This is a genomic window from Pantoea sp. JV6 (assembly GCF_025910055.1).
GTDB lineage: Bacteria > Pseudomonadota > Gammaproteobacteria > Enterobacterales > Enterobacteriaceae > Pantoea > Pantoea agglomerans.
In genome coordinates, this window is the sequence record NZ_JAPCIM010000001.1 from 1 (window position 1) to 57,671 (window position 57,671).

The following is a 57,671-nucleotide window of genomic DNA, read 5'->3' on the forward strand; positions in this document are numbered from 1 at the left end:
AACGCCGTAGCGCCGATGGTAGTGTGGGGTCTCCCCATGCGAGAGTAGGGAACTGCCAGGCATTAAATAAGTGAAGAAGCCCCGCACGAAAGTGCGGGGCTTTTTTACGTCTGCACTTTGCCACGTTAAGCTGAATACATGACCTGCAGGCACGCGGTATGTCACCCTTAACTCCCCATTATTAACTTCTGAATGACCAGCAACCCGCTGATTTTTCGATAATTAGCGACATGGCTCACAATAATAATCTCGGATTACGCCGCCTTTACCTTCGGTAGACTTAAATGCTTTACTCACTCCTTTAAACGCTGTTGATCAGCAAGGAACAGAGGTAAGGCATGGCACCCACAAATAATAAAACTCAGACGGATGATACAAAGAAACGTATCTGGGCTATCGTCGGCGCGTCATCAGGTAACCTGGTTGAGTGGTTCGACTTCTACGTTTACTCCTTCTTCTCACTCTATTTTGCCCACATTTTCTTTCCGCAGGGCGATACCACCACTCAGTTGTTACAGACGGCGGGCGTTTTTGCGGCAGGATTTTTAATGCGTCCGATTGGCGGCTGGCTGTTTGGCTATATCGGCGACAAACATGGCCGAAAAAATTCGATGCTGGTTTCGGTCTGCATGATGTGTTTTGGTTCGCTGGTGATCGCCTGCTTACCCGGTTACGCAACGATCGGCGTGGCTGCGCCCGTCATTCTGCTGCTGGCGCGTATGTTTCAGGGATTATCGGTGGGCGGAGAATATGGGACCAGCGCAACCTACATGAGCGAAGTGGCTCTGGAAGGACGTAAAGGATTCTACGCCTCATTCCAGTATGTCACCCTGATTGGTGGCCAGTTAGCGGCGGTACTCACCGTCGTGGTCCTGCAATTTTTACTGACGGATGCAGAACTGCGAAGCTGGGGCTGGCGTATTCCGTTCTTCCTCGGCGCACTCCTCGCCGTTGTCGCATTATGGTTACGACGCTCACTGGAAGAGACCTCAGATAAGACGAGCCGCGAACATCGCGATGCGGGTAGCGTAATCGGGTTACTGCGCAATCATACTCGTCCCTTCCTGATGGTGCTGGGTTTCACCGCAGGCGGCTCCCTGAGTTTTTACACCTTCACCACCTACATGCAGAAGTATCTGGTTAATACGTCAGGTATGGATCCTAAAACCGCCAGCGGCCTGATGACCGGTGCGCTGCTGGTCTTTATGCTGATTCAGCCGATTATTGGTGCTCTGTCAGATAAAATCGGTCGTCGCACTTCGATGATGATTTTTGGCGCGGGCGCGGCCATCTGTACGGTCCCCATTCTGACGCTGTTGCAAAACGTGCAAAGTCCCGGTGTGGCTTTCCTGTTAATCATGCTGGCGCTGCTGATTACCAGCTTCTACACCGCCATCAGTGGCATTCTTAAAGCAGAAATGTTTCCGCCACAGGTGCGCGCACTGGGTGTAGGGCTATCTTACGCAGTAGCGAATGCGATCTTTGGTGGGTCGGCAGAGTATGTTGCGTTGCTGATGAAGCAGCAGGGGATTGAGACGACTTTCTTCTGGTATGTTTCAGCGATGGGCGCGGTGGCATTTCTGGTGTCGCTGTTGCTGCACAAGCGCGGTAAGGGGATTAAGCTTTAACAGAGAAAGCTACTGACTCAGATTCCACAGGGCAATGCCGCTGGCAGCACCGGCGGCATCCCAGGCGAAATCTTTCCAGCTCCAGCCGCTGCCATTCGGGCGGCTGTCATACCACTCTTTTCCCGCCCCAGGCGTTAATGAAAACAGTCTGGCTTTGCCGGTCAGAATGGTGCTGACGCTGCCTTCCCATATTCACTACCGGCAGCGGCCAGGACTGCAGAGGCGACAAAATGCTCCGCTTTATCCCGTCCGGTCTACTGATCTTTTGCCATATGGCCGCATCCATTACACAACAGCCCAGCAAGCAGCACACTTCGCATAGCAGATGCCTTATTGACCGTAGTGATTAAAGAATCCGGCTGATCAGGCGATCGATACGTATCCGGCGCAGACGACGAATCAGCTTGCGCACCTTGGCCGGGTAATCAGCAATACTTTCAAGCTCACGGAAATGCGTCACTATCGTCGTGTTCTGCCGGATTAACGTCAGTTCCTTCTCACGCTGAGCCGCTAACTCCTGATGAGGATCGTGGATCAGCACCGCATTTTCCAGATCGAGCCGCCAGGCACGTGGATTGAGGTTATTACCGGTAATCAGCTGCCATTCGTCATCAACCCACATTCCTTTAAGGTGATAACTGTTCTCGCCATCCTTCCACAGTCTCACGACCAGCTGATCGGTCGTAACGTAGTAGTGCAAACGGCTCATAAAGCGACGCAGATTGATTTCATACAGGTAAGGCAGCGCGCCTATGATTTTGAACGGCTGATCGGGCGCAATATAGAAGTCATTGGCTGTTTTATCGCCGACGATGATCTCAACCTGTTTTCCCTGACGCAGAAGATGAATGATATTACGAACCAGCAAGGCGGGCATGTTGAAGTAGGGGGTACAGATGATCAGTTTTTGTTCCGCACAGGGCATCAGGTGGAAAATGGTTTTATTGAGCAGGCTATGCTTACCCAGACCGACCAGCGGCGTGACCGTCAGTTCATCGTTGCCGGCATTCCCTTCAAACTGATAATTGAAGCCGCGCAGGTCCTGACGGAACTGGCGTGTCTCATTTTTAATTTCAGGACTTGAGGGGCGCTCAGCAAAATCGAGTCGGTTTACCGCTTCCGCTGATTTCAGATTGAGCGTGATCCAGTCATACATCGTATCTGTCAGCTGGGAATTACGGATAACCTGGTAACGGTCATAGCGATATTTATCATGCTGATGCAGGTAGACATCATTGATGCTGGCGCCGCTGTAGAGCAGCATGTCATCAATAATGAACCCTTTAAGGTGGAGCACGCCCAGCGCTTCACGGGTATTGACCGGGATACCATAAACCGGGATGGCGATATCCGGATAACGTGTCGCCATTTCGCAATACCAGTCGGCATTGGTTACGCCTCGCGCTGCGCCAATTCGCCCACGCTGCGCACGGTGCCAGTCAACCAGAATCGAAATATCCAGCTCCGGCCGCGCCTGCTTCGCACTATAAAGCGCATCCATGACGGCACGTCCGGCGTCATCATTTTCCAGATAGAGCGCAACAATACAGATGCGAGTCTGCGCTGCCGCAATTTTCTCCAGCAACGTCTGGCGAAATTCGGCAGGCGAGTAAAGTGTCGACACATCCGCAACGGATTGTGACAGTTTCGGCAGCTGTGCGAGGTGTTGTTGGTGTTTGTTACGTTTAAATTTAGACAACATCACAGTGCACTTCTTCTCTGTTCATTGCATGGCCTTTTGCCATCAAATCAGGGTTATAACCACAAATAATAACATCAACTTCGCCGATTCGAACGTTTTTTACCTTTCTCTACAAGGTTAGTTGATCTCATTCTGTAAAGACAATTTCAGGCTGACAATACCGTCATCCAGTTGAATATCAACATGAAAGTTGAGCTTTCGTGCCAGCGTAATCATGCCGCGGTTATGGGGCATGGTGATACCGTTCAATTGTTGCAAGCCGTGATGCCGGGTATAGCGGATCATCTTTTCCAGCAGACGACGGCCCATGCCCAGGCCTTTCAGGTCGGAACGGACCAGCACCGAAAACTCTGCATCAATGTTATCTGCATCAGAGATAGCGCGGGTGACGCCGATGATCTCGGGTCGTCCATGATGCTGACGTACCGCCACAATCGCCATCTCGCGGTCATAATCGATCTGGGTCATGTTGGCGAGATCATCATGAGTAAACTCACTGATTTCACTGAAGTAGCGGTAGTAGAGATCTTCTTTGGTGACCTGACTGATGAAATCGCGCAGCAGGGGCTCATCCTCTGGCAGAATGGGCCGGAACAGGCAGAATTGCCCATCCTTTAACTCCACCTGCTCTTCCAGATGCTGAGGATAAGGACGTATTGCCAGCCGTGCTTCGTTATCGCCGTGGAACGGAGCCAGCGTCAGGGTGACATCCAGCAGGGTAAAATCATTGCCCGCCGCCAGCAGCGGATGAATATCCAGTCGCTGGATCTCCGGGCAATCCACCACCAGGTTAGAGACCTGCACCAGCAACTGGCTTAAACCGGGGATATCCAGCGGATTCAGCGCGCTGCGGCTGCGGATTTTTCCGCTCTTGATCGCCTGAATCACCAGATAGCGTGCCAGCGTCATATTCAGCGGGGGAAGGGCAACGGCAGCCTGTTTATCGGCCTGCCATTCAACGCCGCCTTCCCCCAGCATAATGATCGGGCCAAACAGGGCATCCTGTTCGACCACGACCCGCAGCTCCTGTGCGCCTGCACGACTCGCCATGCTCTGAACCAGCAGCCCTTCGATACGTGCCTGCGGCAGCGTCTGTTTTACCCGATCAAAAATGGCCTCAGCGGCATGCTCCACTTCGCTGGCATTACGCAGGTAGAGCATCACGCCCTGCACCTCCGATTTATGCGCGATATCGGGTGAACGCAGTTTTAGCGCCACCGGATAGCCAATCTGATCGGCAATCGCCACTGCCGCCTTACTGTCGCTGGCGATCCAGGTCGGCAGCGTGGCCAGGCCGTAAGCCTGCAACACCGGCTGCACTTCATGGGTATCCAGCGCAGTAACACCACGCTCCAGCGCCTGTGACAGCAGCTGGTGTGCATGGGCACTGTCCAGGTTCAGGGTGGCGGGCAGGGCAGGGGTTTCGCGCAGCTGCTTCTGGTTACGGCGGTACTCAACCTGATGCATAAAAGCGGTCACCGTTCCCTCTGGCGTGCGCCAGGTCGGTATCCCCGCCTGCGTAAAGGCTCGGCGCGCGGCTTGTGAAGAGAACTCGCCGCTCCAGTTGGTCAGCAGCGTCACCAGCTTACCGCGCGGGTGACGGGCGATGGTGTCGATCAGATGTCCGGCCGTTTCAGTCGCGGGCGCGACCGCGCTTGGCGCATGAATAATCATCAATGCATCAAGTTCATGGCTGTCGAGCAGGATCTCTGTGCAGGCGGCATAACGTTCTGCTGTGGCGTCATCTTTTAAATCCAGCGGGTTGCCGCGGCCTGCGCCAGCGGGCAACAGCGCCTCGAGCTGCTGAATCGTCTGCTCGCTGAGCTGCGCCAGTTTCCCGTTGCGGGCATAGAGCTCATCCAGCGCCAGCGCGGCGGGGGCGGCACCATTACTGATGATCATCAGCCTGTCGCCACGCAGCGGCCGCATATGACTCAGCGACTCAACGGCGGAGAAGAGCTCATGGGTATCCTGCACCCGCAGTAACCCGGCACGCTGAATGGCAGCATCCCAGGCGGCGTCCAGACCGCTGTGGGTGCCCAGCAGCGCCTGTGCTTCCCGGCTGCGACCACTCTTGATCACCAGAATCGGTTTATTACGGGAGGCGCTGCGTGAGGCAGAAACAAAACGACGCGCATCGCTGAGGTGCTCAAGATAGAGCAGGATAGCGCTGGTTTTACCGTCGCGAGCCAGGAAGTCGAGCAGATCATCGACATCGGTATCCAGACTGTCACCCAGCGCGATAAACCAGGAGAATCCGAGATTACGCTGCTGCGCCCAATCGAGAATGGTGTTGGATACGGCGGCGGACTGGGAGATAAATGCGATACGGCCTTTCTCTATCGGCACTGGCGAGAAGCTGGCATTCAATCCCTGCCAGGGGGCCAGCAGTCCAAGACTGTTCGGGCCCAGCAGACGTATCTGCCACTGGCTGGCGCAGGCTTTGAGTTCGGCCGACTGGCTGGCGGGCGCAGAGAGGATAATGCAGGCTTTGCAGCCTTTCTCCCCGAGCTGTTGCAGCAGTTCGAGGTTACGTTTTGAGTGGGTGCAGATCACTGCCAGGTCTGGCGCGAAAGGTAAGCTGTCGATGGTGGGCCAGGCCAGTACGCCGCTGACCGCTTTATATTTCGGCGTCACCGGCAACACCGGGCCGCTAAAACCGCCCGCCAGCAGGTTACGCATCATAAAGTATCCGGCGCGCCCTGGCGTGACCGAGGCACCAATCACCGCAATTGATTTAGGTCGTAACAGCGCTTCCAGTCCGCGTTGGCTCATCTCACTCTCCAGAGTTCGGGATTTGCGTGATTGTAAACGCTTTTGGCTGGCAGTGCTTCCGGGCAGATCGCAGGCTGCGCATCCCGATTTTAATCTCTGTCACCGCAGGGACGCTCCCGCCAGGAGGTGACAGGGCGCTTAATCCTGTCCGGCGTGGTGTGGTTTCCCTGCCAGATAGGCCGCGCGGAACTGATCAAAATGGTGAGATAACGCCTCAGCCGCCAGCCGATCGCCCGCCTGCGCCAGCAGCGCCGCGGCCACTTCAGCAGTGCAGTGCTGACCTGCGCCGTGGGCTTCACGCAGCGTATAGCGCGACGGGGTGCTGACATCCAGCGACATCACCGGCAGGGCGTCGAGCCAGGGGCTTTTACGGAACATTTTGCGGGCTTCGGTCCAGGTGCCGTCCAGCATAATAAACAGCGGCGGCTTGCCACTGACGGGCGGCGTTGTCAGCACTTCGCGACCGGCATCGGCATAAGCGGCCGGGAAAACGACCAGCGGCTGATAATCGGGATTGCGCACCGCCGCCAGCAGCAGCGGATCCGGCTCGGTGCGTGACCAGCCAAAAGCCTGAGTTTCCGGCAGAATATCGGCAATCAGCCGGCCGGTGTTGCTCGGCTTCATCGGCTCGGTATCGAACATCACCAGGCAGAAGCGGCTACGAGCGGACTGCGGCACGATCTGACTGCAGAGACAGTTGACCTCTGGCAGCAGACAGCCCTGACAGCGGATGACCCGATTCCCGCGTGCGAGGAAAGGACGAGTGGATCGGGCAAGGCGTTGGGTGCGCAAGCGCAAAACAGCATTATCAGACATGAGTATTCAGGGCAGGAAAAACGTCAGTGTAATCGAAGCGCAGGCGAAAAGGAAAAGGCCAGCCAGGCTGGCCTCTGAAGATTAAAGTGACTCATCCAGCCATTCATTGAAAGGCGCTTTGGGCATCGCGCCATTCAGCATGTCGACCCGCTCGCCGTTCTTAAACAGCATGATGGTCGGGATACTGCGAATGTTGAAACGGGCGCTCAGGGCCGGTTCCGCTTCGGTGTTCACTTTAATAAAGCGGACTTTACCGCTGCGTTCACTGGCGACATCTTTAAACACCGGCGCAAAATTGACACAGGGACCACACCAGGGCGCCCAGAAATCGATCACCACCGGCAGATCGTCCTGCAGATATTTGTCAAAGTTAGCGCTGGTGGCATTCACCACTTCGCCATCAAATAACGCATTTCCACAGCGACCACATTTCGCCACGTCGGCAAGGCGTTCTTCAGGAACGCGATTGGTTGCCTGACAGGAAGCGCATACCGTATTCATAGGAACCTCTGATGTTGAAAAGTGTCAGTCTGGTAAATATTGTTCATTATGAAAGGGGACGGATTCCCTCTCAATCTGGATTGCTCTATAGGTTCAATAGTTGATAGCTAAGCGCCAGCACATCAGGTAATCTGCGCGCTCTCAATGCAGGAGGAAGACATGAACGACGAATTTAAAGGCAAGAGCGGTAAGGTTAAGGTGATGTACGTGCGTGGCGAGGACGATAAAAGCGCGCGCGCGCCTAATCCTCGTACAGGCAAAGGTGGTCACGCTGCTGCCCGTTCGGATGATAATCGTCGTTCGTCTGGCCCCCGTACTGAACGCAGTCAGGAAGGTGGTCGCTCCGCTGGCCGTCGCAGCGACGACACCGGTCGCAGCAGTTCACCGCGTCGTGATGAAGGCGGACGTGGCGCTCCACGCCGTTCAGACGATGGCGCAGGCCGCCGCAACGATCGTGGCGATGATAATCGCGGCGCCTATGGCAGCAGCGATTCCCCATGGCGCACCGTGTCACGCGCGCCATCAGCAGATCGTCCGGCAACCGAAAGCGATAAGCCGGATCACGGCGGCATCAGCGGCAAGAGCTTCGTCGATCCCGAGCAGATCCGTCGTCAGCGTAACGAAGAGACGCGCGTCTATGGTGAGAACGCCTGTCAGGCGCTGTTCCAGAGCCGTCCTGAAGCGATTGTCCGCGCCTGGTTCGTGCAGGAAGTGACACCGCGTTTCCGCGAAGCGCTGCGCTGGCTGGCGGCTAACCGCAAAGCCTATCACGTCGTGGAAGATGCAGAGATTACCAAAGCATCAGGCACTGAGCATCATGGTGGCGTCTGCTTCCTGATCAAAAAGCGCATGGGTATGGCGGTTTCTGAATGGCTGAGCCAGGCGAATACCAAAGATTGCGTGCTGGCACTGGAAGATGTCAGCAACCCGCATAACCTCGGCGCGATTATGCGCAGCTGCGCGCACTTTGGCGTAAAAGGTTTGCTGGTGAACGACGCCTCACTGCTGGAGTCCGGCGCAGCGGTACGTACCGCAGAAGGCGGTGCTGAGCATGTGCAGGCTATCAGCGGCGCAACTTTCAGTGAAGGTCTGGAAGCGTTCCGTAAAGCGGGTTACACCATCGTCACCACCTCCAGCCATCAGGGCACGCCGCTGGCGCAGGCTCAGCTGCCGGAGAAAATGGTGCTGGTGTTAGGGCAGGAGCGTGAAGGTCTTTCTGATACCGCGTTCAAACAGGGTGACATGAGCCTGTCGATTGGCGGCACCGGCAACGTAGAAAGCCTCAACGTCTCGGTCGCAACCGGCGTACTGCTCGCCGAATGGTGGCGTCAGAACGCATAAAAAAACGGGCCGAAAGGCCCGTTTTGCTGTGTAACGTTAGTGCGCACCACCACCACCGCCGCCTGCGCTAAACGGCGGACGGGCAAACCAGATCAGCACTAACAGAATCAAAAAGACCCCCGCCGACGCCCAGAAAATTTCATTCGCTGAAATAATCAGTCCCTGGTTAGTAATCTGCTGCGCGATCCAGGCAGACGCCTGCTGCTGCGTCATCCCCATGCTCTCCAGCTGGCTATACATCTGCTGCGAATTGACGTTGTACGGGGTAATCGACTCCGTCAGGTAGCTATGATGCATCGACTCGCGGTTACTCCACATGGTGGTGGTAATCGACGTCCCCACCGAGCCTGCAAAGGTACGCATAAAGTTCGACAGGCTGGAGGCAGCGGCCATGCGCTCCGGCGGCAGTCCCGACAGCGTAATGGTGGTCAGCGGCATAAAGAAGCAGGCCACGGCAAAGCCCTGAATAAACTGCGGCCAGGCTGAGGCACCAAAGTCCATTCCCGGTTCAAACGTATACGCGCGCCAGTAGAAGCAGACGGCATACATAATGAAGCTGAACGTGACCAGCCGTCGCATGTCGAGCTTATGGGCAAAGCGTCCGATGATCGGCGACAGGATCACCGGCAAAATGCCCACCGGCGCAGACGCCAGACCGGCCCAGGTTGCGGTGTAGCCGTAGACCTCCTGCAGCAGCTGCGGCAACAGAACAATCGAGCCGAAGTAGAGCATATAAGCCAGACTGATCGACAGGCAGCCAATGGTGAAGTTGCGCGACTTAAATAGCGACAGGTCAATGATCGGGTGATCGTCCGTCAGCTCCCACACCAGCAGGACTGACAGCGCAATCACGGCCACTACCCCGAGCACGATAATCTCGGTCGAGTTAAACCAGTCGAGCTCCTTTCCGCGATCCAGCATCACCTGCAAACAGCCGATCCCCACCACCAGCAGCACCAGCCCGACCATATCGATCCGCCGGATTTCGGTTTTGGTTTCCCGGCCGCGCAGGGTTTGCAGCGTCAGTATTACCACCGCCACACCAATGGGCACGTTGATAAAGAAGATCCAGCCCCAGTGATAGTTATCGCTGATCCAGCCGCCCAGTATCGGGCCACAGATTGGCGCGACAATCACCGTCATCGCCCACAGCGACAGCGCAACACTGCGCTTGGCGGGCGGATAGTTGTTGAGCAGCAGACTTTGCGACAGCGGGATCAAGGGACCCGCGACGATCCCCTGAATGACGCGGAAGAAGATCAGCATCTCCAGGCTGTCTGACATGCCGCACGCCCAGGAGGCGATAGCAAACAGAATGGTCGACCAGGTAAAGAGCTTCACTTCACCGATGCGTTTGGCCAGCCAGCCGGTCAGCGGGATCGAGATCGCATTGGCCACACCAAACGAGGTGATCACCCAGGTTCCCTGGGAGTTCGACGCTCCGAGATTACCGGCAATCGTGGGGATAGCCACGTTGGCGATGGTCGAGTCCAGAACCTGCATGAACGTCGCCAGCGACAACGCAATGGTCATCAGGACCAGCGGCATTCCTTCAAGCGGTTTTTGTGCCATTACAGCCTCCGCGTCATCATCCGGCGTTGGCGCGGACGATATCGGTGATCAGCTGATTGACCGGCGCAAGGTCAATCGCCAGTGCGTTGCTGCTGTAAGCGGCTTGCTGACGGGCGCTGGAGGCCAGCGCGCTGCCCTCTTTGCTGGTGGTATCGATTTTAACCAGCGTTGAGAGGCCAATACGCAGCGGATGTCTGGCGATATCTTCCTGATTCAGTTCGATACGAACCGGCAGGCGCTGAACCACTTTGATCCAGTTACCGGTGGCATTCTGTGCCGGCAACAGTGAGAAGGCGCTGCCGGTGCCCATATCCAGTCCTGCAACTTTGCCCTGATAAACCACTTCGTCACCGTAGATGTCGGCAACCACGGTGACAGGCTGACCAATACGAACGCCAGCCAGCTGGGTCTCTTTAAAGTTGGCATCGACCCACAGATTCGTTGCAGGCACGACGGCGAGCAGCGGGGTGCTGGTGGAGATTTGCGAACCGACCTGCACGCTGCGACGGGAGACAAAACCATCCATCGGGCTACGGATTTCGGTGCGCTGCAGCGCCAGCCAGGCGTCACGCAGCTCAGCCGCACTCTGTTGCACGGCAGGCTGATTTTCCAGTGAGGTGTTGAGGATCATCGCCTGATTCGCATTGTATTGCTGAATCGCCACGTCCAGTTGTGCTTTGGCCGTCGCGACGGCATCGCGGGCGTGCTGCAACTCTTCACGGCCAATCAGATTAGCCGCGCCTAACGGCTCACGGCGTTTCAGGTCGGCCTGTGCCTGCGCCAGAGCGGTCTGTTGCAAGGTAATGCTGGCCTGATACTGTTTGCCATTAATCATCAGCTGATGCGTCTGACGCACGCTGGTGGCGAGTGCCGTCTGCGCTTTTTCAAACGCCTGCTCCGCATCCGTCTTATCCAGTGAAACCAGCACATCGCCTTTTTTGACGAAATCGGTATCTTCAAACCAGACTTTATTCACGCTACCGGAGACCTGTGCCATCACCTGCACCTGGTTACCCGCAACGTAGGCGTCATCCGTTTCCTGAAAATGGCGCAGGACCAGGAACCAGTAAACTCCCCAGGCAATACCAATCAGCACAAAGATCAACGCCAGCACGATGAGCACACTTTTGCGCTTCTTCTTTTTGTTGGCTGACGGTTGCGGGCTTTGTGCTTCTGCCGTTGCACTCATGTCTTTCTCCACGTTTTCCATTTAGTCGGGCGGCAGAAATCCCTTTTCGCCAGCGCCCGAGTCGAAAAAGCCAGCGACTGAGCGCTGGCCAGATAAAAAAGGAAATTAAAATAACGATTCCGACAGGTGATTGTGTCGCACTTATTGCTATTAGCGGGAAAGCGAGGCGATCAGCTGATCTTCATCCATTTTATCAAGACGATTAAGTAGCTTACGGGTGATGCCTTCCAGCTGCGACTTCTCATCGACGGAGAGCGACGACCACAGGTACTGCAGGCTCTGATGCTGAGGTGGCAGCAGCTGACGCAGGAACTCCATCCCTTTATCGGTCAGATGCAGGTGCAGGCAGCGACGGTCGTGATCGCTTTCGCGACGCTCAATCCAGCCGCGCTTTTCCAGCTCATCAGCAATGCGCGTGGCATTGGTACGTGAAGAGCCAAGGGCAGAGCTGAGCTCAGAGGGCTGAATACTATGGTTTTCCTGTGCATCCAGCGTAATCAACGCCATGAACAGGGTTTCATTAATACCCTGTGCTTTCAGCATTTTATTGCGGTTGTCCAGCAGTTTACCCTGCATATGCATACAGAGACGCGTCAGAATAATTTCCTGCAACGGAAAATCCTTATGGCGATTGGCACGGATGTTTAGCATCTGCTCAATGGGAGTAAACGAACTTTCCATTAAAAAAAACCTCACTAATTGCAACTTGTATAATAACTATGGTGACAGGATAAGCGTAGTCACTTTTTGGCAGGTGATCGCTGACAGAATCACTATTCACCATCAAAGGTATTCCAGGCCATTCCCTGGCCCTGGGTCAAAAACCCGTACGTCCGGCGGCAGCCGCTGTGCCGAAACGTGATCAAAAAGGGGGCAAATTTAATAATATCGCGGGGAAAAATAACTGAAGTGAATAGGTTTGCTACTAACCATAACAAACCTAACCATTTGTGACCAGACGCAATGCGCTGTCCGGCCAGGCTTCAGTTGATTTTTTCCGGCTCAAAGCGCGATCCGGCTGCCCAAATCAGCAGATTAACCACAGTCAGCAGCGCGCCAGCGCCACAGACGCCATACCAGCCCCAAAGATGGTAAGCGGTCGCGGAGAGCAGTGAGCCGGCCGCGCCACCCATAAAGTAGCTGGTCATGTAACCGGCATTAAGACGGTTCCGCGCCTCCGGCATCTGCGCGTAGATCACGCTTTGATTGGTGATATGGACGGCCTGTACCGCCAGATCCAGCAACAGGATGCCGACGATCAGCGGCGCAAGCTGCTCCGCGCCCCACGCAATGGCAGCCCACGACAGCAGCATAAGCAGCAGGCCCAGTCGGGTGGTCAGCTTCGCTTTACCCTTGTCAGCCAGCGCGCCCGCCTGACGTGCGGCCAGCGCACCCGCGGCACCGACCAGCCCCAGCAAGCCAATCTCGCCCTCTGAGAAGTGATAAGGCGCCCCGGCGAGCAGAAAGGCCATTGAGGTCCACAGCAGGCTGAAATTGGCAAAGGAGAGGCAGCCGGTCCAGGCGCGGGTGCGGAGCACCCGATTACCGGCATACAGGCGAAAGATGGAGGCCAGCAGTTGCGGATAGCTCATGGGCACAGACTGTTTCACGCGCGGCAGCGATCGCCACAGCGCCAGGGCCATCACCACCATCAGCAGGCTGGCAGTCCAGTAAACGGTACGCCAGCCGCCAAGCTGCGCCAGGCCGCCTGCCACGGTGCGCGCCAGCAGAATCCCCAGCAGCAAACCGCTCATTACCGTCCCCACTATTTTGCCGCGCCGCTCCGGCTCTGCCAGCGTGGCGGCCAGCGGCACCAGGATCTGTGCGGCGACCGAGAACAGGCCGGTCATCACCGTGCCCAGCAGTAAAAAGAGAAAGGAGTGCGAAAGGGCGATAATCACCATGCCCGCAGCAGCCAGCAGGATCATCGTAACAATCAGGCTGCGTCGTTCAAACCGATCGCCAAGCGGCACCAGCAGCAGCAGACCGCAGGCGTAGCCCAGCTGCGCCGTGGTGACAATAAATCCGGCGAGGCTGACAGAGAGATCAAACTGTTGGGCGATGGTATTCAGTAGTGGCTGAACGTAGTAATTACTGGCTACGCAGAGGCCGGTTGCTACTGACATCAGCATTACTAAAGCAGGCGTCAGACCCTGGCGAGTCGCATTCATAAACAGCATCGGTCGCTAATAATCATTTGAGGTTAATAGTAACTCAAAAAACTATTTCACACGCATGTTTATTAACAGGCCATACCAGTCGGGATAGCAGCCATAAAAAAGGGCAGAAAAATTTCTGCCCTCAGATAACTGCCCGACTAAAAGCGTATGCTCACTGAGCCAGCACTTTTATCAACCACCCTGGGGCGGAAATGTTTTCAGGTTATTGCGCGGCGGCCTGCGCCTCGCTGATCCATTTATCGAACTCAGCCTGATGCGCCTTAATCCAGCCATCCACATGACGGTTAATCGCCTCTTCTGAGTTTTGTCCGGCATGCATTGCTGAGTTTTCAGCATTGATATCGGTAATGGGCAGCTTCATGACCGCAAACAGACGGGCAGCCGCCGGGTTTTTCGCCGCCCAGGCTTTGTTGGCGACGATGTGCATGGTGTTAACCGGGAAACCGTAGTTCGCGCCGTTTGGCAGCTTAGTATCCACATCCTTCTGTTCGCCAGGCAGCGAAGAGAACGGCACCTGCAGCCAGACCACATCGCGGCCCGGCTTCAGCACATCGCTCAGCCAGTAGGGCGTCCAGGTGTAATAAAGGATCGGTTTACCCTGTTTGTAGCGTGCCAGCGTATCCGCCACCATCGCCGAATAGTTACCCATATTGGCGGTCACGGTATCACTGAGACCAAAGGCGCTGTTCTGATGATTAATCACCGCTTCACAGCCCCAGCCTGGCGTACAGCCGGTCATATCCGCTTTGCCATCGCCGTTGGCGTCAAACAGGCTGGCGATCTTAGGATCTTTCAGCTGTTCGATATTGGTGATGTGATATTTCTCGGCGGTCTTCTTATCAATCAGATAACCCTGGGCGGCACCGGTAACATAGGTTCCCTGACGATAGAGCTTCTGATCGCCACCGGCGGCTTTGTACATGTCGTCATGCAGCGGCTGCCAGTTCACCGCGGTAAAGGTGGCGTCGCCAGCGGCGATAGAGGTGTAGCCAACGTTGTAATCCACTTCACTTGGCTTGCTGACCTGATAGCCGAGTTTTTCCAGCGCGCGGCTGACAATCAGGGTCTGAAAAGTCTCTTCAGCGATAGTGCTCTGTATGGGTTGTACCGTAATACCTTTGCCCGGCAGATCGGCAGCGGAGACGTGTGAAACGGCCAGCGTGGTTACCACGGCGGCGAGCAGAGAGGCTCTGTTGCGCATAGTCATTCCTTATTTCAGATGTCGCGTCAGGATGGGCGGCGCGCAGGCACCGCCCGACAGATTATTTTTTACGCGAAGGAGAGAAGATCAGGCCCAGCGGGCCGGTGTGATACCAGTGACGATTACCGCGGCTGCGGCTATCGCGACCAAACGATTGGGTCAGGCGGTCAAGGATAATGGCAAGGATCACAATCCCCACACCACCCACCGTAGCCAGCCCCATGTCGAGACGGCCAATACCGCGCAGGACCATCTGACCGAGTCCGCCCACGGCGATCATCGAGGCGATCACCACCATCGACAGCGCCAGCATCAGGGTCTGATTAACGCCCGCCATAATGGTGGGCATCGCCAGCGGCAACTGCACTTTGAATAGCAGCTGACGCGGACTGGCACCAAAGGATTCGCTCGCTTCGATCAGATCGGCGGGCACCTGCTTAATGCCGAGAATAGTCAGGCGTACAATCGGTGGCAGGGCGAAGATAATCGTGACCACCACGCCTGGCACGTTGCCGATACCAAACAGCATTACAATCGGCACCAGATAGACAAAGGCGGGTGTTGTCTGCATCGCATCCAGCAAGGGGCGTACGATACGCGCTGCCCGTTCACTGCGGGCCAGCCAGATCCCCAGCGGCAGGCCGATGAGAATGCAGAACATCAGCGCGGTAAGCACCAGCGCCAGCGTGACCATCGCCTGCGACCAGGCGCCAATTGCGCCAATCAAGATCAGCGATACCAGCGTGGCGATGCCCATGGCGGGCGTCGCGATCTGCCAGGCGATCAGCGCAAACACCAGAATCGCTACCGGCGCGGGCATTCCCAGCAACAGCTGCTGAAAGGCGCTGAGAATATAGTCAACCGGTACCCGGATACCCTGAAACAGCGGGCGGAAATGGTTGACCACCCAGTCGATGCCGGTAGTCACCCAGTGATCAAGCGGGATCCAGGTTTTGTGGAACGGATCCATGATATTGAAATGTTCCGGCGCGGGCGCAGGGGCGCTGTTGAGCCAGTCACTGCTGCTGGCTGCATCGGGTGTCGCGCTGCCATCGGGCGTGCCCCAGGCATCGGCACCGCCGCTGCTGGTGGGCGCAGCCTGACTGCTGGCGGCGGTGCCGCTATCCCACGGATTGGTGGTTTCCTGACTCATGGCTGGGCTCCTTCACGATCTAACGCGCGCAATAGCGTGCTTTTGGAAATGATACCGACATACTGATTCTCCTCGCCGACCACTGGCACCGCACAGGGCGCCTGAGCGACGTGCGAGAGCAGATCGCTCAGTGAGGTATCGGCGGGCACCGCGGCTGGCGAGTCGAGGAGGGCGCTATCGAGTCCCAGACCTGCTGCCAGCGCGGCTTTCAGCGAGTCGGTGGAGACCACGCCAAGAAACTTCTGTTTTTCCAGCACGTAACCGTAGTCGCGGTCTTCATCCTGCAGCAGCTTAATGGCGGAGCGCGGGCCGAAACCTGGCGCTTTGCGGATCAACGCTCCCGCGCTACGACGGGCGATATCTTTGGCGCTGAATACGTGACTGATATCGACGCCACGGAAGAAGGTGCGGACATAGTCATTGGCTGGGTTATTCAGGATCTCATCCGGCGTACCAACCTGTATCACTTCGCCGCCCTGCATAATGGCAATACGGTCGCCAATACGCATCGCTTCATCAAGATCGTGGGAAATAAAGACGATGGTGCGCTGATGCCTGGCTTGTAAATTAACCAGTTCATCCTGCATTTCAGTACGAATCAACGGATCCAGAGCGGAGAAGGCCTCATCCATTAATAAGATGTCGGGATTGATGGCCAGTGCGCGGGCTAATCCGACGCGCTGCCGCATCCCTCCGGAAAGTTCATCCGGGTAAGCGTGCGCATAATTCTCCAGCCCGACCTGACGTAACGCTTCCAGTGCTTTTTCCTGGCGTTCAGCCAGTGCGACGCCCGCTAATTCCATACCAAATGCCGTATTATTTAATACATTCATGTGCGGCATCAAAGCAAATGACTGGAATACCATACTGATTTTATTTCTGCGCACGTCGCGCAGTTCGCTGGCTGATATTTTGGCAATATCGACACCGTCAATAATCACCTGGCCGCGCGTCGGCTCTATCAGACGATTGAGAAGGCGAACCATGGTCGATTTTCCTGAACCGGATAACCCCATGATGACGAATATCTCGCCTTCTTCAATGGCCAGACTGGCGTTCTTTACACCAAGAGAGAGCCCGGTCTTCTCAAGAATGACATCTTTGGTCGCACCCTTTTCAATATATTTAAACGCGCGATCCGGATTGTCGCCAAATATTTTATAGAGATTTTTTACTTCGAGCTTAATAGCCATGCAGTCATTAAATCCTGGTTGAAATATCTAATATTATCCTGTCGTTCCCGCTGAAATTTAAGCAGGCCATACCGTAGCACACTGACGTTATCTGACAACCCTGAAGTGGGATATTGGCCGGCCGCGGGACATTCAGATGCCGATTATCTTCAGTGCTCACAAGGGATAAGCGTGGATTAATTTTTTGTGAAATCATTGGCGGGTTTTTGGCATTTCAGCCTATTTGCCGCGTGAAAGGGAGAAAAACAAGCGTCACCAGGGTGAAATATTACAGAAATAATGGATTCCGATGCAGGGAAATAATCACGCCTGAAACGATCGGGTTCAGTGGAATAATTGGTCGAAAAAAAAGGAAATGCGGGGAGGGGCAGAATCAACAAACGGTAAAATAGTCAGGCTGTGTTGCAGTAATATTTTTTTCTTATGATTAGACGGAATGGCGCGGCTGATACGGCACTGCCAGAGAAAACCGGATGCTGACAAAACAGCACCCGGTAACCCTCAGAAATTCCAGTCTTCGTCTTCGGTTTCGACCGCTTTTCCCATCACATAGGAGGAGCCTGAACCGGAGAAGAAGTCGTGGTTTTCGTCGGCGTTGGGCGACAGAGCCGACAGAATGGCCGGATTCACCGCTGTCAGCTCCGCCGGGAACAGCGCCTCATAGCCCAGATTCATCAACGCTTTGTTGGCGTTGTAGTGCAGGAAGGTTTTCACCTCCTCTACCCAGCCGACATCGGCATAGAGCGCCTCGGTATAAGCCACTTCGTTCTCATACAGCGCCAGCAGCAGATCATAGGCGAACTGCTGCAGCTCTTCGCGGCGTAGATCGTCAGCGGCAGCCAGCGCCTGCTGATATTTGTAACCGATGTAGTAACCGTGCACCGCCTCATCGCGAATAATCAGGCGAATCAGGTCAGCGGTGTTGGTCAGCTTGCCACGGCTCGACCAGTACATCGGCAGCCAGAAGCCGGAATAGAACAAAAACGACTCCAGGAAAACGCTGGCGATCTTCTTCTTCAGCGGATCATCGGCCTGGTAGTGTTCCAGAATGATGCGCGCCTTGTTCTGCAGCGGCGCATTCTCTTCACTCCACTGATAAGCGGCATCCACATCCTGGGTGTTACACAGGGTTGAGAAGATCGAACTGTAGGAGCGGGCATGCACCGCTTCCATAAAGCTGATATTCGACAGCACCGCCTCTTCGTGCGGGGTAATGGCATCTTCCATCAGCCCCGGCGCGCCGATCACGTTCTGGATAGTGTCGAGCAGCGTCAGGCCGGTGAATACCCGGATGGTCAGCTGCTGCTGTTGTTTATCCAGCGTCTGCCAGCCGGGCAGATCGTTGGAGAGCGGCACTTTCTCCGGCAACCAGAAGTTGCTGGTGAGACGATTCCACACCTCAAGATCTTTGTCATCCTGAATGCGGTTCCAGTTAATTGCCTGAATCTGTTTTAGTTTCATCGTTTTCATCACAGGGAGCATGAGACGCAGCCCTGAACCTCCGTGCCCTGAAGCGCCATCTGGCGCAGTCGAATGTAATAGAGCGTTTTGATGCCTTTTTTCCACGCGTAAATCTGCGCTTTGTTGATGTCACGGGTCGAGACGTCATCGCGGAAGAACAGCGTCAGCGACAGGCCCTGATCGACATGCTGAGTCGCTTCTGCGTAGGTATCAATAATCGCTTCCGGCCCAATCTGATACGCATCCTGATAGAGATGGAGATTCTCATTGGTCATAAACGGCGCGGGATAGTAGACGCGGCCGGTTTTGCCCTCTTTGCGGATCTCGATGGGGGAAACAATCGGATGGATGCTGGAGGTGGCATGGTTGATGTAGGAGATTGAACCGGTTGGCGGGATCGCCTGCAGGTTCTGATTAAACAGCCCGTGCTGCATCACCGCGTCGCGCAGTGCCTGCCAGTCCGCCTGTGTCGGCAGCGTCAGTCCGGCGTCGGCAAACAGCGTCGCTACCCGTTCCGTGCGCGGCAGCCATTCGCGCTGCAGATACTTATCGAAGTAGACGCCGCTGGCGTACTGCGATTCCGCAAAGCCATCGAAGGTCTGCTGACGCTCCTGTGCCAGCTGATTAGAGGTGCGCAGCGCATAATAGGTGATGCAGTAGAAGTAGAGATTAGTGAAATCCAGCGCTTCCGGTGAACCATAGGCGATGCCTTCCCGCGCCAGATAGCCGTGCAGGTTCATCTGACCCAGGCCAATGGCGTGCGAACGGCGATTGCCTTCGGCGACCGAGGGCACCGAGCCAATTTCGCTCATCATCGACACCGAGGTCAGGGCGCGGATCGCCACATCCACGGTACGCGCCAGATCGCGTGAATCCATGGCGTGCGCAATGTTCAGTGAGCCGAGATTACAGGAGATATCTTTGCCGATCCGGCGATAGCTGAGATCGTCATTGTACTCGCTGGCGCTGTTCACCTGCAGGATCTCAGAGCAGAGGTTGCTCATATTGATGCGACCGGCAATCGGGTTACTGCGGTTCACGCTGTCCTCATACATGATGTAGGGATAGCCCGACTCAAACTGAATCTCGGCCAGCGTCTGGAAGAAGTCTCGTGGCTGAATATAGGTTTTACGGATGCGGTCGTCGGCCAGCATCTCTTCATATTTCTCGCTGATGCTGATATCGCCAAACGCCTGGCCATAGATCCGTTCAACGTCGTAGGGCGAGAACAGCGCCATCGGTTTGTTCTCTTTTGCCAGCTGGAAGGTGATATCGGGGATCACCACGCCCAGCGACAGGGTTTTGATGCGGATCTTCTCATCGGCGTTTTCGCGCTTGGTATCAAGGAAGCGGAAAATATCGGGATGGTGCGCATTGAGCCACACCGCGCCAGCGCCCTGACGCGCGCCGAGCTGATTCGCATAAGAGAAGGCATCCTCCAGCATTTTCATCACCGGGATAACGCCCGACGACTGATTTTCAATACGTTTGATTGGCGCACCGGACTCACGCAGGTTTGACAGCAAAAAGGCGACGCCGCCGCCGCGCTTTGAGAGCTGCAGTGCCGAATTCACGGCGCGACCAATCGACTCCATATTGTCTTCGATGCGCAGCAGGAAGCAGGAGACCAGCTCACCGCGTTGCTGTTTGCCGCAGTTCAGGAAGGTTGGCGTAGCGGGCTGAAAACGGCCGCTGAGGATCTCCTCCAGCAGGGCCCGCGCAAGCTTTTCATCGCCCTGAGCCAGCGTCAGCGCCACCATGCAGGCGCGCTGTTCGAAGGTTTCCAGATAGCGTTTGCCGTCGAAGGTCTTCAGGGTGTAGCTGGTGTAGTACTTCCAGGCACCGAGAAAGGTTTTGAACTCAAATCCCCAGTTCTCCGCCACCTCATGCAGCGCAAGCAGGAACGAAAAATCGTACTGGTTCAGCACTTCCGCTTCGTAATAGCTCTCTGCCACCAGATAGCGTAAACGCTCAGCGCAGCTATTGAAGGGGACGGTATTGGGTTGCACATGCTGCAGATAAAACTGACGTGTCGCTTCGCGATCCTTGTCGAACTGGATGCGGCCCTCGGCGTCGTAGAGATTGAGCATGGCATTAAGGGCGTGATAATCGAGCGTCACGCCGTTGAGGGTGTCTGTTGTTGCCAAAATTGGGTTACTCCCGCTTTAACTTTCGCGATATCGTCAGGCGTTCCCATCAGCTCGAAGCGGTAGAGGCAGGGAACCTGACATTTATTTGCAATGATGCTGCCCGCCAGGCAGTAACCGGCACCGAAGTTACGGTTGCCCGCTGCGATCACGCCACGAATACCGCGTCGGTTCGCCTCATCATTAAGAAACTGAATCACCTGACCGGGCACCGCACCACGACTGCTGCCACCGCCATAGCTGGGCACCACCAGAATATAGGGCTGGTCGATATGCAGTTGTTGCCGGGCATCAAGCGGGATGCGCCGGGCGGGCAGGCCGAGGCGCGTCACAAACCGGTGGGTGTTTTCCGACTGGCTGGAAAAATAGACCAGCGGGAACATGTGTTTATCCTCCGACAGCAGAAAGCGTGCGCAGCGTGGCGATTTTGTCCGGGCGGAAACCGCTCCAGTGATCGTTATCTGCCATCACGACCGGTACCTGGCGGTAACCCAGTGATTTCAGGTTGTCGATCGCCTCGGGCTGGCTGTCGAGATTGATAAGCTGATAGGCGAGACCCTGACGGTCCATCGCATTTTTGGTTGCCGTGCACTGGACACAGTTATCTTTAGTGTAAATAATAATGCGCATGATTCGTATTTCCCTCTATATGCGGTTCTGATGTCAGGAAACAGAGCTGGAGGAGCAGGTTGCGGGCCTCATTCTGCCGGACATCTGGTGTCGTGCTGATGAGATAAATACTAGATGTAGTGGTTTTGTGGGTCAAGCCCACCAGATATAGGGTTTTATGATTTGCATTTGCGCAACAGCGGCAAAGCCAGCAGGGATGCGCCCTGCAGCCTGGAAAAATCTTTTGTAAATGTCATCGGCCAGAAAAAGGGCATAAAAAAGCCCCGCACAGGGCAGGGCTCAGGAGATTTTCTGGAGTTGAGCTTAGCGGCGTGAAGCCAGCAGCACACCCACTACGATACCGAAAGCGGCACCGATACCAACACCGTGCCATGGCTTGTCATGGACATAAGTGTCAACCTGCGCACTGGCATTACGCGCAACCTGTGAAACACGGTTGCTGCCGCCGTTCAGTCTGGAGCGGGTCTGTTTCAGCAGCTTTTCTGCCTGACTGCGTGCAGAATCCACTTCGTCTTTGGCGTCACTGCCGTAAGATTTCAGCAGCGCTTCCAGTGAATCGGCCAGTTCGTTAACATCCTGATTAATATCAATGTCATCGTTTTTTACAGTGCGATTAAACATTTTTTAGCTCCCTTTGATTTAAAAACGTAATACTAGTGTAGACGACCTTGAGATAAACGAGACGCGGGAGTGTTCTTTAGGGAAAATTCCGAATGCCCACTCTGTCATGCTGTTGTAAGGTTGCGAAGCTTTTGAAAGAGGAGAGGATCGAGCATGTATTTACGACCAGATGAGGTAGCGCGCGTACTGGAAAAAGCGGGTTTCGAAGTCGATGAAATTACCCCACGGGCCTATGGTTATCGCCGTGGAGAGAACTATGTTTATGTGAATCGCGAAGCGCGCATGGGGCGCATGGCACTCGTCATTCACCCGACACTGAAAGAGAAGAGCCAGCCGTTCGCTGAACCTGCTTCAGAAATGAAGACCTGCGATCACTACACCCAATTCCCTCTCTACCTGGCGGGTGATTCACAGGAACACTACGGCATCCCGCACGGATTTAGTTCCCGCATGGCGCTGGAACGTTATATTCAAAGCGTTTTCGGCTAACGCATCAGGCCCCGCCGCGACGGGGCACTGAACCGCCTTTACCTCCTCCCTGTTTCCCTGCCGTTGCAATTACCGGCTGTGACGCGTATAAAACTGTCCCTTATAGATGTTTAGACGTCCATACGGATAAAAGTGATGAGCGAACAGCCAACTCCCTCGCAGGAACAATTTAAACGCACCATGAAAGTGCGCCATCTGGTGATGTTATCGCTGGGCGGCGTAATCGGCACCGGCCTGTTTTTTAACACCGGCTACATCATTTCCACCACCGGGGCGGCGGGGACGCTGCTCGCCTATCTGATTGGCGCGCTGGTGGTCTGGCTGGTGATGGTCTGTCTGGGCGAGCTCTCGGTGGCGATGCCGGAAACCGGCGCGTTCCACGTCTATGCCGCACGCTATCTCAGCCCGGCAACCGGCTACACCGTGGCCTGGCTCTACTGGCTCACCTGGACCGTCGCCCTCGGCTCCAGCCTGACGGCGGCGGGCTTCTGTATGCAGTACTGGTTCCCGCAGATCCCGGTATGGATCTGGTGTCTGGTCTTCTGCTGCGCCATCTATCTGCTGAACGTTATCTCAACCCGCTTCTTCGCCGAAGGGGAGTTCTGGTTCTCGCTGATTAAGGTGGTGACGATTGTCGCCTTTATCGTGCTCGGGGGTGCGGCGATGTTTGGGTTTATCCCGATGAAGGATGGCACGCCCGCACCGGGCCTGAGCAATCTGACGGCGCACGGCTGGCTGCCTAACGGCGTACTGCCGATTCTGATGACTATGGTGGCAGTCAACTTCGCTTTTTCCGGCACCGAGCTGATCGGTATTGCGGCCGGTGAAACCCAGCAGCCGGAGAAAGTGCTGCCGCTGGCGATCCGTACTACCGTGGCCCGGCTGATTATCTTCTTCATCGGCACGGTATTTGTGCTGGCGGCGCTGATTCCTATGGATCAGGCGGGTATCGTGAAAAGCCCGTTCGTGCTGGTCTTCGAAAAGATCGGCATCCCGTGGGCGGCTGACATTATTAACTTTGTGATTCTGACCGCTATCCTGTCTGCGGCCAACTCCGGACTCTATGCCTCCGGGCGGATGCTCTGGTCGCTGGCCAATGAAAATACGCTGCCGCGCGCCTTTGCCCGGGTGAACAAGCGCGGCGTGCCGATGCTGGCGATCACCGTCAGCATGGTGGGTGGTTTGCTGGCGCTGGTCTCCAGCGTGGTCGCACCCGACACGGTGTTTGTGGCGCTGTCGGCCATCTCCGGCTTTGCGGTAGTAGCCGTCTGGCTCAGCATCTGCGCTTCGCATTTTGTTTTCCGTCGCCGCCATCTTCAGCAGGGCAAATCGCTGGCCGATCTGGCCTACCGTGCGCCGCTCTATCCGCTGACGCCGGTGCTGGGTTTCCTGCTCTGCCTGCTGGCCTGTGTCGGTCTGGCATTCGATCCGACTCAGCGTATCGCGCTGTGGTGTGGCATCCCGTTTGTGCTGTTCTGCTATGCCGCTTACCATCTGACTCACAAATCATCCCCGAAGCCTGAGGAGGCCAATGATGTCGTATAACCCTGTCGCGCAGGCTTTAGCGGAGTCGCCACTGCTGATTCTGGATGGTGCCCTGGCCACCGAGCTGGAAGCCCGCGGCTGTCATCTGGCCGATGCGTTATGGTCAGCTAAGGTGCTGATGGAAAATCCTGAGCTGATCTATCAGGTGCACTACGACTATTTTGTCGCTGGCGCGCGCTGTGCCATTACCGCCAGCTACCAGGCGACGCCGCAGGGCTTTGCCACTCGTGGCCTTGATGAGGCGGAGTCACTGGCGTTGATCGCGCAGAGCGTCGAGCTGGCGCGGCGCGCCCGTCACGATTATCTGGCGGTCCGGCCCGACGCAAAAACGCTGCTGGTAGCGGGATCGGTTGGTCCCTATGGCGCCTTCCTGGCGGATGGTTCGGAATATCGCGGCGACTATGCGCTGCCGGAAGCGGAGATGATGGCGTTTCACCGCCCACGCGTGCAGGCGCTGCTGGCGGCGGGTGCCGATCTGCTGGCCTGCGAAACCCTGCCTTCGTTTGCCGAAGCGCAGGCGCTGGTGAAGCTGCTGGCTGAATTTCCTGAAGGCCGCGCCTGGTTCTCGTTTACCCTGCGTGACGCCGGACACATCAGCGACGGCACGCCGCTGTCAGACGTCGTGAGCTGGCTGAATCAGCAGCCGCAGGTGGTAGCGGTGGGGATCAACTGTGTGGCACTTGAGAGCGTGACGCCTGCGCTGCAGCAGTTGCAAAAGCTGACCGACAAGCCGCTGGTGGTCTATCCCAACTCCGGCGAGCAGTATGATGCTGGCAGCAAAACCTGGCACTCAGCGCCATCAGGCTGCACGCTGCATGACAAACTGGCAGAGTGGCAGCAGGCGGGCGCGAAGCTGATTGGCGGCTGCTGTCGCACCTCACCCAACGACATCGCGGCTATCGCCCGCGCTTGTCAACCGCAATAAGCTGGCTGAATCGGGCGATGATAGCCCGATTGAGGCGGAGAGGGCGGTCTACACTCTGATCACTGATCACTCTGTGGACCCCTTCATGAAACAGCGAATTCTGGCCCTGGCCGCCGCGCTGCTGCTTAGCGGCTGTGCCACCATTGTCGGCAATGAAACCCAACTGGTGCGCATCGACTCCTTGCCGCAGGGCGCGCGCTTCACTGTGCAGGATGAGCGTGGCTATGCGGTTGCGCAGGGTTTCACGCCGCAGACCGTTGAACTGGAAAAATCTACCGGCCGCTACTTCGGCAAAAAGCACTACCTGCTGATGCTGGAAAGCCCGGGCTACGTGCCGGTCACGGTGCCTATCGAGGCACGCGCTAACCTGTGGTATCTGCTGGGCAATATCCCGCTGGGTGGCTTCCCCGGCTGGCTGCTGGTCGATCCCTTCTATGGCGGCATGTACGACCTTAAGCCTGAACACCCGCGTCCCTTTATGAACCCGGTTGGCGCGCGCGGCTGATTACTGCGCGGTCGGCTTCACCATTCCGCCTGGCGTTTTATGGCGTTCCAGATACTGATGCTGGAAAATGCACATGCGGATGGTGTTGCGGTACTCCCCGTTGATGAAAAACTCATGTTTAAGCACGCCTTCGATCTCGAATCCGAGCTTGGTGTAGATGTGGATCGCTTTTTCATTCTCCTGATCGACAATCAGGTAGAGCTTGTAGAGATTCAGCACCGAGAAGCCGTAATCCATCGCCAGCTTCGCCGCCTGGGTTGCCAGTCCTTTGCCCTGATGGGCCGGATCGATAATGATCTGAAACTCGGCGCGGCGGTGCACATGGTTGATTTCCACCAGTTCCACTAATCCCGCTTTCTGCCCGCTGTGCTCCACCACAAAGCGACGTTCGGTCTGATCGTGAATGTGCTTGTTGTAGAGATCGGACAGCTCCACAAACGCCTCATACGGCTCCTCAAACCAGTAACGCATCACGCTGGCGTTGTTATCCAGCTGATGGACAAAGTGCAGGTCTTCCCGTTCCAGCGGACGTAGTTTTACCGTCATTGCTTTTTCCTCTCATGAAATAATGGTCGCGAGTATACCGCATCAGCCAGCCGCTGCGTTTTGCGCTGTCGCATTCGCGTGCCTGCTTCAGCCTGTAAAGGTTTACAGCGTCGCGTGGCAATCTAATGACTCAGAGGAAGAGAACAGCGCGCCGTTCTGGCAATAGAGAGGATGAGACTGAAGGTGGAAGAAGGGGATGTTACAGAAAGGTGCAGCGGATACAGCAGCGCCGGACGGCAGGTCAACGCCGTCCGGCCTGATTTCAGGCAGAGACCTGTTCGATGATGCGACCCTGCGACATGTGCACGGCGCGATCGCACATGTGATCGATCACGTCGGGATCGTGGCTCACCAGCACCATGGTCAGACCATCCTGCTGTTTCAGATCGTTGAGCAGATTGAGGATCTCCGCCTGCACTGACATATCCAGCGCCGACGTCGGCTCATCCAGCAGCAGGATCTTCGGCTGCAGCAGCAGGGCGCGCACGATGGCAACACGCTGACGCTGGCCGCCGGAGAGCTGATGCGGATAGCGATCCGCCAGAGCGGGATCGAGCCCGACGTGACGGAAGCCCTGATCGATACGATCGTTGATATTGTCGCGTTTCAGCAGCTTCAGCGGCTCGGCCAGCGTGCGACGCAGCCGGTGACGCGGATGCAGCGAGGCATAGGGATCCTGAAACACCATCTGCACTTCCTGACGCAGCGCGCCGGTGAAGGCTTTACCCGGCTGAACCTCGTGACCGGCAAGCTGCATCTGACCCTGCCAGTGTGGGTTCAGACCTGCCAGCACCCACAGCAGCGACGACTTGCCGCAGCCTGACGGACCCACCAGACCAAAACACTCGCCAGCGTTAACCTCCAGGTTAACCTCATGCACCACGGTGCGCAGCTCGTAACCCTGTTTGTGGGCGACGCTTAGATTCTGCAGCTTAATCATCATTCGCCTCCAGCGCAGCGCGGTCCAGCACCGGTAAAGTCTGTCCGTGGGTCGCTTTGCCCGGACGGCAGGCCCACAGCGTGCGGGTGTAGGGATGGGTAGCGTGCGGCAGATCGGCGGCGGGCAGCGTATCCAGCAACCGGCCTTTATACATCACCATCACCCGCTCGCAATGTTCTGAAACCTGCTGCAAATCGTGGCTGATCAGCAGCAGGCCCATGTTGCGCGCCTCCACCAGACCGCGGATCAGCGCCAGCACCTGATCGCGCATGGCATGATCCAGCGCGGAGGTCGGTTCATCGGCGATCAGGAAGTCCGGATCGGTAATCAGGGCGATCGCCAGCATCACACGCTGGCCCATGCCGCCAGAGAGCTGATGCGGATACTGCTGCATCAGACGACGCGGATCGGGCAGGCCGACCGCATCCAGCATTTCACACACTTTCTCTTTGCGCTCGGCACGGCTCAGGCGGCGATGCAGGATCAGCGGCTCTTCCACCTGCCAGCCAATGGTGCGCGTCGGGTTAAGGGCATACTTCGGGTCCTGCATCACCATCGCCACGTGGTTACCGCGCAGCTGGTTCCAGTGACGCTCGCTTAGCGTCAGCGCATTTTCACCGGCCACCTGGAGCTGGATGGCCTGCAGATGCAGCGCGGGCGAGAGTAAGCCCATCAGGCTGCGTGCGGTCAGTGACTTGCCGGAACCGGACTCACCGACCAGCGCCACGCGCTCGCGGCCTACGGAAAAACTGATGTTATCGACCAGCAGCGCATCGTCGCTGCGAATGGTCAGCCCCTCGGCATGGAGCAGATTATTTTGCATGACGGGTATCCAGTCGGTCGCGCAGGCCATCGCCTGTCAGGTTAAAGGCCAGGCTGGCAAACAGAATCGCCGCGCCCGGTGCAGCAGCAACCCACCACTGATCAAAAATGACTTTACTGCCTTCGGCCACCATCGAACCCCATTCCGCCGTCGGCGGCTGAACGCCCATACCGAGGAAACCGAGTCCGGCCGCAGCCAGGATAATCCCGCCCAGGCTCAGGGCGGCGCGGACTACCGCCGTCGGCATGCAGAGCGGCAGGATATGACCGAACATCAGGCGAAAGCCCGTAATCCCCTGCATCCGCGCGGCGGCAAGGTAGTCGCTGCGGCGCAGTGCCAGGGTTTCAGCGCGTGCCTGACGGGCAAACGGCGGCCAGCTGGTCAGTGCCAGTGCCAGCGCGCCGTTCATCAGGCCTGGGCCGAGAATCGCCACCAGCGCCAGCGCGATCACCAGGTTGGGCAGTGACAGAAAGATATCGGTAATGCGCATCAGCAGTCGTTCGGTCCAGCCGCCCACGTAACCGGCGGTGATGCCGATCAACAGCCCGGCCGGAATGGTCAGCACCAGAATCAGCGATACCAGCAGCAGGGTCGGACGCGCACCGTAAATCACGCGCGACAGCAGATCGCGGCCAAAGCCGTCGGTGCCGAACCAGTGCTGTGCCGACGGCGCCAGCAGACGGCTCGACATGGTCTGCACGTTCGGATCGAACGGCGCAATCAGCGGCGCCAGCAGTGCCATCAGGATAAGAATCGCCACCAGCGTCAGCCCAACGGTTAACGAGGTAACGCGTTGACGGCGACGGCGTGGTCGCAGCGTTTCGAGTTCAGAGAGTTGTTGCGTCATCGGGTTCTCGGATCGGTTAACCAGGTTAAAACATCCGCCAGGGTGTTAATCAGGATAAAGCAGCTGCCGATTAACAGGGTTGAGCCCAGAATCGCCGGCACATCGCCGGAGAACAGTGCATTGGTCATATAGCGACCCACACCTGGCCAGGCGAAGACGGTTTCAGTCAGCACCGAGCCTTCCAGCAGCGTAGCGTAGGAGAGGGCGATCACCGTGACCAGCGTGCCCAGCACGTTGGGGAAGATATGGCGCAGCAGGATGCGCACCCGACCCGCGCCTTTAGCACGCGCCAGCACCACATACTCTTTGCTGCTCTCTTCCAGCAGCGCAGCACGCAGCAGGCGGGTAATGCCCGCCATCGCCAGCAGGCCGAGGATCACCACCGGCAGCCAGAGGTGCGCAATCGCATTGCGGAACATCTCCGGTTCACCCGACAGCCAGCTGTCGATCAGCACAAAGCCGGTTTTCGGCTCCAGGGTGTAGACCCAGATATCATCCAGCCGTCCCGGTCCGGCGGACCAGTGCAGCACCGCATAGAAGAGCAGCAGGCCCAGCAGGCCGAGCCAGAACACCGGCACCGAGTAGCCCAGCAGCGAGACAAAGCGGGCGAGGTTATCGATCCAGCTGCCCGGTTTCCAGGCAGCCAGCAGCGCCAGCGTCACACCGAACACCACTGCGAAGATCATCGCGCAGGTCGCCAGCTCGATGGTGGCGGGGAAGGTGGTCATCAGGTCGCCGCTCACCGACTGATTGGTGAGACGGGAGACACCCAGATCGCCCTGTGCCAGATGTTCGACGTAGCGCCAGAACTGCATCAGCACCGGCTGGTCGAGACCCAGGTCATGACGCACCTGCTCATAGGTCGCTTCACTGGCGTGATCGCCGGCGATCTGCTGCACCGGATCGATCGGCGAGAGATGCGATAGCATAAAGGTGAAGGCGAGCAGGCCAAGCAGCGTGACCAGCAGCGACAGTACGCTACCGATCAGGCGCCCGCCACGCTGCCAAAAAAGCCGGGCGAACCCGGCTGAAGGAACAGACTGTGCCATTACTTAGTGACCTGCGAGTAATACACCATGTCAGGGTTAATGCCCTGAACATAGCCTTTCAGGTTGTCGCGCAGGGCGATGAGGTTCTTCGCCTGCATCCCAATCACATACGGTGAGTTCTTCATTACTTCACGCTGCATCGCTTCATACAGCGCCACGCGTTTCTTCGGATCGCTTTCGGCGGTCGCCGCAATCACCTGCTTGTTCAGCTCAGGAATGTGCCAGTCTGAACGGAAGGCGATGGTTTTGCTGCCATCTTCCGGATTGTAAGCAAACGAGGCGGCATTGGTGTTGGGATCGAAATAGTCGGAGCCCCAGGCGTTCAGCGTCGCTTCATATTTATGCGCTTTCACGTTGGTCGACACTTCGGAGCTCAGACCCGGCACCACTTCCACTTTCACGCCCGCTTTGGCGAAGCTGCCCTGCAGCGCCTGTGCGATATCCAGATATGGCGGCTGGTTGCTGGTGGAGAGCTTGAAGGTGACGTTGTTCAGGCCCGCTTTCTTCAGAATCGCTTTGGCTTTTTCCGGATCGTAGCTGTATGGCGTGTCGTTGATCGCGCCCAGGAAGCCCTTAGGCAGGAAGCTCTGATGCACGTCGAACTGACCTTTCAGCAACTCACTGGCAATGCCTTTGTAATCCCACAGGTAGCGTGCCGCTTCCCAGAAGGCCGGGTTCTTCATCGTCTCGTTCGCGCCGATATTGAACTGGATGTAGTAGAGCGACGCCATGGGAATCGCTTCCGTCTTCACGCCCGGTTTGCCGTTCAGCGCAGCAATCTGATCGGCACCCAGGTTACGGGCGATATCGGCATCACCCTGTTCCAGCAGCAGACGACGCGCAGCCGGTTCAGGCACGTTCTTGATAAGGATGTTCTTCATTTTTGGCGCGCCCGCTGGTGAGGTCGGGTTAGCGCTGAGCAGCACCACCTGATGCATCACCACTTTGCGGATCTGATACGGGCCGCTGCCCGCCGAGTGGGTGGCCAGCCAGGCGTTACCGAAATCGCCGTTCTTCTGGTTCGCCATCGCGGTTTTTTCATCAATGATGGATGAAACCGGGGCAGAGAGCAGGCTCAGGACGTAGGTCGGGCTGACGTTGGCGGTCCAGCTGATCTGCACATGATTGTCATCGACTTTCTTCAGGAAGCCATCGACGTTATCTTTGGTCCAGCCGAGCTGCGTCAGGATGAAAGAGGGATCGAGGTTCAGCTTCACCACGCGGCCCAGCGAGAAGATCACATCTTCCGGACGCAGCGGGTTGCCGGTAGAGAATTTCGCATCTTTACGCAGTTCAAAGGTCAGGCTGCGGTTGTCGCTGCCGGGCTGCCACGAGGTGGCCAGCGTAGGTTTCAGATCCACCGGATTCTGCGGGTCAGACTGCACCAGGCGCTGATAGATGTTCGTAAAAGCCTGAACGCTGGTCAGTTCAAACCCTTTGGCCGGGTCGAAGCTGTCTGCGTCGTCAGTTGATTGTGCAATCACCAGCGTATCTTTTGGTGTTGCGGCCTGGGCTGTGAAGGCGGCAGCCAGCGTCAGCGCCAGCAGTGATGGAATTATAGTTTTCATGAAATTTCCTTGCCTCTAAAAAGTTACGCGAGTTTACGAAAGGGCCGATGCGAAGAATAGTCGAATATGGGCTAATCATATGCCAAAAGGTTATAAGCATTACCTGGAGGTTATAAGAAGATCGCCACGCTGTTACCGAAGCGGCAACCTGAGCAGAAACAAATCCTCAACGAAACCGTTATTCAATACGTTATTGCTTTACCGACGCCGGCCTCTCTTTATAATGGCGGCAGATAACTTCAGGAGAATTCAGTTGGACAGTCACCCGAGATTAACCTTTATTCTGGCAAGCTGAGTTTCCTCTGCTGCTTGCCAACCGGCGAGCAGCGATCCCCGCTTTAATTAACGATCGCGCTCCTTATTTTTAATCCTGCTATCACCAGGAGTGCGCGTTATGCTGCTGTTTATATTCGCTCTTTTTCCTCCGCCCCGTCTGGCGTAGCCCAGGCTGCGCCCAATCGCTGATATCAGACTTTTAAAACGCCGCGTATAACCGGCGTCAGGTAACCCTGCGCGCGTCATTATTTAGCGCGCCGGCGGAATAACCTGACTGTTTCTGAAAGTCACCCCATTAAATAACCCGGCCACGCCAGGTTTTATCCATGCACGTTATTTCCCGTGCAGGACAACTATTGCTTTAAATCAGGGAGATGTCGAAATGAGCGACATGAAACTGGAACAGGTTGCGATCACTTCATCCGGCAACCGTAATGATAAAAAAAGTAAAAAAATGTTTGCCGTTGCGCAGCAGGCAGACCAGCACATTGATATGACGCTGGCGAACCTGCGTAGTCAGCGTCAGGGCCTGACCCAGGCTGAGGCGGCGAAACGACTGGCTTTGTATGGCCGTAATGAAGTGGCGCATGAGAAAGCGCCACCCGCGCTGATTCAGCTGCTGATGGCGTTTAATAACCCGTTTATATACGTATTACTGGTCCTGGCGCTGGTGAGCCTGTTTACCGACTATATTCTGCCGCTGCGCGCCGGTCAGGAGACCGATCTTTCCGGCGTGATCATCATCTTCACCATGGTGATGCTGAGCGGGCTGCTGCGCTTCTGGCAGGAGTTTCGCACCAACCGTGCCGCGCAGGCACTGAAGTCACTGGTGCGCAGCCAGGTCACCGTGCTGCGCCGTGAGCCGGGCAGCGAAACCGCGCAGCGTCAGGATGTGGATATGAGCGAACTGGTGCCGGGCGATATCATTCTGCTCAGCACCGGCGATCAGGTGCCTGCCGATGTCCGCCTGCTGAGTTCACGTAATCTGTTTATCAGTGAAGCAGTACTGACCGGCGAGTCGCTGCCGGTTGAGAAACAGAGCTGCGATGCGGGTATCGATGCCGGAGGTCAGACCGCTCAGGAGCGGCTGGCATCACCGAATATCTGCCTGATGGGCACCAGCGTGGCCAGCGGCACAGCCAGCGCAGTCGTGGTAGCGACGGGCGGCGAAACCTGGTTCGGCTCCCTGGCCTCATCGCTGACCGGAAGCCGTCCGCAGACCGCCTTTGACCGCGGGGTGAACAGCGTCAGCAAGCTGCTGATCCGCTTTATGCTGGTGATGGTCCCGGTGGTGCTGCTGATTAACGGCTTCACCAAAGGCGACTGGATGGATGCCACGCTGTTTGCACTGGCCGTTGCGGTCGGGCTGACCCCGGAAATGCTGCCGATGATTGTCAGCGCCAACCTGGCTAAGGGCGCGATTGCGATGTCACGTCGCAAAGTGATCGTTAAAAAGCTCAACGCCATTCAGAATCTCGGCGCGATGGATGTGCTCTGTACCGATAAAACCGGCACGCTGACCCAGGACACCATCCTGCTGGCGCATCATCTGGACGCGCGAGGCAACGAAGATGCACAGGTGCTGCTGCTGGCATGGCTCAACAGCGGCAGCCAGAGTGGCGCGAAAAACCTGATGGATCGCGCCTTACTCTGCGCGGGCGACAAGGTCATTTCACAGTCTCAGCGCAGCCAGTTCCAGCTGATCGATGAGCTGCCGTTTGATTTTACCCGCCGTCGGGTGTCGGTGCTGGTGGAAGATCTGACTCAGCATCGTTCACAACTGATCTGCAAAGGCGCAGTGGAAAAGATGCTGGCCGTCAGCATTGCCGTGCGGCAGGGCGACACGGTGGTCGCACTGGATGCGGCACAGCGCGCGGCGCTGCTGGCGCAGACTGAACACTATCATCAGCAGGGTTATCGCGTGCTGCTGGTGGCAACCCGTGATGGCGAGCTACACGCGCCGCTCAGCGACACTGATGAGCGCGATCTGATTATCCAGGGAATGCTGACCTTCCGCGATCCGCCTAAAGCCAGCGCGGGTAAGGCGATTAAAGCCCTGCGTGACAGCGGTGTGACGGTGAAAGTGCTGACCGGTGACAATCCGCTGGTGACGCTGCGGGTCTGTGCCGATGTCGGGCTGACCGATCCGGCCATGCTGACCGGCGATCAGATTGAGGCGATGAACGATGATGAGCTGGCTCAGGAAGCAGAGCGCTGCATCCTGTTTGCTCAGCTGACGCCGCTGCAAAAATCCCGTCTGGTGCGGCTGATGCAGCAGAACGGTCACACCGTCGGGTTCCTGGGCGATGGCATTAACGACGCGCCTGCGCTGCGGGCAGCCGACACCGGGATTTCCGTGGACAGCGCGGCGGATGTGGCGAAAGCCTCATCGGACATCATCCTGCTGGAGAAGGATTTACAGGTGCTGAATGAGGGTGTACTCAAAGGACGCGAGACCTTTGGCAACATCATCAAGTATCTCAACATGACCGCCAGCTCCAACTTCGGCAACGTTTTCTCGCTGCTGGTGGCCAGTGCCTTTATTCCGTTTCTGCCGATGCTGTCGATTCATCTGCTGATTCAGAACCTGATGTATGACGTTTCCCAGCTGGCGCTGCCGTGGGACAAGGTTGACCGTGAGTTTCTGAATAAGCCGCGTAAATGGGATGCCGGCAACATCAAGCGTTTCATGCTGTGGATGGGTCCGACCTCGTCAATTTTTGACGTCACCACCTTTGCACTGATGTGGTTTGTTTTCGGCGCTAACCATGCAGGCGTGCAGTCGCTGTTCCAGTCCGGCTGGTTTATTGAGGGGCTGCTGTCACAGACGCTGGTAGTGCATATGCTGCGTACCCGGAAGATTCCGTTTATCCAGAGCCGCGCCACCTTACCGGTGATGCTGACCACGCTGGCGGTGATGGCGCTGGGCATCCTGATCCCGTTTTCCCCGCTGGGTGCGATGGTCGGTCTGGTGCCACTGCCATGGCAATATTTCCCGTGGCTGGTGCTGACGCTATTCAGCTACTGCCTGGTGGCGCAGGGCATGAAGCGTTTCTATATCCGTCGCTTTGGTCAGTGGTTCTAGGGAGGAGAAGATGAAAAAAGGCAGGCTCGATACGGTATTTGTCGGCGTGATGATCATCGGCTTAACTCTGATTGTGCTGACGGTCATCGTGCGGTGATGGCGTTGTGATAGTGCGGTAAGTGAGAGGCAGCGAGGCGACTCGCTGCCTTTTTTTATTGATGCAGTTACTCTTCGTCGCGCTCACGGCTGGCGCGCTGGCGCTCGTAATATTCATCTTCTGCCGTGATGATCTCATCCATCAGAGAATCCATATCGACTACGCGCTCCTCTTCCACAAACTTCCCGGTAAGCGGTGTTTCCGGGGTGAGCTTGCCATCTTCATAGAGCAGCCAGATCTCTTTGGCGTAGCGCGTCTTCAGCAGCTGCGGAGCGAACTGACCGTAGTAAGAGGTGATATTGTCCACGTCACGTTCAAACATCGACTCGGCATGGTTATTGGCCGCCGCATCAACTGCCTGTGGCAGGTCGATAATCACCGGGCCCTGTTCATCCAGCAGTACGTTGAACTCGGATAAGTCACCGTGAACGATACCGGCACAGAGCATACGGACTATGTTGCGGATCATGGTGTGGAAATCCGTCACCGCCTGCTCTTCAGACAGAGAGACATCGCTGAGACGTGGCGCGACCGAGCCATTGGCATCGGTCACCAGCTCCATCAGTAACACACCGTCGATGCAGAGATAAGGCTGTGGAACGCGAACACCGGCGTTCGCCAGGCGGAACAGGGCATCTACTTCGGCGGTCTGCCAGGACTCTTCCTGCTGCTTACGGCCGAACTTTGTGCCTTTCTGCATGGCGCGGGCGTTACGGCTGTTACGGGTTTTACGGCCTTCCTGATACTGCACGGCCTGCTTAAAGCTACGCTGGGTCGCTTCTTTATAGACTTTGGCGCACTGCACCTTGCCGCCGCATAGCACGGTATAGACGTCTGCTTCTTTGCCGCTTTTCAGCCGCTGCAGGACATCGTCAATCAGGCCGTCATCGACCAGGGGCTGGATTCTGTTTGGGATTTTCATGCGGCTTTATACCTTATTTCACCCGCTTTTCGTATCACTTTGCGATGATGGAAAACATTGGCAATGACTGAACAAAGTTTCTAATTCTACCCTGGAAAGTCGCTTTGTGGGGATGAACCTTGATGAGCTGCGCTTTTGACCTTTGTTTTATCATAAACAATGGATTAGAGGGGAGAGCAGGAAGGTTTTATCCGCCAGAGCAACGCTTTGTCTTGTAACAGCCCTGTGGGCGGGGATTTAGTGTCAGAGAAATGTGCCTGAATAGCAGGCTGGCGGGAGGCTGAAAGCCGGAATTCTGCCAACAGAATTTCGGCCCGCCTGCGGGATTACTTCAGACCTTTAAGCACTTTAACCGTGCTTTCAATGTCGATCTCATCTTCAGAGAAGATCAGTGTCGTACCCTGGAAGGTGGTGACCGCCAGCTTTTTCAGCGAGCGCATCTCATTGGCGTTCGGGTCAGTTTTCGGCCGGATATTATTCAGCAACAGGCCCACTGACAACACCGCGTTCTCTTTATCGACACCGGCATCGACCGGCACTTCTTCGTTGTAGACCAGATAAGACTTAATCGAGGTGATCTTGAGCCGCTCGCCTGCGATATAGATGTATTTGCTGGTCGGGGCGACCTTCACCGCATAGGCGGATAAGCCCTTGTTGTTGGTGGTGGGTTCAAACGTCACCGCCGCATCTTTCTTGATCAGATCAGGATTGGCGACCTTAATCACATGAAAATAGCGGTTATCACCGTTTTCATCTTTGATAAAGCCAAAACCTTTATCTTCAAACCAGGTTGTGATTGTTCCGTTCATCGCCATTTTTGCCTGCTTAATCTACTCAGTTTTTTACAGCGCGCAGTGTAAAACACAATGCCTGCGCAGACTATATAAGTCTGGATGATAATTTTCAGGTGCGCCAGAGGGTGAGCGGCGGAAGGGGGCTTTGTGGCAGATGAAGGCGTGTGTGATGGAGTGTGTGTAGCGGCAGATAAAGACGAAGTGATGGGTCGGTAGAGCCGGGAACGGACATCAGCCACGTGATACACGTGGCTGTCAGCACTGGGCGTTGTTACGGGGATACCGGCGCTGTGTCGAATCAGGTTGTTGAGTCAGGCAGATTAACCGGCGAACTGCGCAAAGCTCGTCTGCCGGTGAGCGTCTGTTACTCGTTGCCCCAGCGGTTCAGGAACTCGGCAATTTCATCAATACGCTGCTCATCGATACCCGCTTCACGCGCCATATCTTGCTGCGACTCTTCACTGATCTCTTCGTTGTTCATCAGACGGGTGATCAGCAGCTGGAAGTAATGCGCCAGTGGGGTACGTTCAGCTTCGCTCACCGGCTTAGCGGACTCCGTCGCATACTCATCTGCGACATCATAGTATTTGAGAGAGATTTCGTTATTCATAGGGTGTCCGCAGAGTTGAGTTTGGGTTTAAGCGTTGGCAGGGCATTGTGGCCCGGCGTAGAGGGGTATTATTTCGTGTTTGGGTTGGGGCTGTAAAGGGGGAGTGGGGAGGCGGAAGGGAGTATAGTAATGACGTTGCAGAAAATGTTGATATACATGCCTGAAGCGCATTCGTACGGAAGGCCGCAAGGCTGCACAGACACAAAAAGCCCGCAGTACGTTTATCTCGCGGGCTCTGAGGAGTTCGACGAAGTTCTGGTAACCCTCCATCGAACACCAATGCTCGTTTATAAGGGATTGCCATGGTCACTATGCTTGTTGATGCTTTCGAGTATTCGCAGAAGCAACCCTTTACCATCTTCCGGTGCAAAGGCGTTAATATACCTGTCTCTGAACTCTGATTTTATCATTTCATCGTCATATGTCAGAAAGTTCATCACTTCTTTTTTTAGGTCTTCACGATCCTGGAGTGTTAATTCAGCTGTATAAATATCAATAGCTTCATCAATGGTGTCAGCACCTGTAATAAAGTCAAAGTCCTGATTTAATGTCCCTTCAATCAGAATATCTATATTAGTAGTGAGTAACATAGTTTAAACCTCCGGGAATGCAGTCAGAATATAGTAAGGCTTGCCGTTGTACAATTCATATTTAAGAACAACTTTAACTTTCGTTGCCGGAGTCAGTTTTTGACTATCCCTGAACAGGGAATAACCAATGGCTTTCCCGGTGTCATATTTGATATTTAAATTATGTCCTGGTCTGCTTGCCGCCCAAATCTTTACCCACTCTTTATTTACCTTTATGGCATCGGATATTGATTTTTCGGCCAGATCTATATTGGTGAAAGAGCTAATAGCATTTGGCGGGCGAGCCATATTTTCTGTGCTTTTTAACCGGGCTGCTAGTTCATGCTGCGTTTTACCAATATGCTTTAAAATTGCATGACCTCCGGGCGTGTTACCAGTTACTGATTCATGATGAATAAGTTTGATGCGTCCTGTGCGAATGGCTGCAATTCTCGCCGCTCCTACTCCCAGAGAAAGAGCAACAGGTACAGCAACATCGAAGGTCAAACCTACCTTCCAGGCAGTATCTTCATCAGCACCAAACTGTTTTGCCATCTCAATGGCGGTCCGATATGTTGCACTACGAACATTCTTGCCGCTCAGAACCTGATTTGCTGCAGTATTAATACTGTCCATGCTGTGCGAGCCAACCACGATGCAGGCCGCCTTTGTTAAGCCTGTAGGCTCGGGTGCCATACAAAGCGCAGTTGCCCCGGCCAGCTCAAGCGTTCCCATTACCAGCCCCAGCCCGCCCATAAGACGGTTAGACATTGTCTCAGATTCTGTGACTGACTTGTCAGAAAGGGCAGCAGCAAGCTGGACAGGAGACAATACTATCTTTAACCCATCATCCATGATTCAACTCCATCTGTGTGAACGACATCCTTTTTAAATCAGGCAGGTACGTGCCTTGACTAGATCTACTTTAAATAAACACTGTTTCTCTAAATCTTCGTTATCTGAATTATTCATTATTTGTTTTTAAAATAATATACTCAGGTCACTAACTATGGGGATTAACTCACACAGCAGGGTGCTAGCTAGTTTTATTAGTTTACGGGGTTAGTCAGACGATGAAGCGGGCATTGCGTCAGTCGAGGGGGATGTTTTAAGTAGGATCGCAGATTAAAAAAAGTCCGCACAGTTTTGATCTAGCGGGTGCTGGCGGAGTCTAAATAGACCGCGCAACTTTATGAAATCAATTATTTTTTGGCAATTCAACTTTGGCTCGTGTACCTAAACGAGTACCAATTATTGGATCTCATATCCCGTAGCGGCACGGAAATGATAACGAATGCCCGGCGCTAGATCCAAAATAAAATGAATTTAGAGAAAAGTCTTCACACTGTTCACCTTTGGTTCTTTATGTACTAATTTCTTTTGTTAGGTAGTTAATGGTTTGAGGAAAGATGTACACTAGTGTGCACTTTTGGTGATCACCTTAGCCAAGATGACAAAAAGCGACTCGAGCCGCTACGTGTGATATGAAGTTATTAGAAGCTGCTTTTGTCAACAGTCCGCTTTGTGCCAGAAACGGTCATTACTAGACTATGCTGCAATAATTTTTTGGGGGCAGATCAGGTATAGCATCACGGCTGGCGCACAATGCTTTCTCCGTCACGCCTGCCCGCTTAATGGGGTGGTTTTGATGCAGTTGCATTGCTAAAGTCTGTCAACATCGGTTCTTGGCGAAGGCAGTAGATGCTTCATTTTTAATGCAATTACATGCAAATAACGACATACTTTGTGAATCATGTATTGTGGTAAAGATAGCCATTTTAAATGTCGTTTCGTGGAGAAAAAAAATGACCAATCTCAAACATAACCTCGATGAGCTGCAGCAAATAGCAAAAGAACGCACAGTAAAAACACAAACTATCGAATATGATCTGGAAACTTTAGTAAAAAAAATAAAAAGAAACGTCATAAAGCTCAATCCTGAGTATCAACGAAAACACCGTTGGGATGATGAAACATCATCAAAACTGATTGAAAGTCTTATACTTAATATACCGATACCTTTTATCTACATCTCCCAAGATGTTGATGTTGATGAGGAAATAGATTCGGAGTCATCACGTTTCTCGGTCATCGATGGACAGCAGCGTCTTACTGCAATCTATAATTTTTTTGAGAATAAATATCAACTACAAGGTTTAGAGGTTCTTGACAAACTCAATGGGGCATTCCATAAAGATTTACCTCCATTTTTAATGAGGCGTCTCGAAGAAAGAAGCATCAGATGTTTGCGAATTGACTCGACGCTTGACCCACAAGTGAAGTATGACATCTTTGAAAGACTGAACTCTGGCTCGGTAAAATTGGAGTCACAAGAACTGCGCAATGCAACATGCAGAGGGCCATTTAAAGACCTCTTAAAAGGAATGTCAAAAAATGAGCACTTTATATTAGCATGTAAATTAACACCTGATAGTTCCCGCGTTAAAAAAATGGAAGATGAAGAGCTTGTACTGCGTTTCTTTGCCATAAACTATCTTGATAGCTATAAGGATTACAAAGGGAAGTTCAAAAATTTCCTGACTAGTAAGATGAATTCATTTAACAATCTACCTATGAAAGAGTTAGATGAAATGGAAAGTTTATTTAATGATACTTTTGAAGCTATTAGTAAATCTAATATAGATTATCCTTTCACTAAGTTTCGGGCAACAGTCAATGGCTTTGAAAAAATGTCTGATTTTAATGCTGCGGTGTATGATTCAATTACACACCTCTTTATTCAAAGTTTGAGAAAAGGAACGGTTGTTACGTCCGAAAAAATTCTCGAAATGTTTTCAGATCCGGATTTTTTTGCAGCATGTGAAGGTAGTGTAAATGATGTTGTCAAACTGAATACAAGAATTAATAAGGCAAAGGAAACAGCATAATGGCTACATTCATTGCGGATTATCTTGATACCGTTGATCTTCAGTGGAGAGAAGTTGATATTTTAGTCGATGAAGCAGTTCGTGTTCAAGAGTCAAATGAATATTTATATAATGCTCTTTGTCGTTCGATTACAGTTTTGATTGTTGCTCATATGGAAGGGTTTGTTAAAGGAGCAGTCAAAAACATTATTAGCGATTACGCATCCATAAAATTCAAAGAGTTACCGACTTCTATTAAAAGAACTTACTGTAAAAAATATTTGGGGTTTGATGAAAAAGTGTTTCCCGGATATCAAGATGCAATCCAGTGCCTAATGGATGATTTAGAGAGAACAGATGACTTCAAAATTTCCCCTGAACCATTTATATCGGATAGAAATAGAAATCCAAAGCCTGATGTCATTGGTAGTATAGCATCAAGGTTTGGGGTTGGAGATATTTTTAAAAACCTGCATGAATCAAGGTTTGATAAGATTTTTGCCATGACATCTCCACAAATTAAAAACGCTCTTGAAGTTATCTCTGTTTTAACAAAGCGAAAAGTTTGTGATTTTCCTTACAATGTAAGGAAAAATGCCTACTATACAAGTCCGAAATTATATCGTGGGCGAAGTTTATGGCAGACCTTTTTAGATGATTTAAATCAAAAGCGTCATAAAATAGCCCATGGTAATGACTTTGCAAATGCTACAGATATTAACTCACTTATTGATCTTAAAGATAAGGTCAGAATACTTCAGTACTCATTTTTATTAATAATTTGCTCTGAGTTACGTAATGCATAAATAAATTAGGTAATATTAAAGGGTGGCAGTTTTGCTATCCTTTAAAAATCCTATCGATTATGTGGTGCAAAAATAACTTATAGCATTGTAAGTATCCTTGAAAAAAGATTCATTTTAACAGGCATGTCATTGTTCGCTGCTCGCTCTTAGCGGACCTTGGCTGACGTTGATAGTTGCATCAAATATAAAAAAACCGGCCTAACTGGTTTACGTTGAATGATGTTATAAGACGTAACATGCGGGCAACTAATCTGTCTCGCTGTTTTCATGTAGTGTGAGATTAGTTTGTATGCCGTTATTCGTTCTGCGCTTGAGCAGCACTCGCTCATACTCTTTCAGCGTCTGCGGCACAACCTGCCCGAAAGCCGTCAAGCTAAGCGGGTGCTGATGTCCTCGCGATTCAATAAATGACAGATACGCATGATAGAGATAGCGCTTCGAGTTTATCGGGCGAATGAACTCACCGAAGCCCGTTGCGTGCGTGTACGTCTATGCTGCATGAAAACGCATGAATCTCCGGCATCCTGGAACGGCAGGAAAGGCCAGCAGCAGCGCGGCTACGAGCGCGCGAAAGGGGGAGAAGTTGCTATTAATAGCAAAAGAGGTATTAGGATAGTTTTGTCGTAAAAGACATCAGATGATCGCTGGAGTTTATTGAAAGTAATGATTTAGCGGCATAAAGAGTCTTTAGCCTGCTTCTAAAAATTCTTAATCACGTTGGTTTACCTAATCTCAGTTGGATAGTGGGGGATTACCCCCCACATATTTATATCATAGCTAAATTATCAATAGTTTATTAATGTCTTGAAAAAGATTTTCGAAATGGCTTATGGTCTTCTCATCGATAGTCTTGGGTGGATTTGCTCCAAAGGTGGATGCTACTAGATAATGATTAAATCCACCTGAAGGGCGTAATGAAATACCATTATCTTTCAGGTATCTATTCAACCTCTCTACTATCCTTGAACCGGCGGGTAAATCACTTGCTTTTATTTTATCTCGTAGGTTTTTTTCGAATGTTTTATTAAAATAATCGATGTATAATTTGGCTGATATTAAATCTTCAATATCACTTGGCTGATCTTTCTTTTCAATGTACATTGATGTATGCTTTATTGCCTTGGGGTGAATAATTTTATTTCTTATCAGTTCATCCAATTTCTGATTGCTTTTTCCCTCATAATCATGAAGAACGGCAAGGCTAAGATCATTTGCTCCAAGTAGTGCAATGAAAGTGATTATTTTATCCAGTCCGCCGGTTGGAACTATAGTGATACTTTCATCGAGGCTCACTCTGCCTTTTTGTTCGAGTATGGCAGACATGTGTTTGAGAAAGATAAGTTCGGACGGGCCTTCAACTAAAAGATTTCTTTTTGATATAAAGAGGTTTTGTGCAATATCCCATCCTAATGCAGCCTGCAGAGGGAATATGGTTTTAGGGTCTGAGCTAGAAAGATTGTCAGTTATTATTGTTCCGATCTTATCCTTATCTTCGACCATGCGAACTTGATTAAGCCGATCGGAATGAACCATAAAGGGAGAATGAGTTGTATAAACTACCTGATGGCTTTCTGATAAATGGTCAATATATTTTAAAAAGTCAGATTGTGCTAAAGCATGTAGAGCTAAGGCCGGTTCATCGAGGAGTAATATTAATTTTCTATCTTCATCTTCTGCATCGACCTGATATTGAACACTATCAAACCAAACTAAGAAGCTAAAAAACCAAATAAATCCACGACTTCTTTTATCAAAAGGTGTTGTAACTCTATGTCTGCTATTTTTTATCCTAAGATAGATATTAGCACCGTCATTATAGGGGACCTCATCCCGAGAATCGCTCTGAATGTCAACGACGACTTCAATATTCTCATTTTGTTTCCAGAAGGTCATTATCTGATCTGTTAAGCTGTTCGAAACACCTTCTATTTTTGCTTTGAGAGACTCATAGCCATCAATGTCAGAAAGATCTTCAATATTGACATCAGCCATCCTTAGTAGGGCTAATATAGATTTGTGTTTAGGAGTTAATTGTGTCGAGTCAGTTTCTGATAGTTTATGCCTACGCAATAGGTCCTTTATGTTTAACTTTCCTGGTAGTATATCGTATTCACTGAAATATAGTGTTTTAGGTATATAGTTATCAAGATCTTTAAATACCTCATATTGAACGATACTATCCCAACTCGATTTTTTTATTCGAGCTTGAAGTAATTGAAGTGTTTTCTGCTCGCTTTCATTTAAATCTAATGATTCAAGATTTTCAACAATTTGTCTAATGCTTTTACTCTCTTTAATGGTATTTATTGTATCAGACGTAAAGTTACCAGTGTTTATAACTTTAGATATTGCAGGGCCTTCATCTACAGAAATTGCTATGCTTCTTTTATTATCATAATTTGTAGATATAGAGTAGGTAAAACCGAATTCTAGATTTGTACCATATGTTCTATTAATTCTGTTTATTTCATCCTCTTCAGGTTCGTATGTAAGCTTGATGGCATTTTCAGGGTTAGCCTGATGAATTTTATTGTAACGAGTAAGATCTTTTCTTGGATAATCTTCTATTACATTGAACTGCTCAATCCCCAAAGCATCACTAGCTTTATGTATACCTTGCAAGAAAACTGTTTTTCCGGCTTCGTTCATACCAACAAGAACCGTTGTGTATGGATCAATGCTACAAGCCTGTGACGTGTTTATAGAACGAAATGGACCCAGTTCAACTTTAGTTAAAATCATAGTAATTCCTTATGCTGATAATTAGTTAGCTAATGAAAAGAATTTGCCGCAATTATTCTTTGTTTTGAGCATATTGCCCCCACCAATCCATGATTAACTTTCGTTGTTCAATGTATGTAGTACGGTTATATGCGCGCCTTACTACATTCCTATCTGAATGAGCCAAGGCAGATTCGATCACGTCGGAATTAAAACCCTGTTCATTCATTGCTGTGCTCGCGATTGAACGTAAACCATGAGCCACCAATTTACCACTATATCCTATGCGCTTTAATGCTGCGTTAGCAGTCTGGCTATTCATCGTTTGCTTAGGATCATTTCTGCTTGGAAATACGTGTTCGCGCTGAGCACTGATAGGCTTCATCACTTCCAAAATTTCTAACGCTTGAGGTGATAACGGAACAATATGTTTGTGCTTAGCCTTCATCCGGTCGGCTGGAATTATCCAAAGCTTTTCATCAAAATCGATCTCTGCCCATCGTGTATCAGAAGCTAGTAGGGCGCACAAGTGTCAGTAGCTGCCATTCAATCAAGCAACGATTAGATACAGATAGGTTAGACATTTCCAAAGAACGCATGAGCTTCGGCAATTCTTCCAATCGCAATGTTGGCATATTTTGCTTTTTAGGCTTTTCAAAAACCATACCGATCCCAGAAGCAGGATTAGCATCAATCAAACCCGCGTTAACAGCATATATCATAATTTCGTTAATACGCTGTACCAATCGGCGTACTGTTTCAAGAGCAGCACGGGCCTTAATCGGCTCAAGTACTTCTATAAGCTTACGTGTTTTGATTTCCTGCACGGGAATCTCGCCAATGGCAGGGAAAACATCTTTCTCAAGAGAACGCCCGATATCCTTTGCGTAATCCGGCGTAACGCTGTCCTGCTTCTAGGCAAACCAGCTAGCGGCAATAGTTGAGAAAATGCTGTCCAATGCGATCCGCTGCTGTTCTGTGACCCGTTCAGCCTGTGTCTGCGGGTCACTACCTTTAGCGAGTAAGGATAGGTGATCAGCGCACAGGCGTCTGTCATCGGCCAGCGATAGGGCAGGGAAGGCATCGAGGCCCATCATGGTGCGCTGCTTTGTCGCTGGCTTTTGATAGTGGAAGCACCAAAGCTTATTTCAGGTGATTTTTACTACCAAAAAAGCCCCGCCGCCAAGATCTAGGGTTAAATCCTATCTATGGCTTTTGAACGAAGTCTTCAGTATTGGTTAAAGGGCGAGTTGTCCTTGCCATACTGGGTGTTCCTGCGTGAATAGGTATACGTTTTAGGATGCATATTACCGTGTACCAATAATCACCGGATTTGGCTGGATCATCCCGGAAGATCACAAACACAAAAAAGCCCGCAAGGCTTTCACCTTGCGGGCTCTCAGGACTTCGATGATGGTTCTGGTAACCATCAACCAAGAATTTGGTGGAGCTGGCGGGAGTTGAACCCGCGTCCGAAATTACTACACCGTCGGCACTACATGCTTAGTCAGTTTTTACATTCGCCGGTTAGCTGCGAACAGACACGCCACTAACAGACTAGCCTGATTGGATTTAACGCTTCAACCCCAGGCAAGGCATCCACGCGATCTCTTTTGGGTTTGACTTCTCTTGATCCCCGTCTTAAGAGCGGAAGCTAGGGAGAGAAGGCTCTAAGCAGGTTATTAAGCTGCTAGTGCGTAGTTTTCGTCGTTTGCGACTATTTTTTTGCGGCTTTTTACGAGGCAAACCGCCCCTCGGCATGCTCCTAAGGCTTCACAATCCCGTCGAGTCCAGAATCAGCCCCAGAACTTCAAATACTAACAACAAAACAACTCAAAATCCAGTGCTTAACGCTTTGAATTCTTCATGATACGTGCTTTGTCTAATTGCCATTCGCGGTCTTTGATATCATCGCGCTTGTCGTGTTCTTTTTTACCGCGTGCAACACCAATCTTCAGTTTGCACCAGGCGTTCTTCCAGTACAGCGACAGCGCCACAATGGTGTAGCCTTCGCGGTTGACGCGGCCATACAGGGAGTCGAGTTCACGTTGCTTCAGCAGCAGCTTACGGCTGCGCGTCGGGTCACAGACCACGTGACTGGAGGCAACGGCTAAGGGTTGAAAGGTTGAACCGAACAGAAAGGCTTCGCCATCGCGCAGCAGAATATAGCTGTCGCTGATGTTGGCTTTACCAGCACGAAGTGACTTAACTTCCCATCCTTGTAACGACAATCCCGCTTCGTACTCCTCTTCAATGAAGTACTCGTGACGGGCGCGTTTGTTCATGGCAACAGTGGCAGAACCGGGTTTGTGTGCTTTTTTCTTTGTCATAGTGCGGCGTATTTTACATCACTTAGTCGGTTATCGCATCCCCAGTCCAGCGGGGCGGCAGGAAACGGGATATTCTAGCACACCCTCACTCGGGGACATTTTTGTTTAATCGCTGAAAATGCTATTATTCAGCGGTTTCGTGATGAACAGGAACCATTATGGCTCAGATTAGTCGTTCGGCGCTGGTCCCGTTTAGTGCCGGGCAGATGTACAAACTTGTAAATGATGTGGATGCCTATCCGCAATTCCTGCCGGGTTGCACCGGAAGCCGCGTGCTGGATGCGTCAGATAATCAGATGACTGCGTCCGTGGATGTGTCGAAAGCGGGCATCAGCAAGACATTTACCACCCGCAATACCCTGACAGATAACCAGAGCATCCATATGCAACTGGTTGATGGACCGTTCCGCAAGCTGACCGGCGGCTGGAAGTTTGTCTCGCTGGGCGATGACGCCTGCAAGGTTGAACTTAGCCTGGAGTTTGAATTCACCAACATGCTGGTAGAGATGGCCTTTGGACGTATCTTCAAAGAGCTTGCCAACAGCATGGTGCAGGCTTTCACTCAGCGTGCCAAAGAGGTCTACAGTGCCTGAGATCTCCGTTGAGGTGGTCTACGCCTTACCTGAAAAACAGTATCAGCTTTACGTGAAAGTGGAGCAGGGCAGTACGGTAGAGCAGGCCATCCAAAAGTCAGGGCTACTGGAACTGCGTAGGGAGATTGACCTCACCAGTAATAAAGTCGGCATCTATAGTCGGCCAGTGAAGCTGGGTGATGAGGTTAATGAGGGCGATCGTATTGAGATCTATCGTCCGCTGATTGCCGATCCCAAAGAGCTGCGCCGTCAGCGCGCAGAGCGAGCGGCAGAAAGCAAAAAATAAGTCGCTATCCCTACAGGCTCAGTGGATAGCGGGCATAAAAAAAGGCGCTCAGTGCGCCTTTTTGCTGTCTGTCGTTTAAACGGTCTTACGTTCAATCAGTCGCTGTTTTTGGCCAGATTCTGCTTATTGTCGATGTTAGTCAGAACACCGTTACCATCAAAGTTCAGTGTCAGCGTCTGCTGTTTCACGCGCTCATGACCTGGCTCCTGACGGAACACGTAATACCATACGTTGCTGCCAAACGGGTCTTTCATCATCGGCGTACCGAGGGTGTAAGCCACCTGTTGCTGTGTCATACCGGTATGGATCTTGGCTACGTCGTTAGCTACCAGATAGTTACCCTGGTTGATATCAGGACGATAGACCACGCGCTCTAAGGTGGAACATCCGGCGGTCATCATCAACATTACTACTGCCGCGGCAGTCAGCGTTTTACAGCGCATCTATACATTCCTTTTCCGGGGCCAAACGCCTTTTACAGGCGGTTTTCTTGCCATCAAAATCTGAACTCTGCCTGCGGCAGGCTTTATTACTTTGGCGACATAAGTGCCGATGATAATAAACCTTTTCGCTATTGGAAACCTCTACAGAGCAAGCTTATGACCCCAGCCGGTTAAAAAAGTGCGCTGCTATGCGGCTAAAAGTTCTTTTGCGTTGGCCAGGGTATTGCGTGTGACCTCGCTGCCACCCAGCAGTCGTGCCAGTTCCTGCAGACGTGCACGCTTGTCCAGTGGCTGCATATGGGTCTCGGTCATCGCTCCATCGGTCTCTTTGCTGACATAAAAATGCTGATGACCACAACCGGCAACCTGCGGCAGGTGGGTTACGCACATTACCTGGGTTGATTCGCCCAGCTGACGCAACAGCTTACCTACCACGGCGGCGGTCGGGCCGCTGATGCCGACATCCACTTCATCGAAAATCATCGCTGGCGTTTCCATTTTCTTCGCGGTGATCACCTGAATCGCCAGGGCGATACGTGACAGCTCACCGCCCGAAGCGACTTTGCCCAGTGGCTGCAGTGGCTGACCTGGGTTAGTCGTCACCTGGAAATCGACGCGGCTCGCACCGTCTGCGGTCAGCTGATCCGGATTAAAGGTCAGCGCAATTTTAAACTGGCCATGCGGCATCGAGAGCAGATGCATACTCTGGGTAATCAGCAGCTGCAACTCATCTGCATAGTGGCTGCGCTGCTGATGCAGCTGCTCTGCGCTGTACAACGCTGCCTGATAGTGTTCACCCACCAGTGATTGCAGGCTCTCCTGATCGCTCTCATGCTGAGACAGCAGTTCCGCTTCTGCCAGCAGTTGCTGATGCAGTTCAGGCAGCCCTTCAGGAGTGACGTGATGCTTACGGGCTAAAGCAATCTGGCGCGAAATACGCTGTTCCAGTTCGTACAGGCGGTTAGGATCCAGATCGAGGCTGTCGCAGTAGTGGCGCAGCTCATCGCTGGCTTCGCTCAGCTGAATGGCCGCCTCTTCCAGCAGGTTGTGAACGCCGTTCAGCTTCTCATCCAGCGAGGTCAGTTCTGAAATCATCTCACGCGCGCTGTAGAGCAGGCTGTTGAGATTATTGTCATCGCTGTCTGCTAACAGTTGTAGTGCTTGCTGGCTGGTCGACAGCAGCTGCCCGCTGTTGGCCAGACGCTTGTACTCTTCGTCGATCTGCTCATATTCACCCTGCTGCGGGGCGAAGTCGTTCAGTTCTTTCAGCTGATACTGCAACAACTCGCGGCGGGATTCGCGCTCCTGCGCCTGCTGCTGATGCAGCGCCAGGGTGCGGCAGCTCTGATGCCAGGTCTGATAGCTGGCGCGCATTTGCTGCAGCAGCTCGTCGTGACCGGCATAGGCATCCAGCAGATGTTTCTGGTGGTCTGGTTTGAGCAGGAGCTGATGGGCATGCTGACCATGGATCTGAATCAGTAACTGGCCGAGATCGCGCAGCTGAGAGAGCGGCACCGCCGTGCCATTGATAAAGCCGCGGGAACGTCCGTCAGCGCTGATAACCCGGCGCAGCAGACATTCGTTGCCATCGTCCAGATGATTATCAATCAGCCAGCGCTGAGCAGAAGGAGAGGACTTAAGCTGGAAGCGGGCGCAAAGGTCGGCCCGGCTGGCACCCTGACGCACCATGTCGGCATCAGCACGACCGCCCAGGCATAATCCCAGCGCATCAATCGCGATAGACTTACCGGCACCGGTCTCACCAGTGATTGCTGTCATGCCGCGTTGAAAATCAATGTCGAGCTCACGAACGATAGCGAAATTACTGATGGTCAGTTGGGCCAGCATAGGTTCACCTGTATGAATAAACACATATGGTTTTTCATACAGTATAAACTGGTTTTTTATCCAGTAAAGAGGGGAGGCCGCATTTCAGAACAATTTTTTTGACCAGCCCAGTTTTGAACTCAGCGTATTGAAATAGCTGTAGTTTTTGGGGTGAATCAGGTTCAGGTGATTGGCGCTGCGTCGAATCAGTACATCCTCGCCTTCCTGAATCGGCAGCGCAATCTGGCTGTCACAGCTGATTTCCAGATCGCTGCGGCGTGAGGAAAAGCGCAAACGGATGGTACTGCTGCTGTTGATGACCAGTGGCCGCGCTGACAGCGTATGCGGGAACATGGGCACCAGCACAATCGCTTCGAGTGACGGCGTCAGAATCGGGCCGCCCGCAGAGAGCGAATAGGCGGTCGAGCCGGTGGGTGTCGAAATAATCAGCCCATCTGATCGCTGGGAGAAGGCGAACACTTCATCGATGTAGACTTCAAATTCGATCATGTGCGCGACTTTGCCGGGATGCAGCACCACTTCGTTGATAGCGGAGCCAATGCGCGGCGAGCAGTCAGACTTACACACCTGCGCTTCCAGCAGAAAGCGGCTCTCGACGAAATAGTTGCCCTGTAGCACCTCATCCAGCTGCTGCTGCGCATTGTCCGGGTCAAGGTCGGTGAGAAAGCCGAGATTACCGCGGTTAATCCCAATCACTTTAATGTCGTAGCGCGCCAGCACCCGCGCTGCGCCCAGCATATTGCCATCACCGCCCACCACGACCGCTAAATCGGCCTGCTGACCAATCTCCGCCAGCGTGCCCGTCTGCACGTCGTGAAGCGACAGCTCCTGCGCAATTTGCTTCTCAACGATCACTTGATAACCTTTGGCTGTCAGCCAGCGCCAGAGCATCTCATGCGTGGTTAACGCGGTGGGATGGCGCGGATGACCCACAATACCAATGCAGTTAAAGTGTTTGTTCATCTGGTCGGTGTTCCTTATAAGCCAAAACGGTAAGGCAATGTGATAGGTTCCCTTGAATCCGTCATACCAATCCCCATAATAAGCCAACCAGCGAAATGAATGTGCAAAACGCGGAGAAATTCATGAGTAGTAAAGAACAGAACACCCCAAACGAGCAAGTCTCAGACGAAATTCAGCAGGATCAGCAGCAACCTCAGGAAGCGGAGACAGCGGCAGAGGTGGATCCGCGTGATGAGCGTATTGCTCAGCTCGAAGCTGAATTAGCGCAGTCACAGACCGGTGTGCGCGATGCCCAGCTGCGTGCGCAGGCAGAGATTGAGAACATTCGTCGTCGTGCCGAGATGGACGTTGAGAAGGCGCACAAATTTGCGCTTGAGAAGTTTGCCAACGAACTGCTGCCGGTGATCGACAGCCTCGAACGTGCGCTGGAAGTAGCGAACAAAGAGGACCCACAGCTGGCTTCGATGATTGAAGGGATTGAACTGACCCTGAAAGGCCTGCTGGGCGCCGTGCGTAAATTCGGTGTTGAAGTGGTCGGCGAAACCGGCGTGCCATTTAACCCGGAAGTGCATCAGGCGATGTCGATGATGGAGTCTGAAGAGTTTGAGCCTAACCATGTCATGCTGGTCATGCAGCGTGGCTATACGCTGAATGGTCGCCTGCTGCGCCCGGCGATGGTTGCGGTTTCCAAAGCGAAAAGCTGATTCAACGCCTGAATCCCGTTACACGGCCGCGCACTGACGCGGCCGTGTGCTTTCTGGCGTCAGTCAGGTAAAACCGGCATCCAGTCCACCGGCTTTTTACCGGCAGCGCTCAGCAGCTCATTGGTTGTTGAAAAGTGTTTGCAGCCGAAAAAGCCACGGTGCGCGGAGAGCGGCGAGGGATGCGGTGCCTGCAACACGTGATGGCGCTGGCGATCAATAATGCTGCCTTTCTTCTGCGCATGTGAACCCCACAGCAGAAAAATCACCCCTTCACAGTGCTGGTTAATCGCCGCAATCACATTATCCGTAAAGGTCTCCCAGCCAAATCGCGCATGGGAATGCGCTTTGCCCGCCTCAACTGTCAACACGGTGTTCAGCAACATCACGCCCTGTTTTGCCCAGCTTTCAAGAAAGCCGTGACTGGGCTTCTGAAAGCCTGGAATATCCTGCATCAGCTCTTTATAGATATTCTGCAGAGAGGGCGGCACCTGGACGCCGGGCAGTACCGAGAAGGCCAGGCCGTGCGCCTGATGAGGCCCGTGATAGGGATCCTGACCGAGTATCACGACGTTGACGTCGCCCAGCTCCGTCAGGCGAAAGGCGTTGAACACATCTTTCTGCGGCGGATAGACCGTGACACCTGCGGCGCGTTGATCGGCGACCTGCTTCAGCGTCTCGATAAAATAGGGTTTCTCTTTCTCTTCAGCCAGCACGTCGTGCCAGGTCAGCTTTTCAGCCATGTTTAACTCCCTTAACGTTAGTGCCATAAGCTTAGCGGTTCCTGCCGCTGACCTGAAGGCAAAAATAATTTGAATAATACAAATTAAGTTTAGGTGGCAGGGATATTGAGATCAATGGGTTAGCTTAAAAGCGGTCGGAATGCCTGATTAATATTGATACAGGTCAAAACTGTCCGAGATCAAAGGTGATATACCGGGGCCTCAAATTTGATTTATCCACGTATTACCCGGGAGACGCAATCATGATCACTGGTATCCAGATCACTCAATCAAACAATTCACAACTACTGAACTCCTTCTGGCTGCTGGACGAAGAGAAAGCCGAAGCGCGTTGCCTGTGTGCAAAAGCGGGCTACGAAGAAGATCAGGTTGTCGCCATCAGCGAACTGGGCGAATTCGCTTACCGTGAAGTGCCGGTTGAAATCAAACCTCAGGTACGTGTTGAAGGTGGACAGCATCTGAACGTCAACGTTCTGCGCCGCGAAACGCTGGAAGATGCAGTTAAACATCCTGAAAACTATCCGCAGCTGACCATCCGCGTTTCAGGCTATGCCGTGCGTTTTAACTCACTGACGCCTGAGCAGCAGCGCGACGTGATTACCCGTACCTTTACTGAAAGTCTTTGAGCAGCCTGAGTTATCGGTTGCTGAAAATTAGCGCAAAGCGCACACAGCAATTTTTATTAATATTATGAATAAGATAAACAGTTAACTGCCTGGCACGCTGATGACAGTGTCGTGAAGAAAGCGCTCTGGCAGACAAAAGATTGTGAAAGGGCTGTTACTGATTATCAGATAAAAAAAATCGCCTCCTGTGAGGCGATTTTTTTATGGCTGCGATGATTTATTCCGCATTCTCGTTAGCTGGCGTACTGCCGCTTGCCTTGCGGCGTTTGCCGACATTTTTGGCATCACGATGGCGTTTTTTCACACGCGGTTTTTCTGTTTCACTGGCTTTCTGCTCTGCACGCTTCGCCAGAACCTTTTTCGAGGGTTTGCCGGTCGTTTTGGCACTTGGCGCCCGCGTCTCAGGACGCAGCTCATCAATCACGCGCGCTTTGATCGGCTCGTTCACATAGCGGGTGATTTTGCCCAGCAGCACGAAATCGTGCGCTTCAACCAGTGAGATAGCGATGCCTTTACGGCCCGCACGACCGGTACGCCCGATGCGGTGCAGATAGGTATCGGCGGTGCGCGTCATGTCATAGTTGAAGACGTGACTGACATCTTCAACGTCAATGCCGCGCGCGGCGATATCCGTCGCAACCAGCACGTTAACGCGGCCTTCACTCAGACGTTTAATCGCTTCGTTACGCTTTGCCTGCACCATTTCGCCTTCAAGATAGCTGCTACGAATCCCCGCTTCGTGCAGCCAGCTCACCAGCTCATGCAGACGTTCACGCTTACGCACGAACACGATGCTGCGCGTCACATCCGGCTGTTTCAGCAGATGGATCAGTAATTTGGTTTTGTGCTGCAGATCGTCAGCGCGGTAGTACCACTGCTGGATCTTTTTGCGCTCACGGCGGCTTGGGTCCGCTTCCAGCTCAACCGGATCGTTCAGCAGACGCTCGGCGAAGTCACGGATATTGTCGCCTTCCAGCGTGGCAGAGAACAGCAGGGTTTGCTTGCGCCAGCGCGTTTCAGCCGCGATGGTTTCGATATCCTGGGCAAAGCCCATATCGAGCATGCGGTCCGCTTCATCCAGCACCAGGGTTTCTACTGCGCGGCAGTCAAAGTTCTCTTCTTTGATGTACTGCAGCAGACGGCCGGTGGTGGCGACCACGATGTCCTGGTTTTCGCTGAACACTTCGGCATGGTTCATATAAGCCACGCCGCCAGTGATGGTGGCGATGTCCAGATGGGTATGTTTCGCCAGCTCACGCGCATGATCGGCGACCTGCATCGCCAGTTCGCGGGTCGGGGTCACAATCAGGATGCGTGGCGGGCCAGATTTCTTACGCGGAAAATCAAGGAGGTGCTGCAACGCCGGTAACAGATACGCGGCGGTTTTCCCGGTCCCTGTAGGTGCCGAACCCAGAACGTCACGGCCCTCCAGCGCGGGCGGAATTGCAGCAGCCTGGATCACTGTTGGGCGCGTAAAGCCTTTTTCCTGCAACGCTTGTAGCAGGCTTTCGTCGAGTTCGAGTTCGGAAAATGTGGTTACTGTCATGGTCTACCTCAGTTTGGGGCGCTGATTATAGACAGATCAGACTGAATCTTCATCTGTTAATCCGTTTCGGCTGCGCCTGGGGTTGTCTGCCGCGTGAATTCCCTCTGTTGTCACGTTACACTCATGCGCTGCCGTACGGCAGGAAAAAAACGATGGTAGTGACGAATGATGCAGGATAAGCCGCGTGAACGGCCACAGTTAAACAAGAACGGTTTTACCTTTAAACAATTTTTTGTCGCGCACGATCGCTGTGCGATGAAAGTGGGCACCGATGCCATTCTGCTTGGGGCCTGGGCGCCGGTTGCCGGGGTAAAACGTATTCTGGATATTGGCAGCGGCAGCGGGCTTATCGCGCTGATGCTGGCGCAGCGTACGCCGTCGCCGGTCAACATCGATGCGGTTGAGTTAGAACCGGAAGCCGCGCTTCAGGCGCAGGAGAATGTGCAGCAGTCGCCGTGGCCTGAACGTATTCAGATTCATCAGCGTAATATCGCCGACTGGGCTGAACAGTGCGATAAACGTTACTCGCTAATCGTCAGCAATCCGCCTTATTTTGCACCTGGCGTGGCCTGTTCTACTGCGGCACGGGACAGCGCCCGTGCGACTGCCTCGCTCGATCATCAGACACTGTTGCGCAGTGCTGCATTACTGATTGAAGAAGAGGGGATGTTCTGCGTGGTGCTGCCCACCGCGACCGGCCAGGAATTCATCGCCCTGGCGCAGGCGGATGGCTGGCATCTGCGTTTCCGGCTGGACGTGGCGGAATATGCCCATCGTCCGCCGCACCGCGTCCTGCTGGGGCTGTCGCCGCAGGCCGGTGAAACCCTGCTGGAGCGCCTTGCCATCCGCACGCCGGACACCCGCTATTCTGATGAGTGGTGTAGTCTGACGCGGGAGTTCTACCTTTTTATGTAGTCCGGCGGCGTCAGTATGGTTGGCCGCGCCTCGGGCAGTAAATCCGGGTAGTCGCGGATATAGTGCAGGCCGCGACTCTCTTTTCGCTCCAGCGCACAGCGCACCATCAGGTCAGCCACCTGCACCAGATTCCGTAGCTCCAGCAGATTATTGGAGAGGCGGAAATGACGATAATATTCATCGATCTCCTGCTGAAGCAGGTTGATGCGACGCAGCGCCCGCTCCAGCCGCCGGGTCGTGCGGACGATTCCCATGTAGTCCCACATGAATAACCGCAGCTCGTGCCAGTTATGCTGGATCACCACGCGCTCATCGGCGTCATCGACCTGGCTTTCATCCCATGCGGGTAGCGCAGTAACGGCTTCGATGGCGGGCAGGGTGCGAATCAGCTCCTCTGCAGCGGACCAGCCATAAACCAGACACTCCAGCAGCGAATTGGATGCCATGCGGTTAGCGCCATGCAGGCCGGTATAACTCACCTCACCGATGGCATAGAGGCCACTCACGTCAGTCTGGCCATGCTGATCGACGACCACGCCGCCACAGGTATAGTGCGCGGCAGGCACAATCGGGATGGGTTCTTTGGTGAGGTCAAAGCCAAAGGTCAGCAACTTCTCATAGATCATCGGGAAGTGCGCGCGAACAAACTCCTCAGGCTGGTGGCTGATATCCAGATACATACAGTCAACGCCCAGCCGCTTCATCTCATGATCGATGGCCCGGGCGACGATATCGCGCGGGGCGAGTTCGGCACGCTCATCGAAATCAGGCATGAAACGGCTGCCATCGGGACGCAACAGCCAGGCACCTTCTCCGCGTAACGCTTCGGTTAACAGGAAATTCTGCGCCTGCGGATGAAACAGGCAGGTCGGGTGGAACTGATTAAATTCCAGATTGGCAACCCGGCAGCCGGCACGCCAGGCCATCGCGATGCCGTCACCGGAGGCGATGTCGGGATTAGTCGTATATTGATAGACCTTGGCGGCACCACCGGTTGCAACCACCACGGCCCGTGCCCGACAGGTTTCCACCTGTTCGCGATTACGGTTCCAGATCCACGCGCCTACTACACGGCGTGGGCCTGGCAGGCCGATTTTATCTGAAAGAATCAGATCGACCGCGTTGGTGCGTTCCAGAATCCGGATGTTGGGATGGCTCAACGCCTGGCTTACCAGCGTCGTTTCAACCGCATGGCCGGTAGCGTCAGCGCTGTGCAGGATACGGCGATGACTGTGGCCGCCTTCCCGCGTCAGGTGATAACGCATGTCGCCGGCCGCCTGCGGATCGAGATCAAAGGCGACACCGTTGTCGATCAGCCACTGCACGCAATGCCGGGCATTACTGGCGATAAACGAGACGGCTTCACGGTCGCATAATCCTGCTCCGGCAATCAGCGTATCTTCGATGTGCGACTCGATGCTGTCAGTCTCATCAAATACCGCAGCAATACCGCCCTGGGCGTAAAGGGTTGACCCCTCATTGACCTGCGCTTTACTGAGAACTGTCACCTGATACTGTTTTGCCAGCCGCAACGCCAGCGACAGGCCAGCAGCACCGCTGCCCACAATGAGTACATCACACTGATAATCCGGGTTCGCATTCATCATAATGTTTAATTTACTAAACAAGAATAGGGCTGAGCATAAGCGCAATGGGGGTTGCTGTGAAGTATTTTAAACATCTGGCGCAGGTTTTTGTCTGATGATTTCCCAAAGTTACTTAATATCAGTGAGTTAAAACCGGACTGCTTTTGGCGCGGTTTTTTATAGCAAACTTATTAAACCTAAAGGATTTAATGATGAAAAAGCTGTTGTCATAGGTTACTCTGCCTGCGATTTACGCTCCTTACACTGAACGAAAACGAAGAACCTGTGTAATGTCCATCGGAGCGGTAAATATCAGGGCGAGAAGTGAACTTCGCACCACATCACAACTCTAAGCGCATGCTTGCTCAGAACCATGAGATGTGCTGGCAGTTACTTTATGCGTATGAAAAATTTGGGGAGACATTACCTCGGATGAGCGAGCAGTTGACGGACCAGGTCCTTGTCGAGCGCGTACAGAAGGGAGATCAAAAAGCTTTCAACTTACTGGTGATTCGTTACCAGCATAAAGTGGCGAGCCTGGTTTCACGCTATGTTCCCTCGGGCGACGTACCTGATGTAGTACAGGAATCGTTTATTAAAGCGTATCGCGCACTGGACTCATTCCGGGGCGATAGCGCGTTTTATACCTGGCTGTACCGCATTGCGGTAAATACAGCGAAAAATTACCTGGTTGCTCAGGGGCGTCGTCCGCCATCCAGCGATGTGGATGCTATTGACGCAGAAAATTTCGAAAGTGCGGGTGCATTAAAAGAAATTTCGAACCCTGAGAACTTAATGTTGTCAGAAGAATTGAAACAAATTGTCTTTCGTACCATCGAGGCGCTACCCGAGGACTTGCGTATGGCAATCACCCTCAGGGAACTGGACGGTCTGAGTTATGAAGAGATCGCCGTCATTATGGATTGCCCGGTAGGCACTGTTCGATCACGTATCTTTCGTGCGCGAGAGGCCATTGATAACAAAGTTCAACCGCTTA

Annotated in this window: 51 protein-coding genes, 1 other RNA gene and 3 pseudogenes (1 of these 55 running past the window's edge); 16 read left to right on the top strand and 39 right to left on the bottom strand. The window is 53.5% G+C overall.

All coding sequences use genetic code 11. From position 1 onward, the window contains the following. The first annotated feature begins 338 nt into the window (after positions 1-338). Positions 339-1,628: an MFS family transporter gene (locus OK412_RS00005; RefSeq protein ID WP_010257813.1), complete on the top strand. Its 1,290-nt coding sequence runs from the start codon at positions 339-341 to the stop codon at positions 1,626-1,628. 9 nt (positions 1,629-1,637) lie between these two features. Here the strand turns inward: OK412_RS00005 and OK412_RS00010 are convergent. The 5 genes and pseudogenes from OK412_RS00010 to trxC all read right to left on the bottom strand — a co-directional run bounded on the left by OK412_RS00010 (position 1,638) and on the right by trxC (position 7,422). After that, positions 1,638-1,948 (bottom strand): annotated as a pseudogene (locus tag OK412_RS00010) (YfiM family protein). Between the two features lie 26 nt (positions 1,949-1,974). Continuing rightward, the gene (gene pssA / locus OK412_RS00015) at positions 1,975-3,330 is read right to left on the bottom strand and encodes a CDP-diacylglycerol--serine O-phosphatidyltransferase (RefSeq protein WP_033769657.1); all 1,356 of its coding nucleotides are present in this window, start codon (positions 3,328-3,330) and stop codon (positions 1,975-1,977) included. A gap of 117 nt (positions 3,331-3,447) precedes the next feature. Further along, entirely contained in the window at positions 3,448-6,105 is a 2,658-nt protein-coding gene (locus tag OK412_RS00025) for a bifunctional acetate--CoA ligase family protein/GNAT family N-acetyltransferase (RefSeq protein ID WP_033758680.1), read from the bottom strand. Positions 6,106-6,243: 138 nt separating this feature from the next. Beyond that, positions 6,244-6,921 (bottom strand): tRNA-uridine aminocarboxypropyltransferase, encoded by a 678-nt coding sequence (locus OK412_RS00030; RefSeq protein ID WP_010672151.1) that lies wholly within the window; start codon positions 6,919-6,921, stop codon positions 6,244-6,246. An 81-nt stretch (positions 6,922-7,002) separates the two neighbouring features. Next, entirely contained in the window at positions 7,003-7,422 is a 420-nt protein-coding gene (gene trxC / locus OK412_RS00035; RefSeq protein WP_010257800.1) for a thioredoxin TrxC, read from the bottom strand. A 159-nt stretch (positions 7,423-7,581) separates the two neighbouring features. Here trxC and OK412_RS00040 point away from each other — a divergent pair, with 159 nt between their 5' ends. Further along, positions 7,582-8,763 carry a tRNA/rRNA methyltransferase gene (locus OK412_RS00040; protein ID WP_010672152.1) on the top strand — a complete coding sequence of 394 codons (1,182 nt, stop codon included), beginning with the start codon at positions 7,582-7,584 and terminating at the stop codon, positions 8,761-8,763. Between the two features lie 36 nt (positions 8,764-8,799). Here OK412_RS00040 and emrB read toward each other — a convergent pair whose 3' ends face one another. The 12 genes from emrB to OK412_RS00100 form a co-directional block, all read right to left on the bottom strand. Further along, the gene (emrB, locus tag OK412_RS00045; protein WP_033758678.1) at positions 8,800-10,335 is read right to left on the bottom strand and encodes a multidrug efflux MFS transporter permease subunit EmrB; all 1,536 of its coding nucleotides are present in this window, start codon (positions 10,333-10,335) and stop codon (positions 8,800-8,802) included. Between the two features lie 16 nt (positions 10,336-10,351). After that, positions 10,352-11,524, bottom strand: coding sequence for a multidrug efflux MFS transporter periplasmic adaptor subunit EmrA (emrA, locus tag OK412_RS00050; protein WP_264352555.1), 1,173 nt, complete (start codon positions 11,522-11,524; stop codon positions 10,352-10,354). A gap of 150 nt (positions 11,525-11,674) precedes the next feature. After that, a complete protein-coding gene (mprA, locus tag OK412_RS00055; RefSeq protein WP_003850381.1) occupies positions 11,675-12,205 on the bottom strand; it encodes a transcriptional repressor MprA in 531 nt (176 codons plus the stop codon). 302 nt (positions 12,206-12,507) lie between these two features. Then, complete coding sequence (locus OK412_RS00060) at positions 12,508-13,695, bottom strand: MFS transporter (RefSeq protein WP_064690346.1); 1,188 nt, start codon at positions 13,693-13,695, stop codon at positions 12,508-12,510. A 211-nt stretch (positions 13,696-13,906) separates the two neighbouring features. Next, positions 13,907-14,905: a glycine betaine/L-proline ABC transporter substrate-binding protein ProX gene (gene proX / locus OK412_RS00065; protein WP_010257785.1), complete on the bottom strand. Its 999-nt coding sequence runs from the start codon at positions 14,903-14,905 to the stop codon at positions 13,907-13,909. Between the two features lie 61 nt (positions 14,906-14,966). Next, positions 14,967-16,058, bottom strand: a complete 1,092-nt coding sequence (gene proW / locus OK412_RS00070; protein ID WP_010257782.1) for a glycine betaine/L-proline ABC transporter permease ProW — start codon at positions 16,056-16,058, stop codon at positions 14,967-14,969. Continuing rightward, the gene (gene proV, locus OK412_RS00075; RefSeq protein ID WP_010672155.1) at positions 16,055-17,251 is read right to left on the bottom strand and encodes a glycine betaine/L-proline ABC transporter ATP-binding protein ProV; all 1,197 of its coding nucleotides are present in this window, start codon (positions 17,249-17,251) and stop codon (positions 16,055-16,057) included. Before proV ends, proW begins: the two co-directional genes overlap by 4 nt. Before the next feature lie 501 nt (positions 17,252-17,752). Further along, positions 17,753-18,712, bottom strand: a complete 960-nt coding sequence (gene nrdF / locus OK412_RS00080; RefSeq protein ID WP_010257777.1) for a class 1b ribonucleoside-diphosphate reductase subunit beta — start codon at positions 18,710-18,712, stop codon at positions 17,753-17,755. Between the two features lie 8 nt (positions 18,713-18,720). After that, entirely contained in the window at positions 18,721-20,859 is a 2,139-nt protein-coding gene (gene nrdE / locus OK412_RS00085; protein WP_163657854.1) for a class 1b ribonucleoside-diphosphate reductase subunit alpha, read from the bottom strand. Then, positions 20,829-21,242, bottom strand: a complete 414-nt coding sequence (gene nrdI / locus OK412_RS00090) for a class Ib ribonucleoside-diphosphate reductase assembly flavoprotein NrdI (RefSeq protein WP_010257771.1) — start codon at positions 21,240-21,242, stop codon at positions 20,829-20,831. Before nrdI ends, nrdE begins: the two co-directional genes overlap by 31 nt. Positions 21,243-21,246: 4 nt before the next feature. After that, positions 21,247-21,489: a glutaredoxin-like protein NrdH gene (gene nrdH / locus OK412_RS00095; RefSeq protein WP_010257769.1), complete on the bottom strand. Its 243-nt coding sequence runs from the start codon at positions 21,487-21,489 to the stop codon at positions 21,247-21,249. Between the two features lie 303 nt (positions 21,490-21,792). After that, positions 21,793-22,110, bottom strand: coding sequence for a DUF883 family protein (locus OK412_RS00100; protein WP_264352556.1), 318 nt, complete (start codon positions 22,108-22,110; stop codon positions 21,793-21,795). Between the two features lie 153 nt (positions 22,111-22,263). On the opposite strand from OK412_RS00100, the gene OK412_RS00105 reads away from it, so the two are divergent. The 4 genes from OK412_RS00105 to OK412_RS00120 all read left to right on the top strand — a co-directional run bounded on the left by OK412_RS00105 (position 22,264) and on the right by OK412_RS00120 (position 25,574). Next, complete coding sequence (locus OK412_RS00105; protein ID WP_003850360.1) at positions 22,264-22,599, top strand: DUF2002 family protein; 336 nt, start codon at positions 22,264-22,266, stop codon at positions 22,597-22,599. A 135-nt stretch (positions 22,600-22,734) separates the two neighbouring features. Beyond that, a complete protein-coding gene (mmuP, locus tag OK412_RS00110; RefSeq protein ID WP_033758676.1) occupies positions 22,735-24,144 on the top strand; it encodes an S-methylmethionine permease in 1,410 nt (469 codons plus the stop codon). After that, positions 24,134-25,069 carry a homocysteine S-methyltransferase gene (gene mmuM, locus OK412_RS00115; RefSeq protein ID WP_033778608.1) on the top strand — a complete coding sequence of 312 codons (936 nt, stop codon included), beginning with the start codon at positions 24,134-24,136 and terminating at the stop codon, positions 25,067-25,069. Before mmuP ends, mmuM begins: the two co-directional genes overlap by 11 nt. 85 nt (positions 25,070-25,154) lie before the next feature. Beyond that, complete coding sequence (locus OK412_RS00120; protein WP_010257757.1) at positions 25,155-25,574, top strand: hypothetical protein; 420 nt, start codon at positions 25,155-25,157, stop codon at positions 25,572-25,574. Here the strand turns inward: OK412_RS00120 and speG are convergent, their stop codons facing one another. The 6 genes from speG to OK412_RS00150 all read right to left on the bottom strand — a co-directional run bounded on the left by speG (position 25,575) and on the right by OK412_RS00150 (position 31,347). Next, complete coding sequence (gene speG, locus OK412_RS00125) at positions 25,575-26,120, bottom strand: spermidine N1-acetyltransferase (protein ID WP_003850356.1); 546 nt, start codon at positions 26,118-26,120, stop codon at positions 25,575-25,577. Positions 26,121-26,382: 262 nt separating this feature from the next. Continuing rightward, entirely contained in the window at positions 26,383-27,060 is a 678-nt protein-coding gene (locus tag OK412_RS00130; RefSeq protein WP_264352577.1) for an ABC transporter ATP-binding protein, read from the bottom strand. After that, entirely contained in the window at positions 27,053-27,883 is an 831-nt protein-coding gene (locus OK412_RS00135; protein WP_264352557.1) for an ABC transporter ATP-binding protein, read from the bottom strand. The genes OK412_RS00130 and OK412_RS00135 overlap by 8 nt, the downstream gene beginning before the upstream one ends. Beyond that, the gene (locus tag OK412_RS00140; RefSeq protein ID WP_010257750.1) at positions 27,873-28,730 is read right to left on the bottom strand and encodes an ABC transporter permease; all 858 of its coding nucleotides are present in this window, start codon (positions 28,728-28,730) and stop codon (positions 27,873-27,875) included. The genes OK412_RS00135 and OK412_RS00140 overlap by 11 nt, the downstream gene beginning before the upstream one ends. After that, positions 28,727-29,779 (bottom strand): ABC transporter permease, encoded by a 1,053-nt coding sequence (locus tag OK412_RS00145; protein WP_010257745.1) that lies wholly within the window; start codon positions 29,777-29,779, stop codon positions 28,727-28,729. Before OK412_RS00145 ends, OK412_RS00140 begins: the two co-directional genes overlap by 4 nt. After that, the gene (locus OK412_RS00150) at positions 29,779-31,347 is read right to left on the bottom strand and encodes an ABC transporter substrate-binding protein (protein ID WP_022624076.1); all 1,569 of its coding nucleotides are present in this window, start codon (positions 31,345-31,347) and stop codon (positions 29,779-29,781) included. The genes OK412_RS00145 and OK412_RS00150 overlap by 1 nt, the downstream gene beginning before the upstream one ends. A 658-nt stretch (positions 31,348-32,005) precedes the next feature. Between OK412_RS00150 and mgtA the strand changes: the two genes are divergently transcribed. Continuing rightward, positions 32,006-34,708 (top strand): magnesium-translocating P-type ATPase, encoded by a 2,703-nt coding sequence (gene mgtA / locus OK412_RS00155; RefSeq protein ID WP_264352558.1) that lies wholly within the window; start codon positions 32,006-32,008, stop codon positions 34,706-34,708. A gap of 10 nt (positions 34,709-34,718) precedes the next feature. After that, entirely contained in the window at positions 34,719-34,805 is an 87-nt protein-coding gene (mgtU, locus tag OK412_RS23490; protein WP_413231031.1) for a magnesium transporter protection protein MgtU, read from the top strand. 67 nt (positions 34,806-34,872) lie between these two features. Here the strand turns inward: mgtU and OK412_RS00160 are convergent, their stop codons facing one another. The 5 genes from OK412_RS00160 to OK412_RS00180 form a co-directional block, all read right to left on the bottom strand. After that, entirely contained in the window at positions 34,873-35,727 is an 855-nt protein-coding gene (locus OK412_RS00160; protein WP_033786757.1) for a PA4780 family RIO1-like protein kinase, read from the bottom strand. A gap of 326 nt (positions 35,728-36,053) precedes the next feature. After that, entirely contained in the window at positions 36,054-36,542 is a 489-nt protein-coding gene (locus tag OK412_RS00165) for a cold-shock protein (protein ID WP_010257735.1), read from the bottom strand. Positions 36,543-36,885: 343 nt separating this feature from the next. Continuing rightward, a complete protein-coding gene (locus OK412_RS00170) occupies positions 36,886-37,131 on the bottom strand; it encodes a YmjA family protein (protein ID WP_010672163.1) in 246 nt (81 codons plus the stop codon). 287 nt (positions 37,132-37,418) lie between these two features. Continuing rightward, on the bottom strand, positions 37,419-37,721 hold the full coding sequence (locus OK412_RS00175) for a contact-dependent growth inhibition system immunity protein (protein ID WP_010672164.1): 303 nt from the start codon (positions 37,719-37,721) through the stop codon (positions 37,419-37,421). 3 nt (positions 37,722-37,724) lie between these two features. Next, positions 37,725-38,555 carry an RNase A-like domain-containing protein gene (locus OK412_RS00180; protein WP_264352559.1) on the bottom strand — a complete coding sequence of 277 codons (831 nt, stop codon included), beginning with the start codon at positions 38,553-38,555 and terminating at the stop codon, positions 37,725-37,727. 950 nt (positions 38,556-39,505) lie between these two features. Here OK412_RS00180 and OK412_RS00185 point away from each other — a divergent pair. Further along, positions 39,506-40,588 carry a DUF262 domain-containing protein gene (locus tag OK412_RS00185; RefSeq protein ID WP_061703685.1) on the top strand — a complete coding sequence of 361 codons (1,083 nt, stop codon included), beginning with the start codon at positions 39,506-39,508 and terminating at the stop codon, positions 40,586-40,588. Further along, positions 40,588-41,373 carry an MAE_28990/MAE_18760 family HEPN-like nuclease gene (locus tag OK412_RS00190; protein ID WP_061703686.1) on the top strand — a complete coding sequence of 262 codons (786 nt, stop codon included), beginning with the start codon at positions 40,588-40,590 and terminating at the stop codon, positions 41,371-41,373. The genes OK412_RS00185 and OK412_RS00190 overlap by 1 nt, the downstream gene beginning before the upstream one ends. 246 nt (positions 41,374-41,619) lie before the next feature. Here OK412_RS00190 and OK412_RS00195 read toward each other — a convergent pair. From OK412_RS00195 to smpB, 5 genes and pseudogenes are all read right to left on the bottom strand, one after another. Continuing rightward, a pseudogene (locus OK412_RS00195) lies at positions 41,620-41,829 on the bottom strand (winged helix-turn-helix domain-containing protein); the annotation flags it as partial. A 321-nt stretch (positions 41,830-42,150) separates the two neighbouring features. Further along, positions 42,151-44,115 (bottom strand): AAA family ATPase, encoded by a 1,965-nt coding sequence (locus OK412_RS00200; RefSeq protein WP_264352560.1) that lies wholly within the window; start codon positions 44,113-44,115, stop codon positions 42,151-42,153. A gap of 52 nt (positions 44,116-44,167) precedes the next feature. Beyond that, a pseudogene (locus OK412_RS00205) lies at positions 44,168-45,357 on the bottom strand (integrase domain-containing protein). Between the two features lie 179 nt (positions 45,358-45,536). Continuing rightward, positions 45,537-45,898, bottom strand: a transfer-messenger RNA (tmRNA) gene (gene ssrA / locus OK412_RS00210). 43 nt (positions 45,899-45,941) lie between these two features. Beyond that, positions 45,942-46,424, bottom strand: coding sequence for an SsrA-binding protein SmpB (gene smpB, locus OK412_RS00215; protein WP_010257694.1), 483 nt, complete (start codon positions 46,422-46,424; stop codon positions 45,942-45,944). A gap of 158 nt (positions 46,425-46,582) precedes the next feature. On the opposite strand from smpB, the gene OK412_RS00220 reads away from it, so the two are divergent. Both OK412_RS00220 and OK412_RS00225 read left to right on the top strand, forming a co-directional pair. Beyond that, entirely contained in the window at positions 46,583-47,017 is a 435-nt protein-coding gene (locus OK412_RS00220) for a type II toxin-antitoxin system RatA family toxin (protein WP_010257692.1), read from the top strand. Next, positions 47,010-47,303: an RnfH family protein gene (locus OK412_RS00225; protein ID WP_010257690.1), complete on the top strand. Its 294-nt coding sequence runs from the start codon at positions 47,010-47,012 to the stop codon at positions 47,301-47,303. Before OK412_RS00220 ends, OK412_RS00225 begins: the two co-directional genes overlap by 8 nt. Before the next feature lie 95 nt (positions 47,304-47,398). Here OK412_RS00225 and bamE read toward each other — a convergent pair whose 3' ends face one another. The 3 genes from bamE to nadK all read right to left on the bottom strand — a co-directional run bounded on the left by bamE (position 47,399) and on the right by nadK (position 50,557). Continuing rightward, positions 47,399-47,746: an outer membrane protein assembly factor BamE gene (bamE, locus tag OK412_RS00230; protein ID WP_129063103.1), complete on the bottom strand. Its 348-nt coding sequence runs from the start codon at positions 47,744-47,746 to the stop codon at positions 47,399-47,401. A 186-nt stretch (positions 47,747-47,932) separates the two neighbouring features. Next, positions 47,933-49,594, bottom strand: coding sequence for a DNA repair protein RecN (gene recN / locus OK412_RS00235; protein ID WP_060680758.1), 1,662 nt, complete (start codon positions 49,592-49,594; stop codon positions 47,933-47,935). Positions 49,595-49,678: 84 nt separating this feature from the next. Further along, positions 49,679-50,557 carry an NAD(+) kinase gene (gene nadK, locus OK412_RS00240; RefSeq protein WP_010257685.1) on the bottom strand — a complete coding sequence of 293 codons (879 nt, stop codon included), beginning with the start codon at positions 50,555-50,557 and terminating at the stop codon, positions 49,679-49,681. A gap of 122 nt (positions 50,558-50,679) precedes the next feature. On the opposite strand from nadK, the gene grpE reads away from it, so the two are divergent. Continuing rightward, on the top strand, positions 50,680-51,261 hold the full coding sequence (gene grpE / locus OK412_RS00245) for a nucleotide exchange factor GrpE (protein ID WP_010257683.1): 582 nt from the start codon (positions 50,680-50,682) through the stop codon (positions 51,259-51,261). 59 nt (positions 51,262-51,320) lie between these two features. Here the strand turns inward: grpE and ung are convergent, their stop codons facing one another. Next, complete coding sequence (gene ung, locus OK412_RS00250; RefSeq protein WP_264352561.1) at positions 51,321-52,001, bottom strand: uracil-DNA glycosylase; 681 nt, start codon at positions 51,999-52,001, stop codon at positions 51,321-51,323. A gap of 242 nt (positions 52,002-52,243) precedes the next feature. On the opposite strand from ung, the gene grcA reads away from it, so the two are divergent. Then, positions 52,244-52,627: an autonomous glycyl radical cofactor GrcA gene (gene grcA, locus OK412_RS00255; protein ID WP_010672180.1), complete on the top strand. Its 384-nt coding sequence runs from the start codon at positions 52,244-52,246 to the stop codon at positions 52,625-52,627. 217 nt (positions 52,628-52,844) lie between these two features. Here grcA and srmB read toward each other — a convergent pair whose 3' ends face one another. Beyond that, a complete protein-coding gene (srmB, locus tag OK412_RS00260; protein WP_010257676.1) occupies positions 52,845-54,173 on the bottom strand; it encodes an ATP-dependent RNA helicase SrmB in 1,329 nt (442 codons plus the stop codon). Positions 54,174-54,338: 165 nt separating this feature from the next. On the opposite strand from srmB, the gene trmN reads away from it, so the two are divergent. Beyond that, entirely contained in the window at positions 54,339-55,088 is a 750-nt protein-coding gene (gene trmN, locus OK412_RS00265; RefSeq protein WP_264352562.1) for a tRNA(1)(Val) (adenine(37)-N(6))-methyltransferase TrmN, read from the top strand. On the opposite strand, the gene nadB is transcribed toward trmN, so the two are convergent. Next, positions 55,073-56,692 (bottom strand): L-aspartate oxidase, encoded by a 1,620-nt coding sequence (gene nadB, locus OK412_RS00270; RefSeq protein ID WP_010671303.1) that lies wholly within the window; start codon positions 56,690-56,692, stop codon positions 55,073-55,075. The two genes, trmN and nadB, sit on opposite strands and share 16 nt — an antisense overlap. Positions 56,693-57,106: 414 nt before the next feature. Here nadB and rpoE point away from each other — a divergent pair, with 414 nt between their 5' ends. Beyond that, positions 57,107-57,671, top strand: the 5' portion of a protein-coding gene (gene rpoE, locus OK412_RS00275) for an RNA polymerase sigma factor RpoE (RefSeq protein ID WP_010257669.1). The gene runs 14 nt beyond the window's last position; the window shows 565 of its 579 coding nt (coding positions 1-565); its start codon is at positions 57,107-57,109; its stop codon lies beyond the right edge, outside the window.

Coding starts and splice junctions, on each gene's coding strand:
- OK412_RS00005 (WP_010257813.1), top strand. CDS start 339: ATGGCACCCACAAATAATAAAACTCAGACGGATGATACAAAGAAACGT.
- pssA (WP_033769657.1), bottom strand. CDS start 3,330: ATGTTGTCTAAATTTAAACGTAACAAACACCAACAACACCTCGCACAG.
- OK412_RS00025 (WP_033758680.1), bottom strand. CDS start 6,105: ATGAGCCAACGCGGACTGGAAGCGCTGTTACGACCTAAATCAATTGCG.
- OK412_RS00030 (WP_010672151.1), bottom strand. CDS start 6,921: ATGTCTGATAATGCTGTTTTGCGCTTGCGCACCCAACGCCTTGCCCGA.
- trxC (WP_010257800.1), bottom strand. CDS start 7,422: ATGAATACGGTATGCGCTTCCTGTCAGGCAACCAATCGCGTTCCTGAA.
- OK412_RS00040 (WP_010672152.1), top strand. CDS start 7,582: ATGAACGACGAATTTAAAGGCAAGAGCGGTAAGGTTAAGGTGATGTAC.
- emrB (WP_033758678.1), bottom strand. CDS start 10,335: ATGGCACAAAAACCGCTTGAAGGAATGCCGCTGGTCCTGATGACCATT.
- emrA (WP_264352555.1), bottom strand. CDS start 11,524: ATGAGTGCAACGGCAGAAGCACAAAGCCCGCAACCGTCAGCCAACAAA.
- mprA (WP_003850381.1), bottom strand. CDS start 12,205: ATGGAAAGTTCGTTTACTCCCATTGAGCAGATGCTAAACATCCGTGCC.
- OK412_RS00060 (WP_064690346.1), bottom strand. CDS start 13,695: ATGAATGCGACTCGCCAGGGTCTGACGCCTGCTTTAGTAATGCTGATG.
- proX (WP_010257785.1), bottom strand. CDS start 14,905: ATGCGCAACAGAGCCTCTCTGCTCGCCGCCGTGGTAACCACGCTGGCC.
- proW (WP_010257782.1), bottom strand. CDS start 16,058: ATGAGTCAGGAAACCACCAATCCGTGGGATAGCGGCACCGCCGCCAGC.
- proV (WP_010672155.1), bottom strand. CDS start 17,251: ATGGCTATTAAGCTCGAAGTAAAAAATCTCTATAAAATATTTGGCGAC.
- nrdF (WP_010257777.1), bottom strand. CDS start 18,712: ATGAAACTAAAACAGATTCAGGCAATTAACTGGAACCGCATTCAGGAT.
- nrdI (WP_010257771.1), bottom strand. CDS start 21,242: ATGTTCCCGCTGGTCTATTTTTCCAGCCAGTCGGAAAACACCCACCGG.
- nrdH (WP_010257769.1), bottom strand. CDS start 21,489: ATGCGCATTATTATTTACACTAAAGATAACTGTGTCCAGTGCACGGCA.
- OK412_RS00100 (WP_264352556.1), bottom strand. CDS start 22,110: ATGTTTAATCGCACTGTAAAAAACGATGACATTGATATTAATCAGGAT.
- OK412_RS00105 (WP_003850360.1), top strand. CDS start 22,264: ATGTATTTACGACCAGATGAGGTAGCGCGCGTACTGGAAAAAGCGGGT.
- mmuP (WP_033758676.1), top strand. CDS start 22,735: ATGAGCGAACAGCCAACTCCCTCGCAGGAACAATTTAAACGCACCATG.
- mmuM (WP_033778608.1), top strand. CDS start 24,134: ATGTCGTATAACCCTGTCGCGCAGGCTTTAGCGGAGTCGCCACTGCTG.
- OK412_RS00120 (WP_010257757.1), top strand. CDS start 25,155: ATGAAACAGCGAATTCTGGCCCTGGCCGCCGCGCTGCTGCTTAGCGGC.
- speG (WP_003850356.1), bottom strand. CDS start 26,120: ATGACGGTAAAACTACGTCCGCTGGAACGGGAAGACCTGCACTTTGTC.
- OK412_RS00130 (WP_264352577.1), bottom strand. CDS start 27,060: ATGATTAAGCTGCAGAATCTAAGCGTCGCCCACAAACAGGGTTACGAG.
- OK412_RS00135 (WP_264352557.1), bottom strand. CDS start 27,883: ATGCAAAATAATCTGCTCCATGCCGAGGGGCTGACCATTCGCAGCGAC.
- OK412_RS00140 (WP_010257750.1), bottom strand. CDS start 28,730: ATGACGCAACAACTCTCTGAACTCGAAACGCTGCGACCACGCCGTCGC.
- OK412_RS00145 (WP_010257745.1), bottom strand. CDS start 29,779: ATGGCACAGTCTGTTCCTTCAGCCGGGTTCGCCCGGCTTTTTTGGCAG.
- OK412_RS00150 (WP_022624076.1), bottom strand. CDS start 31,347: ATGAAAACTATAATTCCATCACTGCTGGCGCTGACGCTGGCTGCCGCC.
- mgtA (WP_264352558.1), top strand. CDS start 32,006: ATGAGCGACATGAAACTGGAACAGGTTGCGATCACTTCATCCGGCAAC.
- mgtU (WP_413231031.1), top strand. CDS start 34,719: ATGAAAAAAGGCAGGCTCGATACGGTATTTGTCGGCGTGATGATCATC.
- OK412_RS00160 (WP_033786757.1), bottom strand. CDS start 35,727: ATGAAAATCCCAAACAGAATCCAGCCCCTGGTCGATGACGGCCTGATT.
- OK412_RS00165 (WP_010257735.1), bottom strand. CDS start 36,542: ATGGCGATGAACGGAACAATCACAACCTGGTTTGAAGATAAAGGTTTT.
- OK412_RS00170 (WP_010672163.1), bottom strand. CDS start 37,131: ATGAATAACGAAATCTCTCTCAAATACTATGATGTCGCAGATGAGTAT.
- OK412_RS00175 (WP_010672164.1), bottom strand. CDS start 37,721: ATGTTACTCACTACTAATATAGATATTCTGATTGAAGGGACATTAAAT.
- OK412_RS00180 (WP_264352559.1), bottom strand. CDS start 38,555: ATGGATGATGGGTTAAAGATAGTATTGTCTCCTGTCCAGCTTGCTGCT.
- OK412_RS00185 (WP_061703685.1), top strand. CDS start 39,506: ATGACCAATCTCAAACATAACCTCGATGAGCTGCAGCAAATAGCAAAA.
- OK412_RS00190 (WP_061703686.1), top strand. CDS start 40,588: ATGGCTACATTCATTGCGGATTATCTTGATACCGTTGATCTTCAGTGG.
- OK412_RS00200 (WP_264352560.1), bottom strand. CDS start 44,115: ATGATTTTAACTAAAGTTGAACTGGGTCCATTTCGTTCTATAAACACG.
- smpB (WP_010257694.1), bottom strand. CDS start 46,424: ATGACAAAGAAAAAAGCACACAAACCCGGTTCTGCCACTGTTGCCATG.
- OK412_RS00220 (WP_010257692.1), top strand. CDS start 46,583: ATGGCTCAGATTAGTCGTTCGGCGCTGGTCCCGTTTAGTGCCGGGCAG.
- bamE (WP_129063103.1), bottom strand. CDS start 47,746: ATGCGCTGTAAAACGCTGACTGCCGCGGCAGTAGTAATGTTGATGATG.
- recN (WP_060680758.1), bottom strand. CDS start 49,594: ATGCTGGCCCAACTGACCATCAGTAATTTCGCTATCGTTCGTGAGCTC.
- nadK (WP_010257685.1), bottom strand. CDS start 50,557: ATGAACAAACACTTTAACTGCATTGGTATTGTGGGTCATCCGCGCCAT.
- grpE (WP_010257683.1), top strand. CDS start 50,680: ATGAGTAGTAAAGAACAGAACACCCCAAACGAGCAAGTCTCAGACGAA.
- ung (WP_264352561.1), bottom strand. CDS start 52,001: ATGGCTGAAAAGCTGACCTGGCACGACGTGCTGGCTGAAGAGAAAGAG.
- grcA (WP_010672180.1), top strand. CDS start 52,244: ATGATCACTGGTATCCAGATCACTCAATCAAACAATTCACAACTACTG.
- srmB (WP_010257676.1), bottom strand. CDS start 54,173: ATGACAGTAACCACATTTTCCGAACTCGAACTCGACGAAAGCCTGCTA.
- trmN (WP_264352562.1), top strand. CDS start 54,339: ATGATGCAGGATAAGCCGCGTGAACGGCCACAGTTAAACAAGAACGGT.
- nadB (WP_010671303.1), bottom strand. CDS start 56,692: ATGAATGCGAACCCGGATTATCAGTGTGATGTACTCATTGTGGGCAGC.